This is a genomic window from Staphylococcus pragensis (genome assembly GCF_004785665.1).
Lineage (GTDB): Bacteria > Bacillota > Bacilli > Staphylococcales > Staphylococcaceae > Staphylococcus > Staphylococcus pragensis.
In genome coordinates, this window is the sequence record NZ_SRPJ01000002.1 from 57,672 (window position 1) to 115,342 (window position 57,671).

The window sequence follows — 57,671 nt, forward strand, 5'->3', positions numbered from 1 at the left end:
ATCAATCTTCTAAACAATCCTTTTTATTAGAATTATTCCTCATCATACTTAAATTTCCTGAAAGTTTAATTTTAGAAGAGTACCGCCTAACTAAACATAATTTATTGCTTTCTCAAAACTTAAAGTCATGCGTCAATCTATATCCCAAACAACCTCTGTTTAATTTCGATACCTTTAAACAACTTATTATTTCCTATAAACGAGACAATGTACAACATTCTTTCTTAGAGTGGTTGCAAACGACTCACTCACTTAATTTAATTCCTCGAGATACTGCATTTCAATTATATAATCAACTTTTCAATAAAAATTATAAACCGACAGAATTTATAACTAAGCGTCAATATCATGAATTAATTGAAATACTGGTGGGAGCTTCGTCATAAATCTATATTATCTCATTAGACCACCTCCATAGTTTTTCTATTACAAAACGAGTTAAATAAAGAGTGAATTAAATTAATAAGTAATTGGTAAAATTTGGTATAATGTAATAACACTTATGTGAGACCATTCATTTAAGTTAAAATATTTATATTAAAAAAACGAAATGATTAAAAATGTAGCAAGTGTGTAAAACTAAAATCTTAAAAGATTTTAGTTTCTCGCTTGCTATTTTTATGTGAGCAAAATAATAGTATCTAATCTAAAATGACGTTACGGTGTAGGTGTAAATGACTCAAAGATAACTACATAATTTTTGCATTGTTACAAATATTTTGGGATTGGGATAAGTAGTTTACAAAGTTACTTTTTACAGTGTAAAATGTTAATAATTAATCATTTGTTAACAATTTTTAGCAAAATTAAAATATTTTATTCCTCAAAAAGTTTCTAAATGTGATTTATTTCACAATTTAGTCTTATTTAACTCTTTAGATGTATTGAAATCGTTTTCCAATGGGTGTACCATAATCATGGTTAACAAATAAATAGAAAGAGGTTTTGGGGAATGAATATTATTTTAGGAGTGGGCACCCTTGTATTAGTGCTTATCGTTATGACGCTATTCTTAAACTTTGCGCCATATGGTAAACAAGGACTACAAGCATTATCAGGGGCTGCTTGTGCAACGTTTTTACCACAAGCGTTCTTAAGTTACGCTATTGGTGGCGTATTTCATATCCAATTTTTTCAAACAATTGGTGATTTAGTAGGAAGTTTAGCGGGAGTAGCAGTTGGGATTTTAACATGTATAAATCTTGGCGTTTCACCTGTATTTGCTGTTATTGTAGGGTTAGTACTATATGATTTCAAATTATTACCAGCTTTCATTGCAGCTTACTTAATTGCATTCGGAATTAAATTTATCGAGAAGAAAGTTCCGGAAGGTTTAGATTTAATCGTTGTTATTTTATTAGCACCAGCGATTGCATTCGGATTAGCGAAAGTGATTAGCCCAGGAGTTATGGCTGTATTACATCAAATTGGTGGCGCAATTACTTCTGTAGGTGCTAGTCATCCATATGCATTAGCCGTTATTTTAGGACTAGTAATTCCAGTAACAGGTATGACACCATTAAGTTCAATGGTATTAACAAGCTTGTTAGGACTAACTGGAATTCCAATGGCGATTGGTGCATTAACATGTACTGGTTCTTCATTCGTAAACGCTGTATTATTTAGCAGACTTAACATTGGTGGTAGTAAATCAAAAGCATTTGCTGTCTTCATTGAACCATTAACACAAATCGATTTAATTGCTAAATATCCTTTACAATTATACGGAACAAATGCCATCATCGGTGTGGTAAATGCATGTATCGTAACATTTAGTGGACTAGTAATAAATGTTAAAGGTATGGCAACACCAATCGCAGGTGCAATCGTATTATTCGGCTTTAATAATGCGACTAAATCAATTCTTACAATTATTGCAGTTGCAATCACAAGTGTGATTTTAGCATTTGTTTTCAGTACGTTAATCAAAAAATTCAATTTAATGAATATGAGTATGAAATTGCCTAGTAAACAGAAACAACCTAAGGAGAGTGTTTAATAATGGCTACTAAAAAAAGCTACGATTATCAAAGTGCATTTGATATCATCGGCCCTGTCATGATGGGACCTTCAAGTTCTCATACAGCAGGCGCTGTTAAAATTGGAAATGCTGCCTATTCAGTATTAGGCAATATGCAACCTGAAAAATTAACAATTCACTATTACGAATCTTTCGCAAAAACACACCAAGGTCACGGTACTGACTTAGCAGTAATCGGTGGCTCAATGGGTTATAGTACATTTGACAGTCGTATCAAAGACTCTATAACAATTGCAAAAGATCAAAATATTGATATTGATATTATAGAAGAAGACGGCCCAAGCATTGGTGAGCACCCTAACTGTGCTTACTTAATCGCAGAAGCTAATGGTCGCCATATTGAAGTGATCGGCAACTCAATTGGTGGCGGTACAATTAAATTAAAAAGAATTAGTGTTGAAGGACTAGAAGTTAACTTTAACCATGGTTTACCTATCTTAGAAATGGACGGCAAAATTGGCAAATCAGAAGTCAATCATTTCTTAAATGATATTAGTGAACTTGGTGCATCTATTGATGAGGAAATGATCGAAACGGGCAAAGATCATAGTTTAGCGGTATTACCATTAACTAAAGCATTACCTGAATCAACGTTAAATCAAATTAAAGAAAAATATAGTCACTTAAACATATCCTATATAAAATAGAGGGGGATTAAAGATGTTTGATTCAATTAGAGAAACTATAGACTACGCAGTTGAAAACAAAATGTCTTTCGCGGATATTATGATTAAAGAAGAGATGGAGCTTTCTGGTAAATCTCGCGAAGAAGTTAGAGAAACAATGAAACAAAACCTAGAAGTTATGCGTGACGCCGTGAAAAAAGGGACAACAGGCGACGGTGTTGAAAGTGTAACAGGTTATACAGGTCACGATGCGGCAAAAATTCGTGACTATAATGAAAATAACCATGCCTTATCTGGCTATGAAATGATGGAAGCTGTTAAAGGTGCCGTAGCAACAAACGAAGTTAACGCAGCGATGGGAATTATTTGTGCTACACCAACAGCAGGTTCTTCAGGTACTATCCCTGGTGTGTTATTCAAATTAGAAAAAACACATAATTTAACAGAAGACCAAATGATTGACTTCCTATTTGTATCATCATTATTCGGTCGTGTTGTAGCAAACAATGCAAGTGTTGCTGGTGCTACAGGAGGTTGCCAAGCGGAAGTTGGTTCTGCATCAGCAATGGCAGCAGCGGCAGCAGTATCAATCACAGGTGGCGAACCAGAAGCATCAGGTCATGCAATGGCATTAGCTATCAGTAACTTATTAGGTCTTGTTTGTGACCCAGTTGCTGGATTAGTTGAAATTCCATGTGTAATGCGTAACGCAATTGGTTCTGGTAACGCATTAATCTCAGCTGACTTAGCATTAGCTGGCGTTGAAAGCAGAATTCCTGTTGACGAAGTGATTGAAGCAATGGATAAAGTAGGTCGTGGCTTACCAGCAGAACTTCGTGAAACTGGACTTGGTGGTCTAGCAGGCACACCAACAGGCGAAGCAATTAAGAAAAAAATCTTTGCTGCTGAAGAAAATCCAGTTAAAAACTAAAGTATAATCAATTCAAATAACTCACCATTCTCGAATGTGATGAATCCATTCGAGGATGGTTTTTTTATTGTTTTTTGAAAAGGCAGATCCAATATATAAAACTTTAATAATAATTTACAGAAAATTAAAAAAGTTATTGCAAAATTTCACCTATGTGTATAAAATAACTCCAAAGGGGCTGATGATATGCTTAGATTAAGTATCATCTTTTTAGTATTCGTCATTAACACAACGATTACACATTATTTCACAGTTGAGGGAACTTGGGAGAATCTCTTATTTGAATCAATGTCATTAAGCATGATTTTAGTATTTCTGTTTTATTATGTGAGTTTTGTTATTGAAGAGAAAAAGAGGAAAAAAATAGAAGAATTAAAAGAAAGATTTTATACATTTCAAAAACAAGTGGAACAAGAACAAGTGGACGAATAATCGTTCACTTGTTTTTTAGTTCTAGAAAATATGTGACATAAACTATTTATCAAATAAGTCATATTGATAAAATGCAAGATCAAGCCAACGCTCAAATTTATATCCTACATTTTTAATTGTACCTGCATGAGTAAATCCGAATTTTTCATGCAATTTAATACTACCTTCGTTTGAAGCATCTATTCCTGCCACGATAGTGCGATAATTTCTTTGTTTGGCATCTTCTATCAAATGACTAAGCAGTTGCGAGGCAATGCCTTTTCCACGATAATCCTTATCAACGTAAATCGAATGTTCAATTGAATATAGATATGCTGGCCAATTTCTAAACTGTCCATAGGTTGCAAAGCCAACTACTTTCTCATCTAACTCATAAATAAAGATAGGTTCGTTTGCGAGTTTCTTAGCTTCAAACCAAGCTTCACGTTCTTTCATTGTCTGTGCGTCATATGTGTAAACCGCTGTAGTATTTAAAATTGCATCATTATAAATGTCTAATATTGCGGATAAATCTTGTCTTTCAGCGTTTCTAATCAAATTGCCACCTACTTTAGTATTTTTTCTTATTTTAAAAGGTTGAACCTATACGAGCAAATGTTTGTAATTAAACCTTACACTCAAATGGTGAAATTAAATTAAAATAGTGATTTAAAAGTGATATACTATGAGCAAAGAACGACTAGCTTAAAGGAGCCCCACATAATGAAAAATTGGACAAGTCATTTAATGACAATTATAGGCGTCATTTTAATTCTAGTGGCAATATATTTATTTGCTAAACCACATATAGATAATTATCTGCATGAAAAAGATAATGATAATAAAATTGAACAATATGATAATGATGGTAAAAAAGAAGCATCGAAAAAGGAAACACCAACTATTCCTAAAGATAAATCCAAAATGGCAGGTTACATATCCATTCCAGATGCAGAAATTAAAGAACCAGTCTATCCTGGCCCAGCTACACCAGAACAATTAAATCGTGGTGTAAGTTTCGCAGAAGAAAATGAAAAATTAGACGATCAAAACATCTCAATAGCTGGACATACCTTTATTGACCGTCCACATTATCAATTTACTAACTTAAAAGCAGCCAAAAAAGGAAGTAAAGTTTACTTTAAAGTAGGCAATGAAACACGTAAATATAAAATGACTAGCATCCGCGACGTCAACCCAGACGAGGTTAAGGTGTTAGATGAACATAAAGGTGAAACAAATCAATTAACCTTAATTACTTGCGACAATTACAATGAACAAACAGGTGTCTGGGAAAAACGCAAAATCTTCGTCGCCAAACAAATAAACTAATATTTTAATTTCCTCTTACTTTATCAATGAGTAAGAGGATTTTTATTTTCAGTCACTTATTCTTATAAGGATAAATACACCAATAATTAGTTTTAATCACTGAATTTAATTTCTAAATATGAATATAGTTTCAACCTTATTTACTAAACTTTAATCACAAAAATGGGATAGCTATAATTAATTTAAATAAGACGTTAAATTCAAGGGGGAACCTTTATGGTTAAGGCAATTGCTGTAGATATGGATGGCACATTTTTAGATTCGAATAAGGAATATGATAAAGATCGTTTTGAAAGAATCTTTCAAGAGTTAAAGCAACGTAACATAGAATTTATTGCTGCAAGTGGCAACCAATTTGCGAAACTGAAATCAATATTTGGGGAAAGAGATATGTTCTTTATTTCTGAAAATGGGGCAGTCATTTATCATGGGACAGACTTATACAATTATCGTAGTTTTAATCAAGATGATTATACCGAAGTAGTCAATTATTTAAATATTGAAAGAAACATCGATGAATTTATCGTATGTGGTTTGAAAAGTGCATATATTTTAAAAGATACAAGTGAGGATTTTAAAAAAGATGCGCATTTCTATTATCATCAATTAGAAGAAATTGATTCATTTCAACCTTTACCAGAGGATGAATATGTCAAAATCGCTCTAAACATTAATCGTGATACACATTCAACATTAGATACTGATTTAGAGGAAAAGTTTAGCGATACCACTAAACTTGTTTCAAGTGGTCATAATAGTATTGATATTATTATGCCTAACATGACGAAAGGACAAGCATTAAAACGATTATTAAGTGAGTGGAATATGGATGCGTCAGAGTTAATGGCATTTGGAGATGCGAATAACGATAAAGATATGCTTGAATTCGCAAAATACAGCTATGTCATGGCAAATAGCCAAGATCAATCTTTATTCGATATTGCAAGTGCTGTAGCGCCGAGTAATGATGAACAAGGTGTTTTACAAATTATTGAACAAGAAGTATTAAAATAGGCGAGAAAAAAAGCTGAAGTCTCAAAGAATTGAGAGTTCAGCTTTTATAATTTATTCTGTATTATCTTAGTTTAATTGAGTGTCACATTTACCTGTGTTGATAACAGATAATGCAGCGTTTAATCCACCCTCAACTAAGTTTCTTACAGCTTCATCTGAGAAGAATGCGATGTGAGGTGTAACTAAGATATTTTCATTTTCAATTAATTCTAATAATGTTTTATCTTCAATTTCTTTATTAGTCCAGTCATAAGTGAAGTAGTCTGCTTCATTTTCATAAGTATCGATAGCAGCACCTGATAATGTACCGTTGTTAACAGCTTTAATTAATTCAGGTGTATCAATTACAGCACCACGAGCAGCATTAACTAATACAGCACCTTTTTTCACTTTAGAGAACATGTCAGCGTCGAATAAGTGGAAGCTTTCTTTGTTTGCTGGTACGTGTAATGAAATGATATCTGCACCATCAATTGCTTCTTCAACTGAATCTTTGTATTCTAAGAAATCTAAAGAATTGTTTGGATAAGCATCGTAACCTACGACTTCAGCGCCGAATCCAGAATAGATTTTACCAGTAGCAGCACCGATACGACCAGTACCAATAATAGCAACTTTCATGTTTTTAACAGGTGTAGACATAATTGGTGCAGCCCACTTGAAATTATGTTCTTGAACGCGTTTTTCAATAGCTGGGAATTTACGTACTAATTGTAATGCAATTGATACTGAATATTCAGCGATTGTTTCAGGTGAATAACTTGGTACGTTAGAAATCACAATACCATGTTTTTTAGCAAGGTCTAAATCGTACATATCGAAACCAGCTGTACGTTGAGCAATTTGTTTAATACCATATTTTTCAAGTTTAGGATAAACTGAATCTGCTAATTTACCAAATTGCATTGTAGTTACGCCATCGAAACCTTCTAATTGATCTACAGTATCTTCGCTTAAAATGTCTTCAGAAGTTACAACTTCAACGTTGTTAGCTTTACCCCAATTTAAAGCGTCATTTTTCTCGTAGTCACGAGTTCCGAAAAACATAATTTTTGTCATTATAATAACCCCATTTCAGATAGTAATAATATATTAATAAATAAATAAGACTGAAGTTGTCTATAGAAATGTATGTGTAATTAAAATAATGATTGGAAACATCTCTATTACTTAACTTACAAATACATTATATTGTGAATTAATTCACAAATCAATAGTTTTTAGCAATTTTTTGTTTAAAATGTTAAAAATTTCACATAAACAAGTCTTTTGGGATTAATTTTCAAATAATAAGAAAGAAATTTGTAAGCTAATATCTTTAGTGTGAAGGGTGAGTCATTTATAATTTGAGTGATACTAAACTTAGGAGGATATGTTTATGAGTGAAATGCAAGATACAATTCTAAAGGCATTCAATTTTAGACATGCAACAAAAGAGTTTGATTCAGCAAAGAAAGTGAGCGATTCTGACTTTGATACTATACTTGAAACAGCAAGATTATCGCCAAGTTCATTAGGTTTAGAACCATGGCGCTTCGTCGTAGTTCAAAATTCAGAGTTACGTGATAAATTAATTCCGTATAGTTCAGGTGCTCAAAAACAATTGAAAACGGCTAGTCATTTCGTAATTATCTTAGCCCGTAAGAATGTAACTCCTAGTTCTGATTACGTTCAATCAATCGTTAAAAATGTTAAAAAATACGAAGAAAGTACGTTACCTGCGTTTAATGATAAAGTAAATGGATTCCAGACTAATTTCCATATTAATGATAATGATCGTACATTGTTAGATTGGGCGAGCAAACAAACATATATTGCCTTAGCTAATATGATGACGTCTGCAGCATTGTTAGGCATTGATTCATGTCCAATGGAAGGTTTCGACTTAGACAAAGTCACTGAAATCTTATCTGAAGAAGGCATTTTAAATACTGATGAATTTGCGCCTTCAGTGATGGTTGCATTCGGTTATCGTAAAGAAGAGCCTAAAGCAAAAGTACGTCAATCTGCAGAAGATGTTATTCAATGGGTTGAATAATTTATATATATTTAAAAAAGCTATCTATTTCAAGTGGATGAAATAAATAGCTCTATTTATTTTACAATACTTGTTATTTGTTCTTCGTATTTTTACGACGTAATAAAAGTAAAGAAGATCCAAATATTGCAGTAAGAATACTTAATAAAATACTATTATTTTGTTTAGTTTCTCCAGTTAAAGGAAGTTTATCTTTTGTGTCTGCAATCTTATCTTGATGAGTGTTTTTATGATGGGATTGCAAGTGTTTTTCATTTGAACCATTAGTATTGCTTATTTTATGAGCATGTTTAGATTCATTGCATTTTTCTGATGTATTCGGTTTATTTGGCGTTTTAGATTTATCTGGTGTTTTAGATTTATCTGGCGATTTAGGTTGTTCCGGCGATTTAGGTTGTTCTGGCGATTTAGGTTGTTCCGGAGTTTTAGGTTGTTCCGGAGTTTTAGGTTGTTCTGGTGTCTTAGGTTGTTCTGGTGTCTTAGGTTGTTCTGGTGTCTTAGGTTGTTCTAGTGTCTTAGGTTGCTCTGGTGTCTTAGGTTGCTCTGGTGTCTTAGGTTGCTCTGGAGTTTTAGGTTGTTCTGGTGTCTTAGGTTGTTCAGTTACTTTAGCTACAGCAACATCAGCATAATCTTCATTATCAGCTACTTCATATAAAACAGATGAATTTGCTGCTAACGCAAAAGTTATCCAGTAATAAAAAAAAGAATGGCTAACATCATTACCAATTAATGTCCAATCATGTAACTTTTTAGTAACGCCTATTGATGGTTCAAGGTATAAACCATTTTCATCAAAATCATCTTCATGAATGTATTCAGGATGTTCAATAAATGTATATGAAAAAAGTTGATATATGATGTCTAAAATTATCTAATGGTTGCGATCCATTTTCAAAACAATCAATTGGATAATTTTCCATTATTGATTTCCATCTTAGTCTAGCATCGAGTGGCAGATAAGGCGTTTTTTTAAATTGTTCTTTAGTGATATCAAAGCTAACATTTAATCCTATCGATCCATCTATTAAAGTGCTTACACCATATGATTTAGCATAATCGGGATTATAAGTTCCGCCACTAAAATAATTGTTAGATTCATCATATTTTATTACTGATGAAGGTAATTCATTCTTACCTGCATTTTTCAATTTCAAATATTCTTCATATGTAGGGATGAGATTAAATTTATTAGTCTTTTTATAGTCTTCTTCAGAGATTTGACCTAAAGTTAAATTAACATTATGAGGAACTAAGGTTTCTTCTTCTCGTGTACCTATGAGTTTGAATTGCACATTTTGAACGAATTTAGGTACGGTTATTCCAAAAGTTTTACCTGTTTTCATATGATCACTTGATTTGATAGGACTTAAAGATACAGTGAAATTATAATTTACATTACCATCATCTTTAAATGTGGATAAACCTGGTGTGACATCAACGCCACCACCACCTATAGGCAAAAGAGAACTCACATCCCAATTAGGGTTTTTTTGGGGACGTTTAAATCTATCTGCATTTATAAGATGTTTTTGCTGATTATTGTTTATCGGTGATAGATTAGAATCTGAATTAGTTGTTTCTGTATTAGTATTATATGAATCTGATTCGTTATTGTTATTATCTGTATTAGCATTATATGAATCTGATGTGTCTTCACTATGATTTATAGATTGAGAATTATTAGTAGAATTCAATTGGTCATTATTATTTAATTCTTTATCGTTATTGGCTGCATTAGCAGATGAATCTATTAGAGGGGCTGATTGATTAGTTTCATTAGGTTGATTGTCATCAGTAGGATTACTTGTAGACGGTGAGTTTACATGTGAAGAATTATTAGTATCATTTAATTCTGAGGCGTGGGCGACTGAGTCAACACCGATAAATAATACACTACCTAAAAGTATAGAGCTGATTCCTATAGTGAACTTGCGAATACCAAATCGTTGTTTATTATTGAAAATCAATTAAATCACTCCTTAATATAACTAAAATAATATAAATTATTTATAATATATTAGATTAATCATACACCAAAGTGATACGCTATTAAACGATATGCTATAAAATAATATTTTTATATTATTAATAAATAACTATAATTGTATGTATTTAGGGAGCGGATTAAAAAAAGTATGAAATCTAATGAATCCTAAATGCTTGTTTTGACTACAGTCGGTTATCATAAAGAAATTTTACTAGCAAGGTAAGGACGTCATTCAATGGGTTTAACGTTTAGTGAATAAAATTTATATGAGCGGGTAAAATAAACATATAAACAATGAAACGAAATGAGTTCGAGCAACTTGTTTCGTTTATTCTTAAATTTAGAGTAAAATAGATGCAGAATGAGTAAACGCTTACATTCTGTGTATTATGTTATATGAAGCTATTCACAAACGTTTTTAAATACATTTAAAAAGGATGATGACTAATGGCTAAAGTTAATGTTAGAGATTTTATCGATGAGAAATATGATTTATTCATTAACGGAGAATTTCAACCTAGCGAAAGTGGAGAAACATTAACAGTGACAAATCCTGCTAATGGTGAAGATTTAGCAGAAGTAGCTAAAGCGAATAAAGCTGACGTAGATAAAGCAGTTCAAGCAGCTCATGATGCTTTTGATAGTTGGAGCAAGATTTCTAAAGAAGAACGCGCAGACTATTTATTAGAAATTAGTCGTCGTATTCATGAAAAAGCTGAACACTTTGCAACAATCGAATCATTACAAAACGGTAAACCTTACCGTGAAACATCAACAATTGATATTCCTCAAGCTGCGAACCAATACAAATATTTCGCAAGTGTATTAACAACTGACGAAGGTACTGTTAATGAGCTTGATGAAAATACAATGAGTTTAGTTGTTAATGAACCAGTTGGTGTGGTAGGTGCCGTTGTAGCATGGAACTTCCCATTCTTATTAGCATCATGGAAATTAGGTCCAGCATTAGCTGCAGGTAATACAATCGTAATTCAACCATCATCATCAACACCATTAAGCTTAATCGAGCTTGCAAAAATCTTCCAAGACGTTTTACCTAAAGGTGTTGTAAACATCGTAACAGGTAAAGGTTCAGAATCAGGTGACGCCATCTTTAATCACGAAGGCGTAGACAAATTATCATTCACTGGTTCAACTGATGTAGGTTATGGTGTTGCTAAAGCAGGTGCTGAACGTATCGTACCAACGACATTAGAACTTGGTGGTAAAAGTGCAAACATCATCTTTGACGATGCCAACTTAGACCAAGTGGTTGAAGGTGTTCAATTAGGTATCTTATTCAACCAAGGTGAAGTATGTAGTGCAGGCTCTCGTTTATTAGTGCAATCTTCAATTTACGATACAGTAATGCCTAAATTAAAAGAAGCTTTTGAAAATATTAAAGTCTGCGATCCATTTGATGAAGACGCGAAAATGAGTGCTCAAACTGGTCCAGAACAACTTGAGAAAATTGAAAGCTATGTAAAATTAGCTGAAGAAGATAGTAATGCAAACATCTTAACTGGTGGACATAGAATTACAGACAACGGTCTAGATAAAGGTTATTACTTCGAACCAACAATTATTGAACTGAAAGACAACAGTCATCAATTAGCGCAAGAAGAAATCTTTGGTCCAGTGCTAGTTGTTGAAAAATTTGAAGACGAAGAAGAAGCGGTTAAAATTGCGAACGACTCAGAATATGGTTTAGCAGGTGGTATCTTTACTACAAATATCAACAGCGCTTTAAATGTAGCAAAAGCAATGAGAACTGGTCGTATTTGGATTAACACTTACAACCAAATCCCAGCTGGCGCACCATTTGGCGGATATAAAAAATCAGGTATTGGTCGCGAAGTATACAAAGATGCAATCAAAAACTATCAACAAGTTAAAAATATCTTTATCGATACTAGCAACCAAACAAAAGGTTTATACTAAAATAGATAGATCATAAAAAACAGGGCGTTCTAAGCGCCCTGTTTTTTTATGTCTAAATATGATTATTTTTAGTATTTTAATTAATGATAATATTGATGTAAATATTTTGTTTTATATATTTAATTGTAAAATTCCTAGTGATAAAATAAGATATGAAATAAAAGGGAGGGATAATACTTATGAATTTAGAAGAAAAATCGTACGTTGAACAACAAGTGGCTAACCGTTCAAAAACAATGCTTGTCTCTTATTTATTATGGTTCTTTTTAGGGAGTTTAGGTGTACATCGTTTTTACCACGGTAAAATAGGTACAGGAATAATAATATTATTAATAACATTATTTGTTACTTGGTTTACATTTGGGGTTATTACAGCCATTTGGTTAATTGTTGATGCATTCTTAATTCCAGGATGGGTTAGAGATGATGAAAATAGAGTGCGTCAACAAGCTATGCAAGAAGTTAATTTAATGAAAAATAATCAATAATAAAAACAGGGTAGTCGTCAGACTATCCTGTTTTAATATTTATCCAGGTACTACGCTTGTATCACTGTGAAGTGTGATGTCGAAGCCTTCTGGTGAAGTAAGATGTGTTTCTTCAACATTTGGTTTATAAATATTAAAGTGAGCTAAGCCATAAGTGTGTTCATTGTCTAAGCGCACTTGATTAGATTGCCAAATATTTGCGGCGATATGATGGTGATAGTTTTGCGTAGACATAAATAATGACTGTGGATATTGAGAAATATGTTCTAACCCAATTTGATCAATATAAAATTCACGCGCTTGACCTAAATCATGTGTTTTAAGATGTAAATGTCCAATTTTGCCCTCTGCAGGCCAACCTTGCCAACCGTCTTCTGAACGTTGTGCAATTAAATCATCGGCATCCACTTCTAGGGTATCCATTTTCACAAAACCATCAGACCATTGCCAAGTGTCAGTAGGGCGATCTTGGTATACTTCAATTCCATTGCCTTCTGGATCATTGAAATATAGTGCCTCACTCACTAAATGATCGCCACCGCCAACAGAAATATTCATACGGCTCATGTGGAAAAGGAAGTTCGCTAAATCTGTGCGAGTGGGTAAAAGATACGCAATGTGGAATAAGCCAGCTTCTCTAAACGAAGGGCGACGTCCGTCTTCTAACAAATTCAAAGTTAACGTATGGCCATACGCACCGACGTTAAACGTAACAGATTGATTATATTGTTCTTTTATTGAAAATCCTAAAATATTAGAATAAAAATCAGTCATTTTTTTTAAGTCTTGAACATTTAAAGTTATATTTGTAACTTGTGTTGCTTCAGTTGTGTGAAATGAAGTCATAATAACGTACCTCCAAGGATGAATACATTCATCTTTATCTATTATTTATATTAAGTATAATAAATATACTACCAAAACAACAAACGTGCAAGATAATTGTTTTCACACATAAAAAACTCAAGAAGAATGAATATCTCCTTGAGTAAACGAACTTTCGAAATAATGAATTATCCGAAGTAAACGTCTTGATAATCTTCATTTTTTTCTAATACGTCTTTCGCAAATGGACAAGATGCGATGATTTTTAGGTTGTTTTCACGCGCATGTTGAACCACTGCATCTACTAATTTAGTGCCTAAACCTTGACCGCCTAATTCATCAGAAACGCCAGTGTGATCAATATCGATTTCGTTATTATCAACTTGCTTGTAAGTAATTACTGCTTGAGGATTGTTCTCATCTTCACCAACGTAAAATTTGTTATTACCTTGTTTAATTTCTTCAGCCATGTTACGTCACTCCTTTAATAATGTCATAGTAATATGTATCACTTTTTCAGAAAAATAAAACATTCGATAAATAAATTTTAGAATATAAAGATTATAGAAATTGTTATAAACAGAGATATTGCTTTTTTTAAACAGAACCGATATAGTTGAGAACGAAATTATTACGTTTTGGAGGGATTGAGTTGTTTTTGAAAAGGGCGTCTGTACTGATCCTCGTTATGTGCTTAAGTATTGCTTTATCAGCGTGTAGCACAACACACAGTACGCATACGAAAGAGAACGTTACAACCAAAAATAAAATCGACATCTATACGACGGTATTCGCATTCAAAAGCTTTACGCAACAAATAGGGGGCAAATATGTGAATGTGGATACCATTTATCCTCCAGGCGCGGACACGCATACGTATGAACCAAGTCAGCGCGATATGATTAATATTGCTAAAAGTGATTTGTTTATCTATTCGAGCGATGATTTAGATCCAGTTGCAGCAAAGATTACGAAGTCAATGAACAATGACGACATGAAGTTAGCTGTGGCAGATGGACTTAGTCATAAAGACTTATTAACCGAAGACGATGATCACGATGAACATGAACATCATCATGCTGAAGCGGGACATGACCCTCATGTATGGTTAGATCCAGTATTAGATAAAAAATTCGCTAAGAAGATTAAAGATGATTTAGTAAAAAGAGATCCATCTCATAAAGCGTATTATGAACATAATTTTCAAAAGTTAAATCAAGACTTAACACAGTTGGATAAATCATTAACTCAAATTACGACCCATCCTAAACGTGATAAAGTAGTGATTTCTCATGATTCATTAGGCTATTTGGCACATCGTTACCACTTTGAACAAGAAGGCGTGAGTGGTATGAATAATGAAGATCCAAGTCAAAAAGATATTCTTGCGATGATTAAACAAATTGAGCAAACGCACCAACCATATATCTTGTATGAACAAAATATTACGTCAAAAATCACTGATGTCATTCGCGATGAAACAAAAGCTCAACCAGTAAGTTTCAATAACTTATCCGTCCTAACTAAAACACAAGCCAACGACGACACATTAACCTTCCAATCCATCATGAAGAAAAATATTAAAGCGCTCGATAAAGCATTAAATCAGTAATGCATCAATAAATAACCCCCTTATCCCAGAACATGGAATAAGGGGGTTGTCTTATATAATTACGACCATCTAATATAACTTACTGTTGTATTGTAGTATTCTTCAAAGCCGTGAATACCATCGGCACCGCCTAAACCAGATTCTCTCCAGCCAGCATGATAACCATTTACCACTTCTTCGGCTTCACAGTTCGCATACACTTCACCGAATTTAAGTCGTTCTGTCGCTTCCATCACTTCTTTTAACTTCTCAGAGAAGATATATGAAGATAAACCGGCATTTGTATCATTCGCCGCGTCAATCACTTCATCAAAGTCATTATAAGTCGTTACAGCTAGCACAGGTCCAAAGATTTCTTCTTTGAATGCACTATCGTTAGGGTTTACATTATCAATAATTGTAGGCTCATAGAAGAAACCAGCACGGTCCATTTTATGTCCGCCTAACACAAGATGAGCACCATTTTTAACTGCTTCTTGAACTTTCTCATCAATGCTATCTAATTGTTTCTGATTAATGATTGCACCGTAATCTGTATTGTTATCAAATGGATCACCCACTTGAAGTTGACTCATGTGGTCTTTTGCTTTAGCAATAAAGTCATCATGCACATCTTCATGTACGAAGATACGTTCAGGACATGTGCAGACTTGCCCCGCATTATTGATACGCGCTGTTACGATATATTCTACTGCTTTATCTAAATCGGCATGTGGCGTAACTAAGACTGGCGCGTTACCGCCTAACTCAAGATTCACTTTCTTCACAGTATCAGCCACATTCTTATAAACGGCTTTACCAGCAGCCATACTACCTGTTAGTGAGATTAATTGAATATCTTTATGTGTCGCAAGTTGCGTACCAACCGTTTCACCAGTACCAGGTATGATTTGAATTAAGCCAGCAGGAATAGTTGACGCACGGAATAATTCCGCTATTTTCAATGTTAATAATGTTGTTTCCTCACTTGGTTTAATAACTACAGAACAACCAGTTACCACTGCTGGAATAACCTTACGCATTAAGACCAAAATTGGCGCGTTCCATGGCACAATACCTGCCGTCACACCAATAGGTTTCTTCGTTAATTGAATCGTTTCATTCGCTACACTATTTTGCAATACTTCACCTTTATTACTCATACTTAAGCTTGTCATATAGTCAATAAATTGTACCGCTTTATCAATTTCTCCCTCAGCTTGCGCAAGTGTCTTACCTTGCTCTTCAACATACAACTTCGCTAACTCATTCTTATTTTGCTCTAATAAAGGAATTAATAATTTTACATGCTCTGCACGTGTAGGCGCAGGCACACGCTCCCATTCACGTTGCGCATGTTTCGATTTCTCAATTGCTTCATTCACTTCTTCTTCCGTCGCAAACGTAATTGTATCAATCTTTTCACCCGTTGCAGGATTAATCACATCCATCGTCTCATTTGACTTACTCTCTACAAATTCATTATTAATAAATAGTTGATTGGTCACTTAAGACACCTCCAATCATAGTATTCCCCGAAATCTTTTATTTTATTCTTTTGAAAAGTGGGATAGAAATCTAATTTGTAATAAAGATGTCGTAGTTTCGCCTCGACAAAGATGACTCAAATTGAAAAGTCTAAGACAAACGCAATCAAATTGACGATGAACTACAGAAAGTGTATAATTTATCTCCAAATCGAAATGAAATTCTGGAATGTGAGGTAAGGAAATGGATCGCACACAAGGATCATTAAAAGCATTTATAGGGCTACATAGGGCATTAGATGCATTAGAGAAAGTAGTTAAGCAAGATGTTCAAAATTACGGGTTAAATGTTACAGAATTTGCCGTCTTGGAATTACTTTATAATAAAGGCCCACAACCAATTCAACGCATCAGAGATAGAGTACTCATCGCTAGTAGCAGTATTTCTTATGTGGTGAGTCAACTTGAGGATAAGGGTTGGATTACGCGAGACAAAGATCCTAACGATCAACGCGTCTATCATGCAACTTTGACTGATAAAGGACAGCAATTTATGGCGCAGATCTTTCCTCAACATGCTACGACACTGACAAATGCTTTCTCAGAATTAACACAAGAAGAATTAATTACGCTTCAACATGCATGTAGAAAGTTAAGTCATCAATCAGCCGAAGTATAAACATAATATAAAAGGTTCTCATGGATACTTGTAACGTATCTGTGAGAACCTTTCGTATTATTGATGATTTGAAGATATTAATTGAATAAAGCCTCGATATATAACTGGAATAAGGAGTATGAAACCGAACAAGCCCATAATTGGGAAGACTTTTCCGATTAAAGAAATGAAACCGATAAACGTACATATAAACGTGACGACAGCCATAGCGATAATGAGCACGTAATAGCCTTTGGAAAAGGGTTCCGTAAAACGAGAAGCGAAGGCATACATTAACCCAACGACCGTATTGTAAATTACTAAAATCATAATTATCGACATAATCGTACCTAATAATGGAGAGATATGACGCGCAAGTAATAGGGTAGGGAGCGCCACAGATTGAATATGCTCAAACTCTGTAATTAAGCCTAAATTAATCATCAATAGTAAAAACGTAATGAGGAGACCACCTAATAAACCGCCCCAAACTGCCGATTGGCGATGTTTCAAACGGCCGCCCATCACACTTAAGAAACTAAACGCAGCCGCAATTTGTAAACTTGCATAATTTAAACCATCAAACCACCAACCAAGTGATAACCCGTGATGATGCTGAGCATAATCATTGGCAGCCGTGAAGTTTAAATCGCCCGTTATAAAGTAATAAATCGCGATAATCGTCACTACAATGACCAAGAAGGGCGTTACCACACCTAACACAGCAATTAAACGGTCGAAATTTAAAAATAACGTCACTAGAATAAGAAGCACTAACAGTAGGGAACTTATCCAGAAAGGTAAACCAAAGCTTTCATGCACAGTCGAAGCGCCTCCAGCCGTCATAATTATCGCTAATGAAAATAGAAAAATAGTAAGAATAATATCAAATAAACGTGCCATCCAAGAAGGTAAATAATACCGTATCGATTCAGAATGGTTATGTGATTTTATTCGATAACCCGTTTGTAAAACAAAGATGCCACCTAATGTCACGATGATGCCTGTAATAAGAATTGCCAGGATACTATAGCTACCATTACTTGTGAAAAATTGAAAAACCTCTTGTCCTGTCGCGAAACCAGCACCCACGACTACACCGACAAACGCAAATGCGACCATAATCGCCTCTTTAAAATACTGCACTTCTGAAAAATCCTTTCAAACTTTAAAAATATTAATAAAAACAATTATTTATTTTAACGAAATTTCACACAAAAATAAATACTAAAGTTTACATGAAGTGTACACTGTCTTTACACAAAGGTCATTTAAAGGAACGAAATATAATAGTAATGCAGTCTTAAAGAAAGTTTGATAGTATAACACAGTATTAAGTAAAAAGTAGAAAATGAATTTTTTAATCGAGGAAGGTGTAGGCATGTCTTTTGATTTACCTGTCATGCTTATCATTGTGCTATTTTTAGCGCTAGGTATCTTTAGCCAATGGTTAGCGACACGTATCAAATGGCCCTCAATCGTCGTCATGTCGATTGTAGGACTATTAGTAGGGCCAATACTGGGACTAGCAAACCCTCAACATACGTTGGGGTCGGAAGTATTTAGTCCTATCGTTTCATTAGCCGTAGCAATTATTTTATTTGAAGGTAGTAGTAACTTAGATTTCCGTGAATTAAAAGGTATTTCCAAAGCGGTTATTCGTATTATTACGATTGGCGCTGTCATTTCATGGGTTTTAGGTGCAATTGCCTTAAACAAGATTTTAGATTTCCCACTATCCGTCTCTGTCGTGATGGGTGGACTATTCTTAATTACTGGACCAACAGTGATTCAGCCATTGCTCAAGCAAGCGAAAGTGCGCAAGAGTGTGGATTCTATCTTACGTTGGGAAAGTATTATTTTAGACCCTATTGGTCCAATTTTAGCTTTAACCGCATTTTATGTTTATCAAATCATGGAACAAGGTTTTGGTTTTCAAGTTATTTTCCTATTTATCTTTAAAATTGTTATCACAGCTGCAATCGGATTTGGCGCATCATTCATATTCAATTGGTTAATCCAACGCGATATGATTCCACAAAACTTAATGCCATCCATTCAGCTCGTCTTTATCTTATTGGTATTTAGTATATGTGACCAAATCTTACAGGAATCTGGTTTATTAGCCGTAACTATCTTTGGTTTAATGATGGCACGCTATAAACGCCATGACTTAATTTTCAAAGAGTCAGATCATTTCGTTGAAAATGCTTCATCAATATTAGTATCAACTGTGTTTATTCTGATTACGTCATCATTAACCTCATCTGTATTAATAGATGTCTTATCATGGCAATTACTTGTCTTCGCGATAGTGATGATTATCCTTGTACGTCCTGTGTCAGTACTACTATCAACAATAGGTACTGAAATCACGAAAAAAGAACGTTTACTTGTTGCGATGATGGCACCGCGAGGCATCGTCGTTCTTACGGTAGCTCAATTCTTTGGTGGGTTATTTATGAATGACCATGTCAAAATGGCAAGCTATATTACACCAGTAACATTTGGATTAGTATTTATTACCGTAGTGATTTATGGCTTTAGCTTCACACCAATAAGTAAACTACTTGGCTTAGCAAGTACAGAGCCACCAGGCGTGATTATTGTAGGTGAGAGTGAATTCTCTTTCCATCTAGGTAGTAAACTTCGTGAGCATGATATTCCAGTAATGGTCTTCAATTTATTTGAGAACACATCGACGAAAGCAGAAGAATATGGCTTTGAAATCTTTAAAGGTAACTTACTTTCAAGTAGTGACCGTATCTATGCCGATTTAATTCGTTATAATAAGTGTTTACTCATGACGAAATCATTTATTTTCAACAGTTTAGCCTTTAACGAATTAGTGCCAGAGTTTGGTTTAAATAATGTCAGTATGATGCCTGTGTCATTTACCGACGAACAAGCCAGAAATAATCTCAATGGCCCATTACGCAACCATATTTTATTTGATGAAAATCATAGCCCAAGATGGTTCGATAATACCATTACAAATAAAAACATTGTGGAAATTCATGCAGAAGAATATGAACATATTACCGAACATGACATGATTATTTATCACATCGATGATGGTAAAGTCGTATCATTTAATAAAAGTAGTAAGCCACTGCCAGAGCAAGACAATGGCACGTATGGTATCTTAAGAGACGTGTATGAATAAGAAATAAGTTCTAAGATAGATTGTCATTCACTTAAGTTGCTACGCGTTCCTGTGGGAAAGGCTCAAGCCTGTAGTCTTGAGGCTCTTTCTTTTCCACTAGGAGTCTTCGCAACTACGTTTCATATCTATCTTAGAACGCCTTACACAAGTACACTTGTAGTTCATCTTAAAATTTCTTACATATTTATTAATATCAAAATTTATACTTAGTAAAGTATTAATAAATATGTGTTATGTATTGAACTGTATATTTGTTTTTTATTGATAATATAAAACCAAAGAAAACAAAAAAGACTGGCGAAGATATTATTCTTTGCCAGTCTTTTTAGCTACTGTTCATTAATTTGAATAGGTAAAAGATAAACTATTGTAAATAACCACATAGATATATTGTAGATTTAAGTGATTCTAAAATGGATAATGAAACGTAGTTGAGTGACGCCTGAGGGAGCAGGATGAGCGTCGAGACCGCGGCTCGACCCAGCCCCCTAGGCAAGCATCTCAACTTAAGTGAAATGACCATCCATTTTAGAAAAAATGATAATTACAATTGTAAAATTATTTCAAATATCTATCGTGCATTAATAATTTAAGAATGCGAATTTGTTCTAACATTTCTTTACCTTCGTTTGTGTCTTTAATCTTCTTACGTTGTAATTCTTCATCGACCACACGACGTACGGATAATTCATCAGCACCATCTGAAAGTACTTTATCTCTCGTGTCAAAATGTTGATGTGCCACCAACTGCATGCCAAATGAATTATAAAGTAACGTATATCCTGCAATACCTGTTGTCTTCTGATACGCTTTAGAGAAACCACCATCAATCACAATCATCTTGCCATCTGCTTTAATAGGGTTCTCACCATCAATCTCTTTAACTGGCGTATGTCCATTAATAATACGGCCCTCATCTGGGTTTAAGCCAAAGTCTTTCAGCATCTTACGAATCATATCCACATCTTCACGTAAATAGTAGTATGGATTTTTAGGCTCTTTATGAGAGGCTTTATCTTCAATAAAGTAACGTTCGAATGTTGTCATTGCTCTTTTTCCGAAAAGTGAACTATATTTACCTGTCCATAAATACCATACTAAATCAGTTGAAAGATCATCAGTAATTTCCTTGTTATCATATGCTAAACGTACATGTTTTTCGAAAACATCAAGTAAGTCGCGACCTTTATGCAATTCACCTTCAATTTCAAACGATTCCATTTCTCCATTTTCATCGACAGGAATACAACCGTGAATAAGAAGATTGCCGTTGTAAGGTAGGTAAAGTTTACCTTTTTGCATTAAGAAAGCCATATGGCGTTTCAATTTCTCAGATTGTTGGAAAGAAAGTAACAATTTGTTGATGACTTCTTCTTCTTCAGGTAATAATTTGCCTGGGTCTTTTGGATCAACCGTACTAAAACATGTATCTTTTAAAGGATATGTTTTGCCGTAAATTGTAATTTCATTCGTATCATAGTTGACCTTTTCAAGAACTAAACGATCATCCATTTCAAAGCTTGGGCGACGTTTAATAATTGGCATTTCTAATTTGAATTGAATCATTGCAATCGCTTGGTGAATCTTTGTGATTTGACTCTCTTCGAGTTTAGATAAGCCAGCAGGTTTGTCAGGACGTTTCTTCGGTTTAAAGGCAGGGTTGTCGCCATCATAATACTCTTCAGCTAATGTGAGTAAAGGACGTAAGTTAATACCATAAGCGTCTTCAATAATATCTAAATTATCATATCGTGCACAAATACGGAGTAAGTTGGCAAGACAAGCTTTAGAGCCTGCATAGGCGCCGACCCATAACACATCATGGTTACCCCATTGAATATCGACTGAATGATAATTGATTAAAGTATCCATAATTTTATCTGGTTGAGGACCACGATCGTAAATGTCACCCACAACGTGAAGGTGATTTACAACAAGGCGTTGTACAGTATAAGACAATCCGATGATTAAATCGTCTGATTGTTCGAGTTCAATAATGAGGTTAACAAGCGTTTCATAATAAGATTTTTTATTTTTAAATTCGTTGCTTTTATAAAGGAGTTCTTCCACGATATATGTAAATTCTTCAGGTAATGCTTTACGTAACTTAGAGCGCGTATATTTTGAAGAACAGTAAGTAATAAGTTCAATCAGACGTTCAATTGTAGTGATATACCAAAGATTTAATTTACCTTTAGAATCGAAGTTATTTTTCACAAGTTTTAATTTTTCTTCTGGATAATAAACAAGGGCAGCTAGGTCATCAATTTCTCTTTGAGATAATTTATTTGTGAAGATGTCATTGATTTTAGCGCGCACATTCCCAGAACCATTGCGAAGTACGTGTTGGAAAGATTCATATTCACCATGTAAGTCACTCACAAAGTGTTCTGTACCTTTAGGTAATTCTAAAATAGATTCTAAATTAATAATTTCGGTAGCAAGTTTTTCTGGGCTATCGAATTGTTGAGACAATAAATCTAAATATTTCTTTCTTAATTCACTTTCAGTCGTTTGCGTCATTTATTTTTCACTCCTGTGTGGGATTGTCATTTGTTTTTAAAAGGGCAGTAAAATATAAAACCGCTTACATAAATTATCTTTAAAAAGTAGCACTTTTTCAATGGTGATGCTTAAATTGTCGAAATTAAAATATGAAAAAAACCCTTCATACTAGATGAAGGGTTGAAAAATTAACGTGTACGTTTTCTATTTTTAATGAAGATAACATATAGAAGGTACAAGATTGCTAAGAAGATAATGACATACATGATATAAGAATAAGTATGTAAACCAGCCATTAATACGTCAAAGCTGTCACTTAATAAACGGCCTAATAAAATAAGCGCAAAGTTCCAAATCGTTGTACCTAATAATGATAAGACTGTAAATGTAATGACATTCATTTTATTGATACCAGTAGGAATGGTAATGAGTACACGTAAAACCGGAATGAAGCGGCACAATAAAACTGCCCATGGACCATAGCGTTTAAACCAATCATTGGCACGCTTGACGTCTTTACCTTTTAGTTTGAACCATTTCCCATGTTTATCAACAAAACGGTAAATACTTTCTTCATTGATTAAACGACAGATATAGTACAAGATTAATAATCCTATAAATGAAGCGATAGTTGAAATAAGGAATAAGACGGGAATCGATAGGCCTGATTTAACAGACATTAATCCTGCAAACGTCAAAATAATCTCAGAAGGGACGACAGGCAACACATTCTCTAACAGGATAAGAATAAAGATGGCTGCGTAGCCCCATTTACTTATAAAATCGGTAATTAACTGTTCCATTTATAATTAAGAACTCCTTTAATTTTAAGCTTTATAACTATAATAAAAAATTCATAGTAAATTCATTATAATAAAATTTACTATGAATTGCTTGTATAAACCTAAAAAGTTATTATTTTAAAGCTTTTAAGTAGCGATGATACAGTTGAGTAGCTTCTTCATCATCTTCGATACCATAAACATTCATACGTCCGTCTTTAAACAAGGTAATTTCATAATCTTTATCTTGAATCAGTTTGGCAAATGACGTTGATTTCACCATATCACCTGGGAAATGTTCAGCATGTTCAAAGACAGCAGGTTGGTATCTAAAGAGATACGTTTTACCACAAAGACTTTCAATGTGTTGTTGTTGCTTTGTTTCTAATAATTCATAATGTTGTTGTTCGCAAACTTCACAGTCATTGTCTTTCAAAATATCGACATTCATGGCTTTGAAGTTAATATCGAAAGCATCAATGGTTATTAATTTCTTGGAAAACCCTTTTCCAGATAAATAGCGAATAGCTTCGGATACTTCATAGCTTGCCACTTGTGTAATGACAGGCGGTAAGACGCCATTAATCGCACAACTTTCGCCAGTAGAAGGCATACGTTTTAATAAACATTTTAAGCAAGGCCCCTCAAAGTCGATGCCATAGACTGTCCCCTTACTGCCAACTGCAGCACCATACACCCAAGGAATATGATGCTTATGGCATACTTCGTTAATTAGATAACGAATTTTAAAATGGTCCATGCCGTCAATGACAATGTCAGGTTGCACCTTATTTATAATATCTTCAATATTCGTAGAGTCAACTTCTTGATAAAATGCTTGTACTTCTACATTGGAATTAATATGCGCTAATTTTTCTTTAACGGCGTGTACTTTAGGCACCATGTTGGTAGCGTCATCTTCTGTATACAATGCTTGGCGATGTAAATTTGATGTTTCCACAATATCCATATCAACAATGGCCAAGTGATGGGCACCCATGCGAGCTAATAGTTCTGCCACATGACTGCCTAATGCACCGGCACCGAGTATTAAGATCTTCGCATTCGATAGGGCGTGTTGCCCATTTTCACCAAAAGCATGATAACGCATTTGACGATTGTAACGTTGCATTATAAGAATCCTAATCCTTCAGTTGGGCTTGATGCTTGTGCAGTATATTTCACTGGAATTCGTCCAGCTTCATAAGATAAACGGCCAGCTTCAATACCTAATTTCATTGCTTCAGCCATTTTAACAGGGTCTTTAGCGCCTGAAACCGCTGTGTTTAATAAGATGGCGTCAGCACCTAATTCCATTGCGTGACAAGCGTCTTTAGCTGAGCCAATACCAGCATCAACGATAACTGGAACGTTAGCGTTTTTAATAATGTAGCTTAGGTTTAATTGGTTGTTAATACCACGGCCAGTACCGATTGGAGAAGCAAGTGGCATTACAGCATGTACGCCTAATTCTTCTAAGCGTTTCGCTAAGACAACATCGTTAGAAATGTAAGGGCACACGATGTAGCCTTTCTCTAATAATACTTTACAAGCTTCGTATGTTTCGAAAGGATCAGGTAATAATGTTTCATCATCACCGATGACTTCGACTTTAATCATGTCACATACGCCTGCGTGGTTAGCGATTTCAGCGATACGAACTGCTTCTTCTGCAGTTTTAGCACCTGCTGTATTTGGGAAAGTGATGAAATCTTTTAAATTAATATTTGCAAGTGGGTTAGGTAAGTTTTTGTCATATAAGTTCATACGTCTTACTGCGAATGTAAGGACATTTGTTTCTGACGCTTTAATCGCTTCAGTTTGGATTTCTTCATTTTCAAATTTACCAGTACCTAATAATAAACGAGATTGTAATTCTAAATTTCCAATTTTAAACATATTATCCGCCTCCAACAAATTCTAATAATTCTAATTGATCATCTTCACGTACAGTGTGATTATCGTACTCTTCTTGTTTAATTAATGTCTTATTATGCTCGACGATGACACGTTCAGGGTCTAATTCAAGTGAGTGAAGCACTTGAGTAATCGACTGTTCTGCGTCGAATGTGAACGCATCACCATTAATGATACACTTCATTATTTGACCTCCTTGAAACATTAAATGACTCATAATTGCGTGGTTTAACACCAGTAAATAGCCAATTCGCGATATCACGGCCTATGACAGGTGAAAGTAAAATACCATTACGATAATGACCTGTAATGACGTATAAACCATCGTCTATACGGTCCATGATAGGCAATTCGCCATCAGTATAAGGGCGCACGCCAGACCATTGCTTAATGACTTTACCTTGTGTTAATTCAGGAATACGTTCATTCGCGTATTGATGTAGCCATGAGACGCCTTGATCGGTATTGCCGACAGAATAATTATCGAACTCGCTTGTTGCGCCAATAAGGAAACGATTAGGTTGTTTCGGCACGATGTAGCAACCATTCGTCATAAATACCGTTTCTTTTAAATCTAAGTCGTCATGTTCAATTAATAATACTTCGCCTTTAACACCAACTACTTTACGCGGAAGTTGGTAGCGTTCTAATAATTTCGAAGTCCAAGCTCCTCCAGCGACAATCACTTTCTTAGCAACTAATTGACCTCTTGACGTAGAGACATCATAGTAGCCATTTTGACGCTCAACATTAAGCACCTCTGTTTGATAATAGCGATGAATATTGCGTTGCTGTAGTGATTTAAAGAGTGCTTTCGTATAATGGTTCGCATTGATTTGTCCATCATTTGGAATGTAAATTGCCATTTCGCTTGATGTGACATGACCATGCGTTAAATCAATTAAATCTTCTTCAGATAATTCCACTACACTAGGGTCCATGGAACTTAAGAATTCATATTGCTGTCTTAAACTTTCAACATCTTCAGGGCGATTCGCCACTTTGATTAATCCCGATGACTGATATTGAATATCGATACCTGTTTCATCTTGCAAAGCTTCGCACAGTTCTGGGAAAAGTGAGCGTGATTCGAGCGCAAGTCTAAATAAATCATTATCCTCAGTAAATTCATTTTGTGCACCTAGCATACCGCCTGCTTTGTAAGAAGCATGTTTACCAGGAACATCTCTATCGACAATAGCGACATCCATTTGTGACTGACTTAAATGTCGCGCAATAGACATGCCAATCACGCCTGAACCTATAATAAGAACGTCATGCATCTTTCAACCACTCCTTTCGTAACTGTTCGATTTGTTGTAAAGATGCGTTCATAAAGAAAGAAATTGCACATATACCAGTAAACCCTTTAGGTAATTGGTGAATCGTTTCTTTAGTGATGCCACCAATAGCATAAATAGGAATCGGCAAACGTAAAACGTCATTGACCTCTTCTTGTGAACGTGGCTGTTGATTTGGTTTAGAAGGCGTTGTGAAAATGTGGCCATAAAACACATAATCAAGACCATGTTCATAAGCTTGCTTCACAGATTCTTTAGAATGGGTCGACATACTGACTTCGACATGAGGGTATCGTTGTTTGTAATCAAACGCAGTCTTATCCATTTCACGGCAATGTAACCGCGAAAGTGATAAAGATTCTAGTAACTTAACATCACTATGAATGATTACTTTCTCTTTTGGAAAGCCTGCATCTAAAAGTTGTGTGATGAAGTTAAATAACGCTTCACGTGACATAGGGGTACGAAACAGTAGTCCGTCTATCCCTTTAGCTATAGCTAAGAAATGCTGTAAATCTTCGTCTGTTAAATCTTTATAAGTCGTTATTGCAATAAATATATGCCTCACCCCTTGAACAATAAAAAAACGCTATTACCCTCGTAGGGAAATAGCGTTTAGCTCAACTTTACGATATCCTTTGCGCCACTTTCCTACGCCAGTACAAACTGGATCAGGTTCCAGGAATTATAAAGTTCGTTCTTTACTCTCAGCCTTAAACAAAGGCACTTCCAGTGGATGATAAATTTTATTCATTTATAAATTAATTAATAGCGTTTCAGTTCAATTTCATTTTACAGTTTTTCTGATTAGAGTTCAAATCTTAAATAAAAATAAATATGACACTACTTTTCGAAAAGTAGTGTAACAACACAAACAAGCGCAATTTAATAAAAAACTTTTGTAAAGATATTGTAAACGTTTGCAATACCTGGTAATATGATAAAAAATAAGTGATTAAGCCTATCATGACAGGGCTTGAAAGGTGGAAAGTGATTAGAGCAAAAGGGAGTCTTCATGATTAATAGACAACATAAAAAGAATCAACAAAAAAAGGAAAGTAGGAAAGAATATGGTTCAAAGACAAAGGAAAAGTAATGTCCGTTGGATGTTCGCATTACTATTTTTTATTATCGGAGTAATTGCATATATGGATAGATCTAATATCTCATATATTGCACCACAAATGATGCAAGATTTACATATGAATAAACAACAATTTGGTTTATTAGCATCCTTCTTCTCATTAGGATATGCATTAATGCAAGTACCTTCAGGTATGTTAGCTGAAAAGTTTGGTCCACGTAAAATGATTACTATCGCATTAGTATGGTGGAGTGCATTTACAATTTTTACAGGAATGATTAAACATCACGGTTTATTATTCTTAGTGCGTTTCTTATTTGGTGTAGGGGAAGCACCAATGTATCCATCAAATGCAGTTTTCAACTCAACATGGTTTGCGAAAGATGAAAAGGGAAGAGCATCTAGTGCATTATTAGCAGGTTCTTATTTTGGACCAGTACTTGCACCTATCGTGACAATTGCAATTGTAAATGCCTTCAACTGGCAAGCTGTTTTCTATATTTTTGGTGCAGTCGGCGTATTAATTGCGATTTTATGGGCAATTATCGCGAAAGACCTTCCAGAACAACATCGTATGGTTAACGAAGCGGAAAAGCATTTCATCATGCAAAACCGTGACTTAGTACAAACAAGCAAGTCATTACCACCATGGAATCAATTCTTCCGTCGTGTAAGTTTCTATGCTATCGCAGGTCAATACTTTGTAGTTCAATTTATCATTACATTATTCTTAATCTGGTTACCAACATACTTAACTGAGCAATACCATGTAGAATTTAAACATATGGCAATTAGTTCATTACCTTGGTTTATTATGTTTATCTTAATTTTATCTGCAGGTGCCATTTCAGATAAAATTTTACGTAGTGGTCAATCACGCTTTGTATCAAGAGGATTAATTGCGATTGCTGGATTCATTGTGTTTGCGATTTCAATCTTCTTCGCAGTTCATACAGAAAGCTTATACATTACAATCTTCTGGTTATCACTTGGATTAGGTGGTATGGGTATTTCAATGGGTATGAGTTGGGCTGCAGCTAACGATATTGGTCGTAACTTTGCCGGTACAGTTTCAGGTTGGATGAACTTATGGGGGAACATTGGTGCCTTAGTTAGTCCATTCTTAGCTGGTGCAGTAGTAACATCTCTTGGATGGTCAATGACATTCCAATTACTTATCGTTCCAGCTGTCATTGCAGTTATCTTATGGTTCTTCGTTTCACCAGATAAACCATTAATTAAAGATGAAAGTAAACAGTTAAAATAATAGGTTTGATTCATAGAAAAGTGAGCAAAACGCTCACTTTTTTTATTGACATATTTCTTGGGATGCTATTTCTAAAGCAGTTCTTAGATAGATATTAACTCACTTAAGTTGCTACGCATTCCTGGGGTGCCGTCTCAGCCTGTAGTCTTCGACTGGCACTGCTTCCCTAGGAGTCTACGCAACTACGTTTCGTTATCTATCTTAGAACGTCTTACACAAGTGCTAATGCACTTGTGTTCATTATTAAAATACTCCGCAAGAGTCGCGCAACAACATTCGTAGTTTATCTTTAAATATATAGTGGGCTATGTCAATTTAATAAGATGCTATAATATAAAGGTCGCCTATCTCTCGGGCGTCTATCTTGACGTAGAGAGGGGGGTGCTTAGATGACAGATATTCTTGTTCACATCGTAACCACAGTCATAAGTGGTTGTATTGTTGCGTTATTTTCGTATTGGCTACGACAACGCGATAATAAGTAAATAGGCGACGAAGCCACACCAAAAAATCCCCTCACTACTGCCATAGTGAGGGGATTGGTGCATTAAATGCAGATATTCTTGTTAAGTTGATTATATCATTAGCGTAGAAGAAAATGCAAAACGAAGGCATGAATATCAAATGCACTGTCCTCAACTTATAAAGAGATATCACTGTTTAGTCAATAAGAAGAAATGGTAAAATAAAGTAAATCTAATTATTGAAGGTGATTGCATGATTATTATTAATGCCAAACTAAAAGTAAATGAGGACTATCGCGATGACTATCTAGATTTAATGAAAAAGCTAGTAGAAAGTTCTCGTCAAGAAGAAGGCAATACATTCTATAGCCATTACGAAGATGTAGACGAACGTAATTCATTTGTAGTGGTTGAGAATTATAAAGATCAACAAGCAGTTGAAACACATAACCATTTAGAACATTTTAGAGTATTTAGTGAAAATATCGGCAAGTACATTACCGAAGAACCTGTCATTGATGTAGCCGAAACAAAATAAATCTCATAAATACTAACTTACCTAGTCTTTGCTAGGTAAGTTTTTTAAATAAAACAACCTAGAAATATGAGAGATTAAAACATGTTATCATAGTCATGTATGTTTCATAGAAAGGAAAGATAACATTGGGAAATGTATTACATTCTCTTATTACGTTTGATACGACTAAGATTGACCCAATGAAAGGTCTCCGTCAAGGTTTACTCATGATTATCCCAGCCTTAGTAGGTTATCTATTAGGAGACTTTAATATTGGTTTATTAGTATCAACAGGGACCTTAGCGCATGTTTATGTTTTCAAAGGGTCCCCTCAATCGATGCTTAGAACCGTGATTCTATGCTCGATTTCTTTTGCCATCTGTATGATGCTCGGAACATTAACGGTGACGCAACCTGTTCTTTACGGTTTTATATTACTCCTAGTAACAGTCATACCGTTTTATATTTTTAGTGCATTAAAGATTGCTGGCCCGTCTTCTACATTCTTCTTGGTCACATTTTGTTTACCTAGTAACTTACCTGTTGCACCTGACCAAGCGTTATTTCGTGGCTTGGCTATTTTAGGTGGGGGAGCACTTGCAACATTTGTTGTGCTATTGATGATTCTTTTTCAAAAGCAGAAAGTTGAAGATCGTGCGATTACATCAGACTTTAAAATGATTCATGAGTTAATGCATCACTTTAATGACACTGAAAAGTTTAAAGAAGTGTCGCAATCTGCAGTAACTGCATTTAAAAACTCAGATGAATTATTGATTACTGCCACAGCGGGAGCAAAATCAAAATTAAATTCACGTTTCCAACGCTTGTTATTACTCCATACCTCAGCACAAGGGATTTACTCTGAATTGCTTGAGTTACATGAACAAAATATTCGTCCATTACCTCAAGATTTAATAGATATGATGGATGTAACAATGCGTAATGCATACCGTCATAGTGCTAAGCGTGAGAATTGGACGAAAGAAGTGCATGTGAATGATGAGTTCGACAATCTATTACAGCACATTCTAAAAATTGATGAAATTGCGAATTTAAATGCAAATCAAATTGAACATCAAGCGAGCGTTAGAAAGCCATTATATAGTCAACGTATTCTTCATAATTTAACACTGGATTCTATCGTTTTCCGTAACACGCTCATCTATGCTGTGATATTAGGAGCAGCGATTTTCGTATCATTAGCCTTTAATATTCAGAAATCGTATTGGATTCCATTATCGGCACACACAATCATGTTAGGTATGACGACACGACGCATGTTAGACCGTTCCGTTGCCCGTGGTTTAGGTACTATCCTAGGAACTTTATTACTATCAGGTATTCTGTTCTTTAATCCACATCTCGTTGTAGCGGTCATTATCATGGGCTTAGCCGCAATGGTAACAGAGGCGTTTGTAGGTTCAAACTATGCCTTTGCCGTTATATTCATCACAACGCAAGTTATCTTATTAAACGGCTTAGCATCACATAATCTATCTATTTCCATTGCGTATACACGTATTTTTGATGTCCTCATCGGAATTGTGATTGCCATCGTAGGTATCTTACTCATTAACCATCAAACAGCTTCAGCCATGTTACCACGTACAATTGCTGAAGTAGCACGTAAAGAAGCGATTCTGTTCCATTATTTATTCTCTGAAAATGCACACCAAGATACAAAACGTGAAAGAAAAGAAAGCTTTGAATTATCCGTTAAAATGAGTAATATGACTCAGACTTATAATTCAGCGAGTGGTGAATTATTCTCTAATAAAGCCGTTTTACGCTATTATTATCCAAGTATTTTCGCATTAGAAGAAATCAACTTTATGTTAATGCGTGCCATGCAAAATAAGGATCGCCAACATATTTCAGATACACAAATGGGCGAATATTTAGTTACATTTGAAAATGTAGCGAAACATTTCGAACTTCAAAGTAGTTTGGATGTTAAAGAATTATCAGATTTACCACAGTATAATTATTTAAAATCAGCGCTAATGAAACTACAAAGCAACTGTGTCGCATCACGTAAAGATGTCGATGATACTGAAGTGAAATCAGCTACTGAAGCATAAAGTTTGTTTACAGGCAGGCGTTTCATTTTCAAGTCACGTGGTAAAACCTTATTAAGATGAATAAGAGGAGTGTGACACTATGCCTTGGACAATGGACGATTATCCAAATACTTGGAAGAACTTTGATGAACTTGAACGTAAAAAAGCAATTGATATCGGTAATGCCATGTTAAAAGATGGCTATAAAGAAGGTGACATTATTCCAATTGCTACAAAACAAGCGGAAGATTGGTATAAAAACGCAAGTCAAAATGAACTTGATGAATTAAAAAATAAACATATAACACAACATCAAAAAGATGACTCAGCTAATCCGGAATTAAACGAAGAAAATGTGCATGTATACTTTGAAGATAATGAGTGGAAAGTGAAAACAGAAGGCGCGAAACAAGCTTCTGATTCATTCGATAAGAAAGAAGACGCGAAACAACGTGCACAAGAAATCGCGAACAATCGAGATACTAAAGTCATCGAACACAAAAAAGATGAATAATAAATAACCCACTTATCCCAAACAAGTTCAAAAGCTTGTTTGGGATTTTTTAGTAGTTCTTAGATAGATATTCACTCGTTTAAGTTGTTTCGATTTCCCACAAGAACGCGAGTAACTTAAGCAAGCGACTCGTTCAAGAGTTATATAACTCAGTCTAATTACCTAGGTTAAATGGGATGGTTATTGTTTTTAGTTCATTTTGCATTTCGATATAATGGAGGTTAAGGAACAAGGGGGAACAGCTATGTACGTAGAAAGAAAACCATCATTGTATATAGAAGAATTGCGAAGCGAATTTAAAGACAGCTTAAATCATTTCAAAGACGGGGATGAAGCCTTTGATAGATTGATTGGCTTTGTTGAACTTGACCATTTATATTCATCTGCTTTAAAAGAAATATGCACGAAATTAGATATTTTAGATGATAATTTTAATCACGTGTATAAACATAATCCCATTCATCATATGGAACGTCGTGTTAAAGAGATGAATAGTCTAGTTAAAAAGTTACAACGTAAAAATTTACCTGTTAGTGCAGAAAGTGCGAAAGAGAACATCTTAGATATTGCTGGTATTCGTGTCGTATGTAATTATTTAGAAGATATTTATGTTATTGAAAAGATGTTATTAAAACAAGAAGACGTTAAACTATTAAAACGTAAAGATTATATTAAACAACCGAAAGAAAATGGCTACCGCAGTTTACATCTTGTCGTTTCAATTCCCGTCTTTTTAGCTGATCGCGTTGAAGTAACGCCCGTTGAAATACAAATTCGTACGATAGGTATGGACATGTGGGCAAGTTTAGAACATAAAATTCGCTATAAAAATAATACAAATACAGAAGATTATAAAGATAGACTGAAAGAATGTGCACTTGAAATTACAGATATTGAAGCGAAAATGCAAGTCATTCATTCAGAAATATCGAATAGAGAAATGGAGTAAGGGGTTCGAATTGAACCCCTTTTAATTATGCCCTAGAATAGATAAATTTGTGATAGAATAATTGATTAGTACTATTTTAAATTTTGAGGTTGATTATGGATAAACGAAATTTTAAGACACAAATTTATCAATTAAAAAATTATGGAAATGAACAGAGCGAAGTGGCATATGCAGGGAATATGGACACAGATAAAACAATTGTATTTCTACATGGCGCACTAATGACATATCGCATTATGACACTATTTGAGCCTTATTTCAGAGAATATAAAATGATATTTATCAATTGTCCGAGCCGTGGCAAAAGTTCAAAAATTGAACGAGAACATCATAATTTAGATGATTATGTTGAACGTATTGAAGATGTCCTAGAACAAATTGTAGAAGAGCATCATATAGATAAAATGATGATTATTGGTTACTCTATGGGCGGGATGATTGGTACGCGGTTATTAAAATTTAATAAACTTCCAATTTCGCATCTCGTCTATTTAAGTAGTGCAGCAAAGATTTCGCCTAATGCGAGTATGGTGTCACGTTTATTTACAAAGAATAGGAAACGTGAACATTTAAAAGACGAACTTGTTGCGATTAAGAACTTGCCACAATACATTTTGAAGAAGACAGTCTATGCACGTAAAGAGAACGGCGTTAGTATTTTATCCTTTGTCGCACCATTAAGAACAATTATTACTGACCTCATTTATACGGTGAAAGCCGATTATATGCCTGATATTGAATCAATTAAACAATTTCCTAAGCTATTATTTATCGCTGGAGAAGATGATGACGTGATTCCTTACACAGATTCCCAGGCAACGATGGAAGAATTTAAGAAATATGGTGGCGAAACAGTAGGTATTCTTTACCCAGGTATTGGCCATATTGATTTTCCTTCTGTTTTAGAGAAGCTACCCAACGGCACAGAAGGAATTATCGACCATATAAAAGACTGGATTGAATCATAGTAAGACAGAGGGCAGACTGCTAGTTATTATTTTTTTGAAAATGGTCTTGCTCATAACGTAACGTCATGAGCTATGTTGAAGGTAGGAGGTGAAGGCTATGTCACATTATTCAATCGGAGAACTTGCTAAACAAAGTGGCCTCACAATTAGAACATTACAATATTATGATCGCAAAGGGTTATTAACCGCTGAACGTCATCACGACTCTAACCGACGTTATTATACAGACACACAACGACACCAACTTCAACTAATATTAATCTTGAAAAAATTTGGCTGTACATTAGATGAAATTAAAACATTACTTTATGAAGATAATGACTTACAAACGTTGAAAATGATGCTTCAACTTCATAAAGAAACAATTGAGCAAGATATGCAACATCAAGCTGAGACTTTAAAACGTATCAATGCGGTACAACAATATATTTCAGAACAATCCAGTTCTTCAATCAATCATTTAACTGACATAGATAATGTTATGAAAAAATCTCAAACACTCAACACAGTAAAAGGTAAAATTTGGCTTAGTGCAGGGTTAATAGGACTCATACAATATTCTGGATTAGTGATTAGCTTGTTAAGAAGCTCAGCGAAACCATTCGTAACAGTGATACCCATTCTAGTAACGTATGCTATAGGGTTAACTACTTTCTATTTCAAGCATATCTCTTATCTATGTCCAAATTGCCAACACGTCTTTAAACCATCATTAAAATCATTCGTCTTAGCAAAACACACAACTAAAACACGCAAACTTCAATGCCCTAAATGTCACGAAACACATTATTGCATAGAAGTAGCAAACGATAATGAATAACGTTAGCATTGCATCCTAGTATGAATAAGCTAGGGTGCTTTATTTTCATTTAAAAAAGAAAGCGCTTGCAAAAATAAGAACAGTATATTAACATACTTGTATACAAGTTGAAGTAAGTAGTAATTAGAGGTGAGTGTTGTGAATCAAGGATATCCAGAACAATGGCTTGGAGGTATGACCAAAGGGGAAGGTGTAGCTGCTGAAATTCGCTTACAAATTGTAAATGGAGAGATTGAGAGCGATACCTTACTTACCGAGAATCAAATCGCAAAACAATTTGACGTCAGTCGTTCTCCAGTACGCGATGCCTTCAAATTATTACAGACCGATCAATTAATACATCTCGAACGTATGGGAGCTAAAGTACTATCATTTGGCGAACAAGAAAAGAAAGAATTATATGATTTAAGACTGATGCTCGAGTCGTTTGCATTTTCAAAAATGAAATATATCGATCGTATTCCTGTAGTCAAAGAAATGCGCAAGCACCTTGAAATGATGAAAGTATCTGTACAATTTGAAGATGCTGAAGCATTTACGCAACATGATTTGCAATTTCATGAAGCGACGATTAAAGCCTCAAATCATCAATATTTACAAACGTTCTGGAACCATTTGAAACCGGTTATAGAATCTTTAGTCTTACTCTCAATGAGAGAGCGCATGGCACATAATAAAGAAGACTTTCACCGTATTCACAGCAATCACGAAGTATTTATTGAAGCCATTGAACATAACGATTCAGATAAATTAAGAGAGGCGTTTCACTTAAACTTCGATGACGTGGGGAAAGATATCGAAAGTTTCTGGTTACGTTAAATAGAAGGAAAGAAGGAATATTATGAAATACATGATTGGCGTTGATATTGGTACCACAAGTACAAAATCAGTGTTATACGACGAGAATGGACAATTCATTATGAAACATAATATAGGCTATCCATTACATACGCCAAACGTAGATGTTTCAGAAGAAAACCCGGATGAATTATTTGATGCGGTGTTAATGACAGTGAAATATGTTGTGCGAGAAGCGGGTGTTAAGAAAGAAGATATTAAATTGATTTCTTTCAGTGCACAAATGCATAGCTTAGTCGCTCTAGATGCGCAACATTCAAGATTAACAGAAAGTATTACGTGGGCAGATAATCGCGCAAGTAAATACGCCGAACGCATCACTCAAGAACATAACGGTCATGAAATTTATCAACGCACAGGCACGCCGATTCATCCTATGTCTCCCTTATCTAAAATCTTCTGGATGAAACATGAGCAACCTGAAATTTATAATCAAACGGCAATGTTTGCTGATATCAAAACATATATTTTCTATCAACTGTTTGAGCAATATGTCATCGATTATTCAATGGCATCTGCGACAGGCATGTTTAATTTGGAACAGTTAGATTGGGATGAAGAAGCTCTCAATCTATTAGGAATTTCAAGAAACCAATTACCTAAACTTGTTCCAACTACGCATATCCTAACAGGTATGAAAAAACGTTACGCTACATTAATGGGTATTGATGAAAATACGCCAATCGTAGTTGGTGCAAGTGATGGCGTACTTTCAAACCTTGGTGTTAACAGCTTTAAAAAAGGAGAAGTTGCCGTCACAATCGGAACATCAGGCGCCATTCGCACAGTCATTAATAAACCACGTACAGATTACAAAGGACGTATCTTCTGTTATGTGTTAGACGAAGACCATTATGTTATTGGCGGACCAGTTAATAACGGTGGCGTTATCCTGAGATGGTTACGAGATGAGCTCTTAGCAAGTGAAGTTGAAACGGCTAAACGCTTAGGCGTAGACCCATACGACGTACTTACAAAAATCGCAAGTCGCGTTAAACCAGGCGCAGAAGGTTTAATCTTCCACCCTTATTTAGCTGGGGAACGTGCGCCACTTTGGAACGCAGACGCACGCGGTTCATTCTTTGGCTTAACACTATCACATCAGAAAGAACACATGATTCGTGCAGCCTTAGAAGGCGTACTTTACAACCTTTACACGGTATATCTTGCATTAGTTGAAGTAATGAATGAAACGCCTAGTACGATTAAAGCAACAGGGGGGTTCGCGAAGAGTGAAGTATGGCGTCAAATGATGGCAGACATCTTTGATACAGATCTCATTGTGCCAGAAAGCTACGAAAGTTCTTGCCTTGGTGCATGTGTCTTAGGTCTTAAAGCATTAGGAGAAATTGAAGACTTTTCTATTATTGAAAAGATGGTAGGAACAACTAACGCACATCAACCAAACCAAGAAACCGTGAAAGTATATCAACAATTAGTCTCAATCTTTATTAATCTTAGTCGTTCATTAGAAGAACGCTACGCAGAAATTGCGGATTTCCAACGTAAGCACATGGACTAAACATGACATCATAATACAAGAACACAAAGGGAGGACTTACAATGTTTGGAGAAATTTGGCCACTTATCAGCGTGGTAATTGGAATATTACTACTCTTATCATTAATCATTTTCTTAAAATTAAATACATTTATTTCATTAATCATTACATCAGTTGTTACAGCTATTCTTTTAGGTATGCCATTAAATAAAGTCATGAGTACGATTGAAACAGGTATGGGAAGTACACTCGGCCACATCGCACTTATCTTTGGACTTGGCGCCATTCTAGGTAAACTACTAGCAGATGGCGGAGGCGCAAATCGCATTGCAGATACATTAATTGCTAAATTCGGTCAGAAACACGTTCAATGGGCAATGCTAGTTGCAGCCTTTATCGTCGGTATCGCACTATTCTTCGAAGTGGGCTTAGTATTATTAATTCCATTAGTATTCACTATCGCCAAACGTGCGAAAGTATCACCACTTAAACTTGGCTTACCAATGGTGACAGCTTTATCAGTAACACACGGTTTCTTACCACCACATCCAGGACCAGTCGTGATCGCTAAAGAATTAAAAGCCAATATAGGACAAGTATTATTATTCGGTATCATCATCGCTATTCCAGTCACTATCATCGCTGGACCAATCTTCAACAAAGTAGCACAAAAAATCATCCCTTCAGCTTATACACGTGAAGGCGACATTTCGGCTTTAGGTTCACAAAGAGAATTTAAAGATTCTGAAATGCCTGGATTCGGCTTAAGTATCTTTACAGCCATCTTGCCAGTGCTCTTAATGTTAATATCAACTATCGTTCAATTAATTACTGGCCATCAAGAAGCTAAAAATCTATTTGAACAAATCATTTACTTCATTGGTACAGCTGGCACAGCAATGTTAATTTCAGTTATCTTTGCCATCTTCTCAATGGGCTTACATCGTGGTAGAAAAATGGACGACATCATGAAATCAGTCACAGATGCGATTTATCCAATCGGTATGATGATCCTCATCATCGGCGGTGGCGGTACATTCAAACAAGTACTTATCGACGGTGGCGTGGGCGATACAATTGCGAAAATGTTTGAAGGTTCAACAATGTCACCCATCTTACTTGCATGGATAGTTGCAGCCGTATTGCGTATCGCATTAGGCTCAGCAACAGTCGCAGCCATTTCAACAACAGGTATCGTCTTACCATTACTACAACACTCAGACGTCAACGTCGCACTCGTAGTACTCGCAATCGGCGCAGGAAGCGTTATCCTATCACACGTAAACGACGCAGGGTTCTGGATGTTCAGAGAATACTTCGGACTAACAATCAAAGAAACATTTCTAACATGGTCACTACTAGAAACCATCATCTCAGTATCAGGAATTATCTTCATCCTATTCATAAGCTTATTTGTATAAAAAGATATTAAAAAGACACTCACTACCAATATTAGTGAGTGTCTTTTTTATCAAAACAAAATGATTATTTACAAAATAGTGGACACACAACCATAAATGGAACTACTAGAGTAGCTCCTGTACCACCCATAGTTAAATTAAACAAGCTATTGCTAGGAAAGAATTCCAAAGAATGATAAACTAACAAATGATATAAAAGACAGAATGTACAAAGGAGTTACTTGAGTTTGAAACAGATTAAAAAAGCGATCATACCTGCCGCTGGTTTAGGAACAAGATTTTTACCAGCAACCAAAGCGATGCCTAAGGAAATGCTTCCTATTTTAGATAAACCAACCATTCAATACATAGTGGAAGAAGCCTCTCGCGCAGGAATTGAAGATATTATTATAGTAACTGGCAAACATAAACGTGCGATTGAAGACCACTTCGATAATCAAAAAGAATTAGAGATGGTACTTGAAGACAAAGGTAAAACAGACCTACTTGAAAAAGTTCAATATTCAACAGATTTAGCCAACATTTTTTATGTTCGTCAAAAAGAACAAAAAGGATTAGGTCATGCCATTTATACTGCTCGCCAATTTATCGGTGATGAACCGTTTGCGGTCCTTCTAGGTGATGACATTGTAGAATCAGACGAACCTGCCATCAAACAATTAATGAATGTATATGAAGAAACAGGACACTCAGTGATTGGCGTTCAAGAAGTACCAGAGAACGTTACGCATCGCTATGGCATTATCGATCCTTTAGACAAAGAAGGACGCCGTTACGAAGTTAAACAATTTGTTGAGAAACCTGCTCAAGGTACAGCACCATCAAACCTAGCAATCATGGGACGTTACATTTTAACACCAGAAATCTTTGACTACCTTAAAACACAAAAAGAAGGCGCCGGCAATGAAATACAATTAACCGACGCCATCGAACGTATGAACAATGACATCCAAGTTTATGCATACGACTTTGACGGCGATCGCTTCGACGTAGGAGAAAAACTCGGCTTCGTCAAAACAACTATCGAATATGCACTAAAAGACCCAAAAATGAAAGACGAACTCATCCATTTCATTAAAGAACTAGGACTATAAAACAATTAAATACATCAAGAAAGCCTAAGACTTTTAAATTAACATTAAAGGTCTTAGGCTTTCCTATTGTTAAAAATAGCTCATCTTATAACAGACTAAATTAAGGATTAAAATATAAAAATATTAATAATACATATTCAAATAAAAGGCCCATCTCATTTTCCGCTAAGATGAGCCTTTAGGGAGTTAATACCTATGTATCTATCCCACTAAAATATAAATCCTTCACTATATATTAGACCGAAATCTAATATATATAAATTATAATATATAAAAATTAATTAAAATACCCCACACAATAGCAATTCCTTGACCAAAAATATCACTTTTTGAACTTTTTCACGTTTTTACGTAAAAAACTATAGCTTCAAACTAATTAATAGTTAAAAGCTATAGCCTAAAAAAGGAGTATTCAATTTCGAAGAACTCAATAATTTTGAAATCGTCCCTACTCACTTCAAATCTTGTAATAGCGCATGAAACTATTACTACTTTATTTTAATATAGTATATTTTCATAAAAAAGAGCGTTCAATAGCAACTTATTGACTATTTTTATCAATTTTTGAGCTAATAATAGTGTATTATTTTTAAAAGAGAACATTTATTATAATTCTGAAAGTAATATTAGTTTCATTAAAGTAAAACTTATGAAAAAGGGAGCATAATTATGTGGTCAAAACTAAATGAAGATGAAAAACTAAAATATCAAAAATTAATTACTAATTTTGCTAGTTTGAGTGAAGCATTCTCACAAAAAAGTGAAGACACAGATACAAATGTTGCTCCAATAGTAAATTCAAAATTTCAAGAAACAGTATTTCAGAAATCTTTTGGAGCTATTGGTGAAGATATTGCTAATACTTCTTATGATGCTTCTCTATTATTAGATGAAGAACATAAATATTTAGTTGGAATAAAATCATTTGGGATAAATTCAGGAGATCAAAAAATAGCGCAATTTAAAAAGAATAGTCAATATGATAATTGGGGTTCAATACTAAACAAAATCTCTGAAAATGCTAAAGCATCTAAAAGTAAGCAAGAAGCAGATGATAAAAATGAAAAGTTATATTATGAACTAGCGACTAAAATAGCAATTTTAAGAAATAAAAGAATAGCATCTTCAAAAGAACAGATAAAAGGGTTTAAAGGGACAGATAAAGATGTCGAGTCTATTTACCATGTATTAATGCCTTCTAGAAAAGGTGAAGAGCCGAAAATTCATGTAGGAGAAACTCCTTACACTTCAATAAATATAGATAACATAAAAATTCATGGTGCTACGAATCTTTCAAATCCTACTAATTTTAAATTTTCAGATGATATACACGATTACAAATATACTTCAGCAGATAGCCAATTGCTTATGTCATTTAAAAATAAAGATATAGTAGTAGAAACATGGGATGTTAATTACATAAAAGATCCCTTTGAAGTGTTTGAGAATTTAAATGAACAATTAAGCTATAAAGATAAAATAAGTAATGATTTGGCTGATCAAGTAGAATCAACAGTTTCTTGGATTATATATAATGAAAATGGAAAAGTAGAAGAAAATTCAGGGTTTAATGGCTTTAATGGAGGTCCTAAACTAAGTAAAGCGAATAATAGTAGAGAAAAAAGAATTGCTAGACTGATAGAGAAATATGGAAAACATTTAACAAAAAATCAACTTACTAAAATAGAAAAAGACTTAAAATCTATTTTATTGAATGAATGGAAAACAAATGAAGAAAAAGAAGAAATGAAAACTATAAGAAGTAACTTAATGGAATACATTGAAACTATAGATAATACAAAACTGGAAAAAGAAGTTCAAAAAATAATATTTAGACCTTTAAGTGAAATGTATATTCCTATTCCAAATTCTAAGCAATTCCATAATAGTTTTCCTGATTTTTTTGGTGAGAATATTGGAAGATTTCAACCTCAACCTAATTCTAATAAGCTATTATTACCAAAAGAAGAAAGAGTATTTAAGCTTGAATTTTTATCTTCAAAAAATACTATTGAAGCTTATATTAATCAAGATAATGGGAAAAGTATTCAGTCTTATAAGGATCAACAAATTTTAGGAGAATGGATATTAAGAGGGGTTTTTCAACTTAAACCACGAGAGATATTAACTAAACAAAAACTGATTGATGTTGGTATTAATGGTATTAGATTATATAAATTTAAAGATTCTACTAGAGGGATTGGCATAGACTTTATTTGGATTGATGAAGAAAATCCTCCAAAAGATGCAATAGGATGGATAGCAAAACAATAGGGAACGTATGTGCGTATTTTGTATACGTAAGCTATTTTAAGTGATATAATAGATTAATAATTTATGGAAAGTGAGTGAATAATATTGACGTCTATGAGCAATGAATCAAAATTTAATAAATATTCACTTGCTGCATTTTTTAGTGGCGTTGGTGGCATCGAGTTAGGATTTACACAAACAGATAAATTCACAATTAATTATGCTAACGAATTTGATAAAAACGCTCAAAATACATATAGAGAAAATTTCGAAGATGTACATTTAGATACTAGAGATATCCATGAAGTAAGGGAAAGTGATGTTCCTGAAAGCGAGGTAATAGTAGGCGGTTTTCCATGCCAGGCCTTTAGTATAGCAGGCTATAGAAAAGGTTTTGAGGATGAAAGAGGAGATTTATTTTTTGAATTACTCCGAATTATTAAAGAGAGAGAACCTAGAGCTATTTTTATTGAAAATGTAAAAAACATGGTCACACATGATGAAGGAAATACTTTTAAAGTTATTAGAGAAGCATTAACGATGAATGGTTATTATATTAAATGGAAAGTTTTAAATGCAAAAGATTATGGTAATATTCCTCAAAATAGAGAGAGGATCTATATTGTAGGTTTTAAATCATCACAGGCATTTAATGAATTTAAATTTCCAGAAAGTATACAGTTAACTACTACTCTAGATGATATCATTGATTTTAATAATGAATTAGATGAGCGATACTACTACCGTAAAGGTAAACAACCTTTCTACGATATTCTTGAAAGTGAAATGCTAGATTCAAACTTTATATATCAATGGAGAAGAAAGTATGTAAGAGCTAATAAAAGTGGAGTTGTACCTACACTAACTGCTAATATGGGGACAGGCGGTCATAATGTGCCATTGATTAAAACTATAAATGGTATACGTAAACTTACCCCAAGAGAAACATTTAATGTTCAAGGTTTTCCTACTGATTTTAAATTACCTTCGGATATGTCTCATGGTCAACTTTATAAACAAGCAGGTAATAGTGTAGTTGTTCCAGTAATAAAAAGAATTGCTGATAATATAGCTAATGCTTTAGAACATGATATATTAAATTACCAACTTAATATTAATGGATACTACAGTTTAATTTATACAAAAATGGAAGGCAAATTTGAAGGGGCTAGTTATATCTCTGTTAGCTTTGATAGTGAAGAAAAATTAAACCAATATATAAAAGAAAATAATATAACTTTTATTACAGATGATGAGTATAAACAAATTACTAAAAGAAAACAAACAAGCGAATTCTATACACTAAAATATTTTAAATAAAATAAGGTCTCACAAGATATTAGCAATTAATATTTTGTGATGCCTTATTTTTTATATTAATTTCAATATTGCAATTAATATTTATTAGCAATAATATCTATATTATAATAATAGTATTAATACTAATATAGGGGAATATTATGAAAATAGATAACGAAAAATATGAAATTTATTTAGAACATATTAATACATTAAAAAAGAAAGGGAAACCTTGGGAAGAAATAATAAATTTAGGACCAAATGATACATCAACGCAACAAACTTTAAATGTCTTAGCATCGCTGAAAGATGAGGAAGAGATTACTGTTACTGAGTGGAAAGAATTAGTAGAAGAAGTTTATGAAATGGAAAAGTCTATAAATATTACTACATTAGGTAGAAATACTAAAAATGATGCCAAAATACCTAATACTTCTTATTCTTCATGGGGAGCATATAGACAAAAGCTTGAAGATCAAGGGTTTTCAGAAAGATCAATCAATAATATACAAAATTCTTCTTATGAAGTATTAAAATCTCTACAATTTGATACAAGAAAAACAGGACCAATCAAAGGCCTTGTAATGGGTAATGTTCAATCTGGTAAAACTGCGAATATGGCTGGTTTGATGGCAATGGCAGCTGATAATGGTTTTAATTACTTTATTGTTTTATCTGGAGTTATTGAAAACTTAAGGCAACAAACTGCTAACAGATTGTACAACGATTTAAAATATCCTAAAGTAAGTACAATAAATAAATGGAATCGTATTGACAACCCTAGTACAAGATCTAAAGATGCTAAAGATAATATAAGTAATTTTAATTTAAATGAGAAGTCCAAAGAAAAATATTTTACTGTTTGTTTAAAGAATAAAGGAAGGCTAACTAGTTTATTCAATTGGTTGAAATCTGATCCAAACAAAGCGAAACAACTTAAGATATTAGTAATAGATGATGAAGCTGACCAAGCAAGTATTAATACTAAAGATATAGAAGAAGATACATCTACAATAAATAAGCTTATTAAAGATATTGTAAATGATAAATCATTTTTAGCGATGAATTATATATCTTATACTGCAACACCATATGCTAATGTGCTAAATGAAACTGCTAACGATTCGTTATATCCAAAAGATTTTATAACTTTATTAGAACCTTCAGAAGACTATATTGGCCCAAAACAAATATTTGGTACAGAAATGCCAGAACAAAGTCCAAAAGTAGATATTATTAAAGAAATTAGTGATACTGATGCTAATTTGGTTAAAGATATTCAAAAAGGTGAAACTAATCAAAATATCCCTAAGAGTTTTAAGGAAGCTATTCAATGGTTTATTCTAACAGTTTGTTCTATGAGAGCTTTATCTTTAAGAAAACCAATATCTATGCTTATACATACTAGTTTTAAAATTGATCATCATGAATTACTCGCTGATAAAGTTCAAAAGTATATTAAAGATTTGAAAGATAATTATAGTGAAGAAATTATTGATCAATTTAAAACAATTTATCAACAAGAAATGTCTGTAATGAATAGACCGATATTTATAGAAGGAATGAAAGAATACTCAACACCAGAAAACGTTCCAGAATACCCATCATGGGATAAAGTGAAATATCAATTAGATAGTTTAATTAATCTAGATAACAATGAATTTATTAGTCATATTCCATTAAATGAAGAAAAAGCTCCTGTATTTCATCGTGGTATACATTTAGCAATTGATAATAGTAGAACTAAAATAAATAACCAACATGTAAGATTGATCTATCCTGAAAAAAATAATATGCCAGAAGTTGCGCCAGCATTCATTGTTATTGGAGGAAATACTTTATCAAGAGGTTTAACTTTAGAAGGACTAACTACGACATACTTTTTACGTACAACAAATCAAGCTGATACTTTAATGCAAATGGGTAGATGGTTTGGATATAGAAAAGGTTATGAGATTTTCCCAAGAGTTTGGTTAGATAATATGGCTAATAAGAGATTCTTATTTTTAAGTCAAATGAATGAAGAGTTAAGGGACGAAATTAAACAATATGCAGAAAATGGAAGTACACCAATTGATTTTGCACCACGCATAAAAAATTCGCCTAATTATCAATTGATTAGAATAACTTCAAATAATAAACAACAATCTGCAGAAGGAAAAGAATTTAATTTTTATGGTTTTAATAGTCAAACTGTGTATTTTGAAAAAAATGAGAAAGTATTAACTCATAATCTTGAAATAACAAATTCATTTTTAAATAACATTACTGAGCCTCAAATAAAGTCTAATAAATTGGTATGGAAAGATATTGATACTCAAAAAGTTAAAGACTTTCTATTAAATTATAAAGTCTCAGAAGTAGATACAAAAATGAGAGCACTCCCAGCTTTAGTTGAATGGTTAGAAAAAAATGGTGGAGATTTACAAGGATGGAGTGTGATTCTATCAGGTACTGGAAGAGTTGATGACAATCATGATAGTGATTGGATGATTCAAGGTCTTCATGTTAATTCTGTTATACGTACTAAATTAGTTGAGCGAAGTAGAGAAGATGTAATTTCAATAGGCACACTTAGGGTTCCTAATGATCTTTATGCAGATATAGATGCAACATTAGAAAAAAATGAAGGGAAATCTGCCAAAATGGTAGATGTCAGAAATACTCGTGAAAAATATGGTTATGGAAATACACCTCAATTAATCATTTATAGAATCAATAAAGGTGATAAAGATTTTAAAATTATCAATTCAAATTCTAGGGAAAAATTAGATTTTCCTAAAGATATTATAGGTATCAATATTATGCTACCGGGTGTGTCGAGAGGTAATAAGGAAACGTATATTTCGGCAAAAATTAATTTAAATAATGAAATTGTTGATGAAGATGAATTCAGCGAAGACTTTGAAAGAGAGGACTAAGATAAATGAAATTAAAAAATGCTCCTAATGATTTGCAAAGTATGGCTCAAGATGGAGACGCTATTTTAAGATCTTTACAAAATAAAAGCTTACCAATTGTAGATTTAATGATCAGAGAATCATTACAAAATAGTCTAGATGCAACTTTACCTAATGTCGAAAATACGATAGTAGATTTTAATATAGGAAAATTTAATTCTCATGAATTATCTGCTCATTTAGAAGGTATTGAAAATAAATTAAATGAGAGATATGAAGGACTTGAAGATTTTATAAGTATTGGAGATAAAAACACTCACGGTTTAACTGGAGATTTTCGTTCAAATAATGCTTACGAGTTAAATAAAAGTAATTTTTACAAGTTAGTATTTGGTATTGGTAAAAACCAAGAAGCGGAAGGTGCAGGAGGAAGCTGGGGACTAGGTAAAACTAGTTATTTCCGAATTGGAGCAGGAATAGTTATTTATTACACTCGAGTAAAAAATGGTGAAGAATATGAAGAAAGATTAATTGCTTCGCTTATTGAAAGTCCTAAAGAAGAGTCGAGACTATTACCACATAACGTAAGAGGAATTGCGTGGTGGGGCGAATATGGTAATGAGGCAACCGATGATAGAATTTTCCCATTAACTGATAAAGATCAAATTAGTGAAATACTTAAGATTTTTAATCTGACTAATTATGAGAATGAAGAAACAGGTACTACAATCATCATTCCTTATATAAAAAATATGCAAAAAAATAATGAAGATAACGATTTGTATCCTTGGGAAAAAGATAAAGAATTAGCAATCAAATATGCTATCCAAAGATGGTATAATCCTAGATTAAATAATTTCGAGTATAATCACTTTTTAGGAAACTCGAAATTGATAGCAAGGGTAAATAGTGAACCTCTTATTGATGAATATAATATTGAGCAATTTTTTAAAATTATGAGAGATTTATATACTTCGGCTTTATCTACAAAACCACAGGAAAAAAGTATAAATGTAAAACCGATTTATCTTAAAAGAAATGGTATGAAACAACCTAGCGAAATTCCAGTAGGCCATGTGGCGTTTAAGGAAGCTACTAAGGAAGAACTTGAAATGGTAGCTCCAAATAATAGATTCTCACCATTGCAGTTAATAGGATATAAAAACGACAAAAAAATTGAAGATAATAATTCAAAGATCATTGCCTATTGTAGAAAGCCAGGGATGATTGTTGAATATAGTGTCGATGGTGAATGGGCACCTAAAGCTAATTTATTAAATAATAATAATTTATTATTAGGTTTCTTTGTACCTAATTCAAATGGTGAGTTAACTACAAAATTTGAAAATGAAGGTTATAACTATCTTGAACAATATTTAAGAGCTACAGAAAATGCAGACCACGCTAATTGGATAGATGAAGATGGATTTGGAATTATCCAAAGAATGAAAACTACTACTAGCAAAGTAATAAATGATTTTTATCAAGGTGGAGATAATGAAAAACAATCTTCAGCAACTTCAGGCATTTCACGTAAATTTGGAAAAATGTTTTTACCACCGAAAAATTATGGAAGAACATCAACTAATAAGAAACTAGATAACAAAAATACTAGAACTTCAACTACTAAAAATAGATTAGCAGATATTAACGTATTAACTTCTGAACCAATTAATGAAAATAGAGTTAAAGTTACATTTAAAGCAAGTATTAAGGGTACTTCTCTAAACGCTATATTTTTAGAAGTTTTAACTCAAGAAAAGAAAATGACTAAAAAAGATTGGGAAAAAAATATGGGGGATGCATTAGCTTTTCCGTTTGAAATTAGTGATATTTTTGTAGATGAAATCAATGGTGATCCATATCGTTTACCTTATACTCAAATCGATGATTCAAGAGTAAGAGTATTTCAAAATGATAATAGTGAATTTATTATAGAAAGCTTAGTTGAAGAAAAAATTGAATTAACTGGCTCAATGATTATAAATACTAAAACATTTAGCTTTATTCCAAATATTTCTATTGCATCGAATAAATATAGTGAGAATGGGGATGAATTAGATTGATGCTTTCTACTAATCAAATTGCACTCTACAGAAAATTAAATAATGAATATATTGAAAAAGCAAAAGTAAGATTTGAACAATTAAAATTATCATATTTAACAAATGATGAAGAAGAAATAAAAGAAATTGAAATTAGTGATGAAGCACTAAACTCTTATAATATCAATGAATTTGATTCTATGTGGTCTCCATATGATAACAATTTAAAATTGGAACAAAAATTAGTGATTGATTATCCAAGTGTTCTATTTGGTGAAGACGGGATCACTTGTGAAAATAATGTTATTGGTTTAGCAGTACATATTTATTCTAAAACTTCTAGTTTTCAAAAAACTGTAGAAATTGCTTCATTTAAGAAACAAGAAGAAAGATTAGAAATTGATTTTGATTATAATTTTGAAGCGTCAACTATACGAGGGGTAGTTAATTTAGACTTTTTCTTCTATTTAAAAGAAGTTAATGAAACGTTACCTTATATGGCGAATAATAAAGGTATGACATTATCATATGAAGACTTAAATCCTATTGAATTAGTAGTAGATGGCATTGGATCAAGCTTTCCAATTTCTGAGTTTGAAGATAAAGAAGGCCCACTGTGGAAAATCGAAAAAAATTGGATTTCCCCTGATGAAGATATGCTAGATGCTTCTAATATTAGTATTGCTTTTAATATAAAACATCCTTTGTTTGCCGAAATAAAAAAAGAAACAAGAAGAATTAACAGTAGTTATATGAATCATATTATTGTTCAAGCAATGGCTATGATCATACAAGAAGTTATTATTATTGAAGAGTATTCTATCGAAGAAGAAGAAGATTTAATATCTGGAACAATTCTTTCAGCTGTTTCATATTGGGTAAAAACTTTTAATATAGATTTGAGTGACATTTTCTCGATTCAAAATAGTTTGATGAAAAATATTGAGAATTTGAATATGGAGGAAGAAAATTAATATGATTAACTGGGAAAATATTAAATATGATATAAGTACTGCTAATAAAGATTTTGATAAACTAACTATTAATATTGATGGCATTGAACCTATTAATCCTCCCAATGAATTTAAAGAATTAAGAGAAAAATTGATTTTTGCTCGTGATGTTCTTTATGAAGAATATAATCTAGATATTGCAAATAAACTTGATTATCAATTTGATGTTTTATTCGGTTTGAAATTGTATGAAATTTTGATTGATGATCCTAATTTTTCAAATAGAATAGCTGCAAATGATGAAATATGGAGATTTTTATCAATTAAAGTTATTCCAGATATTGTACATGCTAGATGGGGGATGAATGCTTCCCATTTTTATCAAACATCTAGAAGAATATGGCTTAAAACTATTTGGTGGTATATTCATTTATCTTGGCAAAATAATGTGCAAGATACATATGATATTTTAATCAATAATACAACAGATACAATTTTACAATTGGTGGAGAGACCTGGATTAGGTTATAATATACCTTTGTTTAGAGAGTTGATGAAGCAATATTCAAATCATCAAGATAGTTCTAGAAATTTATTCAGAACGGTATTAAAACTGAATACAGCACAAGTTCTGACTATGTCTCCAGAGTTAGTAGATGGCGGTTTAGAAGAGTATATTAATAATTTATTTGAAATGGCCCTGATTGAAAAATGAGTATTTTTTATAATAATTTGTATTCAAATGTTTTAAAAGAAAACTGCAATATGTTTAACAAGTTAACGATAATATCAGGCTATGCTTCAGCTTCTTTTTTACAAAGAGTTTTAGTTGAATTTCCTAATTTGTATATTGATTTATATATTGGAATGAGTCAAGAAGGCATTTTAATTAGTAATCATAATAAATTTTTAGAAATTATGAGAACTTATCCCAATGTTAAAGTGTACTATCAAGTAAATGGTAATTTAACTCATATTAAATCATATACATTTTCCGCAAATGAAAAAATAAAGACATTTATAGGTTCAGCAAATTTTACAGAAAATGGATTTATTTGTAATAATGAAATACTTAGTGAAATAAATGAACCAATGATTCAATTGCATGATAAACAAAAAGAAGTATCAAAATTATGTACTGATAAAGATATTGGTAGTTATATTAAATTTAGCGACAATAAATTACAAAATGAAGATATATTTAACGAGATTGATTTAATTAAATCAAAAATAGAATATTTCAATAAAGAAAACAATATATATAATGAAGTAGATTCTAAATTTTTAAGCAACTATATAAAATTGCCGGTTGTAGTCCCCTTAAAAGCTAGTGCATTATGGGATAGCACAGGAATAAATTCAATTTTTAAGGACAAACAGCCTAATTTAGTTATGGCTAACTACAATTCATCAAAATTAAAAGAATTTTTCAATGAATCTATGACTAACTATGTATATGATTTTGAAAATACCCTTTTAAAATGTGAATTAGATGGTCCATTTAAAAGAGAATTACATTTTTTAAATATAAATATTTATGATTATTTTAGAAAGATAATAGGTTTAAAAGAACAAACCCCTATTACACATGAACATCTAGAATATTTTGGTTATAAATTCTTTACTTTTAAAAAAGTTGAAAGTAATAAGTATTTATTAACATTTACTAACTAAATAAGAAGGGGGAATACATATTTTTAGAGTAATAGAAACATTTAGTGGTATTGGTAGTCAAGCACAAGCATTAAAAAATATAGGTATTGATTATTCGGTAGTTGCTACAGTTGAATGGGAAATAGGTGCTTTATATGCTTACGATATTATTCATAATGGTCCTCAAGACTTAAAACCTTATAGACACCATACAAGAGAATCTATTTTAAATATTGTTTCGAAATATAACCTTTCTAATGATGGAAAGCAACCTATGACCCAAAGAGGTTTACAAGCGCTAAATATGTCACAGTTAAAATCCATTTTAATTGCTATCGGTAGAACTAATAATTTGGTTGATATAACTAGTGTTAAAGCAACTGATCTTCCAGATGCCGATTTACTTACATATTCTTTTCCATGCCAAGATTTATCTAAAAGTGGGCATTGGCATAGAAATGAAGGCGGCATAAATAGAGATGCTAATAATAGGAGTACATTATTATGGCAAATTGAACGTATATTAAAAGAATATGATGAAATAAACAAACCACTTCCTAACTTCTTATTAATGGAAAATGTTAGTGAAATTTTATCTGAAAAGCATAGAGATAATTTTAAAGAATGGTGTGAATTTTTAGAGTCGTTAGGATATGTAAATCAAATTTACACATTAGATGCAAGTAATTTTGGTATACCTCAAAGTAGAATTAGAACTTATATGGTAAGTGTTAAGTCAAATAGTGTAGAACAAACTGAAGAATTAACTAAATACTTTTTTGAAAATAATTTAGAAAATTACTATTCTTCTCACTCCAAACCCTTATCACATTATTTAAAATTAGATTATTCAAATGAAGTTTATAGAAATGAAGCTATTGAGAGTACTCCTGCCTTTACGCCTTCTCGAAAAAAGATACTCGAATTAAATAAATATTTAGCTAAAGATAATGAGGTATTTGATAGTAAAACTGCTCGGACTATTACGACTAAACAAGATAGACATCCAAATTCTGGAATTATACTTTATGATAAAGTTACTTTGGTAGAAAAGAATAAAAAATATAGAAACTTGACTCCTCGAGAGTGTTTTCTATTAATGGGATTTAATGAAAAATCTTTTGATGATTTAATGGAAAATAATATTGTCTTTGAAAATGATAGAAAAATTTTGCCTAATTCTAAATTAATTCGACTTGCAGGTAATAGTATCGTAGTTGATGTATTAGAAAAAATATTTGAGCAGATGATAGAAATTGATAATAATATTTTAAATAAAAAATTAGTAAAAGCATAAGGTTTCTAAGTACCTTGTGCTTTTTTAATATCTTGATGTATTTTTACTATTTTTTTAAATATGACATCTAGGTCGTGAAGTTTTGCGACACTCCAACGTTGATTATAAATGAACATAAGTGCTATACACTTATGTAAGAAATTCTAAAGATGAACTACGAATGACGTTGTGTGACGCCTGAGGGAGCAGGATGAGTGTCGAGACCAAGGCTCGACCCAGCCCCCTAGGCAAGCATCACAACAGAATGAGTAAATGTTCATCTAAGAATTTCTTTAGAACCCTACATGTTGAGAAGCCTCTTAGAAAAGGGAGCAAAAAACGTAACGAACTAAATACTATATACATAAAAACGTTTATTAGGTTTTATTTTCAAAAAGTGAACTATTTGTGAAAAGTATCACAAAATACTTTAAAAATTATTAAAAGGGTGTATTATTAAGAATGTAAGGAATGAGTAATAATTAATGGGAGTGATACTAATGAGAAAAGTGATTGAAGAAGTTATTTTTTCTGATGAAGGCAGCTATGAAATTTATTTAAAAACTGGCGTTAACCAAGGAATGATCGGTGATATTAAAGATGGCTACTTAACAATCGATTCTATTCCATACATTGATGCCGAACGCCTTTATTACTACGGACTCGAACGTAAATCATTAGTCACAAGCTAACACCAAAATTGAATGGCCTCCTATACATTCAAGTAAATCATGCCCTCGGGTGAGCAAACGAGGGCATAAACATAAATATACCCCTAATCATTCTGGAATAATGTGTTGAAAGCCCATGTCTTACCAAGTGAGACACGGGCTTCTAGTTTATAATGATTTAAAATTGATCTTTGAAATTCTTCTTAACTTCGTTATAGTCATACTCTTGATTATATAACTTAAATTTAATTCCATCCTCGCTTGAAAATGGCATTCTCACATTTGGAATACGATCCAGTCGTAAAATAAATTCTCTCTCTTGACGTGTACGTTGTTTCACCGACATGTCTAACCATTCTTCTTCTGTAAATAAGTCTTCAAAGCGGAATGAAAAACTTGTTCTACTTTTTTTAGCACGTAACGTTTGAATACGTTCTTCAAAATTCATGGAATATCCTCCTATCTATATGCCCAATACTTTGCCATATATTAACTTTATTACGTTTTAATGTTTTTTACAATTACTCGCGTGATTTTCTCTGAGAATTTTCAAAAAGAATAGTATAAGTGGGTTTAGGATTTAAAAATTTAGGAAAGGTAATCAATGAAACTAGAAAAAAGGGTGACGTAAACATGACAGAATTAAAAGACCGTGTCGCAATTGTGACTGGCGCAAGCAGTGGTATTGGTGCAACTATCGCTAAAACACTTGCGAAAGAAGGCGTTAAAGTTGTACTCGCTGGACGTAGCGATGAGAAACTACAAGACGTAGCTAAAGACATGCAAGAGGGCAACTTCCTAATCACACCAACGAATGTGAAATTTAAAGATGACGTAGACGCTTTAGTGGAAAATGCGATCGCAAAATTCGGCAAAGTCGATTTCTATGTAAACTGTGCCGGCATCAATACTTCAGCACGTATTAAGAAATATGATATAGATGAATGGGAAGCGATGATTGATACAAATATTAAAGGTTTATTATATGGCGTCCATGCCGTATTACCTAAATTTGAAGAACAAGGTTCAGGCCATTTAGTTAACTTAGCTTCTGTTTCAGCGACTGAAGTGTCTAAAGAGAGCACATTATATAGTGCAACTAAATCAGCTACATTAATGATATTCAACGGTTTAGAGAAAGAACTTGCTCGCACAGGTATCAAAACGACAAGTATCCATCCTGGCATGGTGGCAACACCAATGACAGAGAATACAGACTTTGGTGGACGTAAGAAACTTGATACTGACGATATTGCAGACGCTGTGATTTATGCGTTAACGCAACCGGATCATGTGAATGTGAACGAAATTACAGTACGACCTGTTTAATATAGAACTAATGAAGATGTTTCTTGTTGGAGAACAAGAGGCATCTTTTTTGTTTATGTACGGAATGTGATGTGTTGAAATGATACACTTATGGTGAAGGGCAGTAATAGGGTATTCATTTTCAAAGAAGGAGTGACTGGGATGGAACAACGTTTTTATGAGTTATTGGATTTATTGGTGCGATTTAATACGGAGAGTCCGCCGGGGCGTAATACGGATCCGTTGCAAGATGAGATTGAGCAGTTGTTGCGTGATTTAGGTTTCGAGATTCAGCGTGAGCGTCTGTATGACAATGATAGTGTGATTGTGGCGACGTTGAAGGGTGAGGATCCTGAGGCGCCGAAATTGATCTTGAATGGTCATGTGGATGTGGCGTCTGTGGAGGACGACTCGAATTGGGACTTTCCGCCGTTTCAACTTACTGAGCATGAGGGCTGGTTGTATGGTCGCGGTGTGAGTGATATGAAGGGCGGTATGGCATCGTTATTCTATGTTCTTGAAAAGTTACATCAAGAAGGTCGTCAGCCGAAAGGTGATATTATTGTGCAATCTGTTGTAGGTGAAGAGGTTGGGGAAGCTGGTACGAAATTGGCATGTGAAATAGGGCCTAAAGCAGATTTAGCGTTAGTGTTAGATACGAGTGAGAATATGGCATTAGGGCAAGGTGGCGTTATTACTGGTTGGATAACGGTGAAAAGTAAGAATACTATTCACGATGGTGCGCGTAGTCAAACGATTCATGCAGGTGGTGGATTATTTGGTGCGAGTGCGATTGAAAAAATGACGAAAGTGATTCAAGCGTTAAATGAACTAGAACAGCATTGGGCAGTGATGAAACATAGTCCTGGAATGCCACCGGGTGCGAATACGATTAACCCTGCCGTCATTGAAGGTGGACGTCATCCAGCGTTTATCGCAGACGAATGTCGTTTATGGATAACGGTGCATTATTTACCTAATGAAAGCTATGAAGAGGTTGTCGCTGAAATTGAAGACTACTTGAATCGTGTAGCAGAAGCGGATATTTGGCTTCGTGAGAACCCATTACAATTTGAATGGGGCGGGGAATCTATGATAGAAGACAAAGGTGAAATCTTCCCAAGCTTTACGATTCCTTTAGATCACCCTGGATTCAAACAATTACAAAAGGCGCATCGTGACGTTCATGGCAGTGACATGCAACATGGTATGAGCACGACAGTTACAGATGGCGGTTGGACAGCCCATTTCGGTATACCAACGATACTGTATGGTCCAGGTAGCTTAGAAGAAGCTCATAGTGTAGATGAGAAGATAGAAGCAGAAGAGCTAAACACCTATAGCGATGTACTCTACACATTCTTAAAACATTGGTACGAACATCCAGAGAAATAGATTTGAAGAATTATCGTTTGAAGTTGTGTGACGCTCGAAGGATTTAGATTATAGATGAACGTAAGTGCTCACACACTTACGTAAGTAGTTCTAAGATAGATTACGAAGTGTAGTTGTGCAGACTCCTAGGGGAGCAGTGCTAGTCGAAGACTACAGGCTGAGACAGCACCCCTGGAAAGCGGAACAACTTAAACGAGTGAATATATATCTAAGAACTACTTTACAAGACAGTGGCTCGACCCAGCCCCCTAGGCAAGCGTCTCAACTTAAGTGAAATGGTGATTCATTTAAGAACTGCTTTAGAAGATCTTAGAAATCCCCACAGATTTATCTGTGAGGAATTTCTGGCTGAGACAGTACCCCTGGAACGCGGCACAACTTAAACGAGTGAGTATCTATCTTAGACGACTATAAAGACAAATGAAAAAGGCAATGGCCCGGTTAAGGACCATTGCCTTTAATAGTATGAAGACTATTTCTTAAATGAGTGACGAATACGGTTCATCCAGCCAGCACGACGTTTAGAAACGACGGGCATGCCTGAAGGTTGCGCAGCTCGCTTCTTTAACTCTTGACCGTACTTCATCGCTTCTTGCATTAAGTAAACTTGAGAGTTTAATGGAGATAAATTATTTTCAACATAGTGATACTCACCATTTTGATCTTGATAACGACCTTTTTGGTTATCAGATAATTGTAAATCCATAAATTCAACTAAACGTTTACCAATTTCTTTATCTTCCACAGGGAATAGAATTTCCACACGTTTAATCATATTACGTGTCATTACGTCTGCAGATGATAAGTAAATGCGTTCGTCACCATTATTGTGGAAGTAATAAATACGTGAGTGTTCTAATAAACGTCCTACGATACTTACCACTTCGATATTTTCACTAATGCCAGGGATACCTGGTTTTAAGCAACAAATACCACGAATGATTAATTGAATTTTCACACCAGCTTGTGATGCTTCGAATAACTTTTCAATAATCGCTTTATCCGTTAATGAGTTCATCTTCATCATGATTTTCCCGTTACCATGTTGAAGGTGACTGTTAATTTCTTTATCGATACGATCAATAAAGACATCACGGATATCGAATGGTGCTACGATTAATTTATTGTATTCTGGTTTAACAGAGTAACCACTTAAATAGTTGAAGAAGTTAATCGCATCTTCTGCAATTTCTTTATTTGTTGTGATGATACCCATGTCAGTATAAAGTTTAGCCGTTTTATCGTTATAGTTACCTGTACCTAAATGAACGAATGATGTTAATTCGTTTCCGATACGTTTAACAACTAAAGCGATTTTACTGTGTGTTTTTAAGTGTGTCATACCGTAAATTACGTG

Annotated in this window: 54 protein-coding genes and 1 riboswitch (2 of these 55 cut by a window edge); of the genes, 37 read left to right on the plus strand and 17 right to left on the minus strand. The window is 33.7% G+C overall.

Features of this window, described 5'->3' with window-relative positions; genetic code table 11:
• From E2558_RS06050 to E2558_RS06070, 5 genes are all read left to right on the plus strand, one after another.
• Positions 1-386, plus strand: the 3' end of a protein-coding gene (locus tag E2558_RS06050; protein WP_126565493.1) for a hypothetical protein. It extends 649 nt beyond the left edge of the window; 386 of the gene's 1,035 nt are visible here — the last part of the coding sequence; its start codon lies beyond the left edge, outside the window; it ends in the stop codon at positions 384-386.
• 566 nt (positions 387-952) lie between these two features.
• A complete protein-coding gene (locus E2558_RS06055; RefSeq protein WP_126565494.1) occupies positions 953-1,999 on the plus strand; it encodes a PTS sugar transporter subunit IIC in 1,047 nt (348 codons plus the stop codon).
• 2 nt (positions 2,000-2,001) lie between these two features.
• On the plus strand, positions 2,002-2,688 hold the full coding sequence (locus tag E2558_RS06060) for a serine dehydratase beta chain (protein WP_126565495.1): 687 nt from the start codon (positions 2,002-2,004) through the stop codon (positions 2,686-2,688).
• A 13-nt stretch (positions 2,689-2,701) separates the two neighbouring features.
• Positions 2,702-3,598: an L-serine ammonia-lyase, iron-sulfur-dependent, subunit alpha gene (gene sdaAA / locus E2558_RS06065; protein ID WP_126565496.1), complete on the plus strand. Its 897-nt coding sequence runs from the start codon at positions 2,702-2,704 to the stop codon at positions 3,596-3,598.
• Between the two features lie 186 nt (positions 3,599-3,784).
• Entirely contained in the window at positions 3,785-4,030 is a 246-nt protein-coding gene (locus E2558_RS06070; protein WP_126565497.1) for a hypothetical protein, read from the plus strand.
• 42 nt (positions 4,031-4,072) lie between these two features.
• On the opposite strand, the gene E2558_RS06075 is transcribed toward E2558_RS06070, so the two are convergent.
• Entirely contained in the window at positions 4,073-4,567 is a 495-nt protein-coding gene (locus E2558_RS06075; protein ID WP_126565498.1) for a GNAT family N-acetyltransferase, read from the minus strand.
• Positions 4,568-4,732: 165 nt separating this feature from the next.
• Here E2558_RS06075 and srtA point away from each other — a divergent pair, with 165 nt between their 5' ends.
• Together srtA and E2558_RS06085 are read left to right on the plus strand one after the other, a co-directional pair.
• Positions 4,733-5,341 carry a class A sortase SrtA gene (gene srtA / locus E2558_RS06080; RefSeq protein WP_126565499.1) on the plus strand — a complete coding sequence of 203 codons (609 nt, stop codon included), beginning with the start codon at positions 4,733-4,735 and terminating at the stop codon, positions 5,339-5,341.
• A 216-nt stretch (positions 5,342-5,557) separates the two neighbouring features.
• The gene (locus tag E2558_RS06085; protein WP_126565500.1) at positions 5,558-6,355 is read left to right on the plus strand and encodes a Cof-type HAD-IIB family hydrolase; all 798 of its coding nucleotides are present in this window, start codon (positions 5,558-5,560) and stop codon (positions 6,353-6,355) included.
• A 66-nt stretch (positions 6,356-6,421) separates the two neighbouring features.
• Here the strand turns inward: E2558_RS06085 and E2558_RS06090 are convergent, their stop codons facing one another.
• Positions 6,422-7,414, minus strand: coding sequence for a D-lactate dehydrogenase (locus E2558_RS06090; protein ID WP_126565501.1), 993 nt, complete (start codon positions 7,412-7,414; stop codon positions 6,422-6,424).
• 319 nt (positions 7,415-7,733) lie between these two features.
• Between E2558_RS06090 and E2558_RS06095 the strand changes: the two genes are divergently transcribed.
• A complete protein-coding gene (locus tag E2558_RS06095; protein WP_126565502.1) occupies positions 7,734-8,393 on the plus strand; it encodes an NAD(P)H-dependent oxidoreductase in 660 nt (219 codons plus the stop codon).
• A gap of 73 nt (positions 8,394-8,466) precedes the next feature.
• Here the strand turns inward: E2558_RS06095 and E2558_RS12610 are convergent, their stop codons facing one another.
• Positions 8,467-8,637 carry an LPXTG cell wall anchor domain-containing protein gene (locus tag E2558_RS12610; protein ID WP_168210222.1) on the minus strand — a complete coding sequence of 57 codons (171 nt, stop codon included), beginning with the start codon at positions 8,635-8,637 and terminating at the stop codon, positions 8,467-8,469.
• Positions 8,638-8,692: 55 nt separating this feature from the next.
• Between E2558_RS12610 and E2558_RS06105 the strand changes: the two genes are divergently transcribed.
• Positions 8,693-9,022 (plus strand): hypothetical protein, encoded by a 330-nt coding sequence (locus E2558_RS06105; protein ID WP_135789022.1) that lies wholly within the window; start codon positions 8,693-8,695, stop codon positions 9,020-9,022.
• 195 nt (positions 9,023-9,217) lie between these two features.
• On the opposite strand, the gene E2558_RS06110 is transcribed toward E2558_RS06105, so the two are convergent.
• Positions 9,218-10,360: a YSIRK-type signal peptide-containing protein gene (locus E2558_RS06110; protein WP_126565504.1), complete on the minus strand. Its 1,143-nt coding sequence runs from the start codon at positions 10,358-10,360 to the stop codon at positions 9,218-9,220.
• 467 nt (positions 10,361-10,827) lie between these two features.
• On the opposite strand from E2558_RS06110, the gene E2558_RS06115 reads away from it, so the two are divergent.
• Positions 10,828-12,321 (plus strand): aldehyde dehydrogenase family protein, encoded by a 1,494-nt coding sequence (locus E2558_RS06115; RefSeq protein WP_126565505.1) that lies wholly within the window; start codon positions 10,828-10,830, stop codon positions 12,319-12,321.
• A 179-nt stretch (positions 12,322-12,500) separates the two neighbouring features.
• Entirely contained in the window at positions 12,501-12,809 is a 309-nt protein-coding gene (locus E2558_RS06120; RefSeq protein WP_126565506.1) for a TM2 domain-containing protein, read from the plus strand.
• A 39-nt stretch (positions 12,810-12,848) separates the two neighbouring features.
• On the opposite strand, the gene E2558_RS06125 is transcribed toward E2558_RS06120, so the two are convergent.
• Both E2558_RS06125 and E2558_RS06130 read right to left on the minus strand, forming a co-directional pair.
• Positions 12,849-13,655 carry a VOC family protein gene (locus E2558_RS06125; protein ID WP_126565507.1) on the minus strand — a complete coding sequence of 269 codons (807 nt, stop codon included), beginning with the start codon at positions 13,653-13,655 and terminating at the stop codon, positions 12,849-12,851.
• Positions 13,656-13,822: 167 nt separating this feature from the next.
• Positions 13,823-14,104 carry a GNAT family N-acetyltransferase gene (locus E2558_RS06130; RefSeq protein ID WP_126565508.1) on the minus strand — a complete coding sequence of 94 codons (282 nt, stop codon included), beginning with the start codon at positions 14,102-14,104 and terminating at the stop codon, positions 13,823-13,825.
• Between the two features lie 218 nt (positions 14,105-14,322).
• Here E2558_RS06130 and E2558_RS06135 point away from each other — a divergent pair, with 218 nt between their 5' ends.
• Positions 14,323-15,246, plus strand: coding sequence for a metal ABC transporter solute-binding protein, Zn/Mn family (locus tag E2558_RS06135; RefSeq protein WP_371869277.1), 924 nt, complete (start codon positions 14,323-14,325; stop codon positions 15,244-15,246).
• Positions 15,247-15,305: 59 nt separating this feature from the next.
• Here the strand turns inward: E2558_RS06135 and aldA are convergent, their stop codons facing one another.
• The gene (gene aldA / locus E2558_RS06140; RefSeq protein ID WP_126565509.1) at positions 15,306-16,733 is read right to left on the minus strand and encodes an aldehyde dehydrogenase; all 1,428 of its coding nucleotides are present in this window, start codon (positions 16,731-16,733) and stop codon (positions 15,306-15,308) included.
• A 223-nt stretch (positions 16,734-16,956) separates the two neighbouring features.
• Here aldA and mhqR point away from each other — a divergent pair, with 223 nt between their 5' ends.
• Positions 16,957-17,391 carry a MarR family transcriptional regulator MhqR gene (mhqR, locus tag E2558_RS06145; protein WP_126565510.1) on the plus strand — a complete coding sequence of 145 codons (435 nt, stop codon included), beginning with the start codon at positions 16,957-16,959 and terminating at the stop codon, positions 17,389-17,391.
• A 57-nt stretch (positions 17,392-17,448) separates the two neighbouring features.
• Here the strand turns inward: mhqR and E2558_RS06150 are convergent, their stop codons facing one another.
• The gene (locus E2558_RS06150; RefSeq protein WP_371869276.1) at positions 17,449-18,492 is read right to left on the minus strand and encodes a YkvI family membrane protein; all 1,044 of its coding nucleotides are present in this window, start codon (positions 18,490-18,492) and stop codon (positions 17,449-17,451) included.
• A 259-nt stretch (positions 18,493-18,751) separates the two neighbouring features.
• Between E2558_RS06150 and E2558_RS06155 the strand changes: the two genes are divergently transcribed.
• The gene (locus E2558_RS06155; protein ID WP_126565512.1) at positions 18,752-20,536 is read left to right on the plus strand and encodes a cation:proton antiporter; all 1,785 of its coding nucleotides are present in this window, start codon (positions 18,752-18,754) and stop codon (positions 20,534-20,536) included.
• A gap of 558 nt (positions 20,537-21,094) precedes the next feature.
• Here the strand turns inward: E2558_RS06155 and E2558_RS06160 are convergent.
• The 7 genes from E2558_RS06160 to E2558_RS06190 all read right to left on the minus strand — a co-directional run bounded on the left by E2558_RS06160 (position 21,095) and on the right by E2558_RS06190 (position 27,609).
• A complete protein-coding gene (locus E2558_RS06160) occupies positions 21,095-23,059 on the minus strand; it encodes a fructose-1,6-bisphosphatase (protein ID WP_126565513.1) in 1,965 nt (654 codons plus the stop codon).
• A gap of 170 nt (positions 23,060-23,229) precedes the next feature.
• Positions 23,230-23,844, minus strand: coding sequence for an undecaprenyl phosphate transporter UptA (gene uptA, locus E2558_RS06165; protein WP_126565514.1), 615 nt, complete (start codon positions 23,842-23,844; stop codon positions 23,230-23,232).
• A gap of 112 nt (positions 23,845-23,956) precedes the next feature.
• The gene (locus E2558_RS06170; protein WP_126565515.1) at positions 23,957-24,955 is read right to left on the minus strand and encodes a ThiF family adenylyltransferase; all 999 of its coding nucleotides are present in this window, start codon (positions 24,953-24,955) and stop codon (positions 23,957-23,959) included.
• Positions 24,955-25,722 carry a thiazole synthase gene (locus tag E2558_RS06175; protein WP_126565516.1) on the minus strand — a complete coding sequence of 256 codons (768 nt, stop codon included), beginning with the start codon at positions 25,720-25,722 and terminating at the stop codon, positions 24,955-24,957. The genes E2558_RS06170 and E2558_RS06175 overlap by 1 nt, the downstream gene beginning before the upstream one ends.
• Position 25,723: 1 nt before the next feature.
• Positions 25,724-25,924 carry a sulfur carrier protein ThiS gene (thiS, locus tag E2558_RS06180; RefSeq protein WP_103297373.1) on the minus strand — a complete coding sequence of 67 codons (201 nt, stop codon included), beginning with the start codon at positions 25,922-25,924 and terminating at the stop codon, positions 25,724-25,726.
• Positions 25,908-27,023, minus strand: a complete 1,116-nt coding sequence (gene thiO / locus E2558_RS06185) for a glycine oxidase ThiO (protein ID WP_126565517.1) — start codon at positions 27,021-27,023, stop codon at positions 25,908-25,910. Before thiO ends, thiS begins: the two co-directional genes overlap by 17 nt.
• Positions 27,016-27,609, minus strand: coding sequence for a thiamine phosphate synthase (locus E2558_RS06190; protein WP_126565518.1), 594 nt, complete (start codon positions 27,607-27,609; stop codon positions 27,016-27,018). The genes thiO and E2558_RS06190 overlap by 8 nt, the downstream gene beginning before the upstream one ends.
• A 63-nt stretch (positions 27,610-27,672) precedes the next feature.
• A riboswitch (TPP riboswitch) is annotated at positions 27,673-27,782 on the minus strand.
• Between the two features lie 329 nt (positions 27,783-28,111).
• Between E2558_RS06190 and E2558_RS06195 the strand changes: the two genes are divergently transcribed.
• The 21 genes from E2558_RS06195 (at position 28,112) to E2558_RS06295 (ending at position 53,632) form a co-directional block, all read left to right on the plus strand.
• Positions 28,112-29,392 (plus strand): pyruvate MFS transporter, encoded by a 1,281-nt coding sequence (locus E2558_RS06195; RefSeq protein ID WP_126565519.1) that lies wholly within the window; start codon positions 28,112-28,114, stop codon positions 29,390-29,392.
• A gap of 389 nt (positions 29,393-29,781) precedes the next feature.
• Positions 29,782-29,877, plus strand: a complete 96-nt coding sequence (locus E2558_RS06200; RefSeq protein ID WP_126565520.1) for a type I toxin-antitoxin system Fst family toxin — start codon at positions 29,782-29,784, stop codon at positions 29,875-29,877.
• A 232-nt stretch (positions 29,878-30,109) separates the two neighbouring features.
• Positions 30,110-30,394 carry a putative quinol monooxygenase gene (locus tag E2558_RS06205; protein WP_126565521.1) on the plus strand — a complete coding sequence of 95 codons (285 nt, stop codon included), beginning with the start codon at positions 30,110-30,112 and terminating at the stop codon, positions 30,392-30,394.
• A 179-nt stretch (positions 30,395-30,573) separates the two neighbouring features.
• Complete coding sequence (locus E2558_RS06210) at positions 30,574-32,457, plus strand: FUSC family protein (protein WP_371869275.1); 1,884 nt, start codon at positions 30,574-30,576, stop codon at positions 32,455-32,457.
• A 79-nt stretch (positions 32,458-32,536) separates the two neighbouring features.
• Complete coding sequence (locus tag E2558_RS06215) at positions 32,537-32,950, plus strand: DUF2188 domain-containing protein (protein WP_126565523.1); 414 nt, start codon at positions 32,537-32,539, stop codon at positions 32,948-32,950.
• 244 nt (positions 32,951-33,194) lie between these two features.
• A complete protein-coding gene (locus tag E2558_RS06220) occupies positions 33,195-33,899 on the plus strand; it encodes a GTP pyrophosphokinase (RefSeq protein ID WP_126565524.1) in 705 nt (234 codons plus the stop codon).
• 95 nt (positions 33,900-33,994) lie between these two features.
• Positions 33,995-34,867 carry an alpha/beta fold hydrolase gene (locus E2558_RS06225; protein ID WP_126565525.1) on the plus strand — a complete coding sequence of 291 codons (873 nt, stop codon included), beginning with the start codon at positions 33,995-33,997 and terminating at the stop codon, positions 34,865-34,867.
• 97 nt (positions 34,868-34,964) lie between these two features.
• A complete protein-coding gene (locus E2558_RS06230) occupies positions 34,965-35,687 on the plus strand; it encodes a MerR family transcriptional regulator (protein WP_126565526.1) in 723 nt (240 codons plus the stop codon).
• A gap of 138 nt (positions 35,688-35,825) precedes the next feature.
• Positions 35,826-36,506: a GntR family transcriptional regulator gene (locus tag E2558_RS06235; protein ID WP_126565527.1), complete on the plus strand. Its 681-nt coding sequence runs from the start codon at positions 35,826-35,828 to the stop codon at positions 36,504-36,506.
• A 22-nt stretch (positions 36,507-36,528) separates the two neighbouring features.
• Positions 36,529-38,067, plus strand: coding sequence for a gluconokinase (gene gntK, locus E2558_RS06240; RefSeq protein ID WP_126565528.1), 1,539 nt, complete (start codon positions 36,529-36,531; stop codon positions 38,065-38,067).
• 41 nt (positions 38,068-38,108) lie between these two features.
• Positions 38,109-39,467 (plus strand): gluconate:H+ symporter, encoded by a 1,359-nt coding sequence (locus E2558_RS06245; RefSeq protein ID WP_126565529.1) that lies wholly within the window; start codon positions 38,109-38,111, stop codon positions 39,465-39,467.
• Between the two features lie 227 nt (positions 39,468-39,694).
• Positions 39,695-40,561 (plus strand): UTP--glucose-1-phosphate uridylyltransferase GalU, encoded by an 867-nt coding sequence (gene galU, locus E2558_RS06250; protein WP_126565530.1) that lies wholly within the window; start codon positions 39,695-39,697, stop codon positions 40,559-40,561.
• A gap of 669 nt (positions 40,562-41,230) precedes the next feature.
• Entirely contained in the window at positions 41,231-42,835 is a 1,605-nt protein-coding gene (locus tag E2558_RS06255) for a hypothetical protein (RefSeq protein WP_126565531.1), read from the plus strand.
• Between the two features lie 93 nt (positions 42,836-42,928).
• The gene (locus E2558_RS06260; protein WP_197730823.1) at positions 42,929-44,134 is read left to right on the plus strand and encodes a DNA cytosine methyltransferase; all 1,206 of its coding nucleotides are present in this window, start codon (positions 42,929-42,931) and stop codon (positions 44,132-44,134) included.
• Positions 44,135-44,274: 140 nt separating this feature from the next.
• Positions 44,275-47,034: a Z1 domain-containing protein gene (locus tag E2558_RS06265; RefSeq protein WP_126565533.1), complete on the plus strand. Its 2,760-nt coding sequence runs from the start codon at positions 44,275-44,277 to the stop codon at positions 47,032-47,034.
• Between the two features lie 5 nt (positions 47,035-47,039).
• Positions 47,040-49,079: a hypothetical protein gene (locus E2558_RS06270; protein ID WP_126565534.1), complete on the plus strand. Its 2,040-nt coding sequence runs from the start codon at positions 47,040-47,042 to the stop codon at positions 49,077-49,079.
• Positions 49,079-50,032 (plus strand): hypothetical protein, encoded by a 954-nt coding sequence (locus E2558_RS06275; RefSeq protein WP_229716401.1) that lies wholly within the window; start codon positions 49,079-49,081, stop codon positions 50,030-50,032. Before E2558_RS06270 ends, E2558_RS06275 begins: the two co-directional genes overlap by 1 nt.
• Before the next feature lies 1 nt (position 50,033).
• A complete protein-coding gene (locus E2558_RS06280; protein ID WP_126565536.1) occupies positions 50,034-50,726 on the plus strand; it encodes a DUF6339 family protein in 693 nt (230 codons plus the stop codon).
• Positions 50,723-51,685 (plus strand): phospholipase D family protein, encoded by a 963-nt coding sequence (locus E2558_RS06285; protein WP_126565537.1) that lies wholly within the window; start codon positions 50,723-50,725, stop codon positions 51,683-51,685. The genes E2558_RS06280 and E2558_RS06285 overlap by 4 nt, the downstream gene beginning before the upstream one ends.
• A gap of 253 nt (positions 51,686-51,938) precedes the next feature.
• The gene (gene dcm / locus E2558_RS06290; protein WP_229716394.1) at positions 51,939-52,961 is read left to right on the plus strand and encodes a DNA (cytosine-5-)-methyltransferase; all 1,023 of its coding nucleotides are present in this window, start codon (positions 51,939-51,941) and stop codon (positions 52,959-52,961) included.
• A 479-nt stretch (positions 52,962-53,440) separates the two neighbouring features.
• Entirely contained in the window at positions 53,441-53,632 is a 192-nt protein-coding gene (locus E2558_RS06295; protein ID WP_126565539.1) for a hypothetical protein, read from the plus strand.
• Between the two features lie 157 nt (positions 53,633-53,789).
• Here E2558_RS06295 and E2558_RS06300 read toward each other — a convergent pair whose 3' ends face one another.
• Positions 53,790-54,059 (minus strand): DUF1413 domain-containing protein, encoded by a 270-nt coding sequence (locus tag E2558_RS06300; RefSeq protein WP_126565540.1) that lies wholly within the window; start codon positions 54,057-54,059, stop codon positions 53,790-53,792.
• Between the two features lie 185 nt (positions 54,060-54,244).
• Here E2558_RS06300 and E2558_RS06305 point away from each other — a divergent pair, with 185 nt between their 5' ends.
• Both E2558_RS06305 and E2558_RS06310 read left to right on the plus strand, forming a co-directional pair.
• Positions 54,245-54,940: an SDR family oxidoreductase gene (locus tag E2558_RS06305; protein WP_126565541.1), complete on the plus strand. Its 696-nt coding sequence runs from the start codon at positions 54,245-54,247 to the stop codon at positions 54,938-54,940.
• Between the two features lie 90 nt (positions 54,941-55,030).
• Positions 55,031-56,314 (plus strand): acetylornithine deacetylase, encoded by a 1,284-nt coding sequence (locus tag E2558_RS06310; protein WP_126565542.1) that lies wholly within the window; start codon positions 55,031-55,033, stop codon positions 56,312-56,314.
• 472 nt (positions 56,315-56,786) lie between these two features.
• On the opposite strand, the gene E2558_RS06315 is transcribed toward E2558_RS06310, so the two are convergent.
• Positions 56,787-57,671, minus strand: the 3' portion of a protein-coding gene (locus E2558_RS06315; RefSeq protein ID WP_126565543.1) for an RNA degradosome polyphosphate kinase. It continues 1,281 nt past the right edge of the window; the window shows 885 of its 2,166 coding nt (coding positions 1,282-2,166); the start codon falls outside the window, past its right edge; the stop codon is at positions 56,787-56,789.

Coding starts and splice junctions, on each gene's coding strand:
- E2558_RS06055 (WP_126565494.1), top strand. CDS start 953: ATGAATATTATTTTAGGAGTGGGCACCCTTGTATTAGTGCTTATCGTT.
- E2558_RS06060 (WP_126565495.1), top strand. CDS start 2,002: ATGGCTACTAAAAAAAGCTACGATTATCAAAGTGCATTTGATATCATC.
- sdaAA (WP_126565496.1), top strand. CDS start 2,702: ATGTTTGATTCAATTAGAGAAACTATAGACTACGCAGTTGAAAACAAA.
- E2558_RS06070 (WP_126565497.1), top strand. CDS start 3,785: ATGCTTAGATTAAGTATCATCTTTTTAGTATTCGTCATTAACACAACG.
- srtA (WP_126565499.1), top strand. CDS start 4,733: ATGAAAAATTGGACAAGTCATTTAATGACAATTATAGGCGTCATTTTA.
- E2558_RS06085 (WP_126565500.1), top strand. CDS start 5,558: ATGGTTAAGGCAATTGCTGTAGATATGGATGGCACATTTTTAGATTCG.
- E2558_RS06090 (WP_126565501.1), bottom strand. CDS start 7,414: ATGACAAAAATTATGTTTTTCGGAACTCGTGACTACGAGAAAAATGAC.
- E2558_RS06095 (WP_126565502.1), top strand. CDS start 7,734: ATGAGTGAAATGCAAGATACAATTCTAAAGGCATTCAATTTTAGACAT.
- E2558_RS06115 (WP_126565505.1), top strand. CDS start 10,828: ATGGCTAAAGTTAATGTTAGAGATTTTATCGATGAGAAATATGATTTA.
- E2558_RS06120 (WP_126565506.1), top strand. CDS start 12,501: ATGAATTTAGAAGAAAAATCGTACGTTGAACAACAAGTGGCTAACCGT.
- E2558_RS06125 (WP_126565507.1), bottom strand. CDS start 13,655: ATGACTTCATTTCACACAACTGAAGCAACACAAGTTACAAATATAACT.
- E2558_RS06130 (WP_126565508.1), bottom strand. CDS start 14,104: ATGGCTGAAGAAATTAAACAAGGTAATAACAAATTTTACGTTGGTGAA.
- E2558_RS06135 (WP_371869277.1), top strand. CDS start 14,323: ATGTGCTTAAGTATTGCTTTATCAGCGTGTAGCACAACACACAGTACG.
- mhqR (WP_126565510.1), top strand. CDS start 16,957: ATGGATCGCACACAAGGATCATTAAAAGCATTTATAGGGCTACATAGG.
- E2558_RS06150 (WP_371869276.1), bottom strand. CDS start 18,492: ATGGTCGCATTTGCGTTTGTCGGTGTAGTCGTGGGTGCTGGTTTCGCG.
- E2558_RS06155 (WP_126565512.1), top strand. CDS start 18,752: ATGTCTTTTGATTTACCTGTCATGCTTATCATTGTGCTATTTTTAGCG.
- E2558_RS06160 (WP_126565513.1), bottom strand. CDS start 23,059: ATGACGCAAACGACTGAAAGTGAATTAAGAAAGAAATATTTAGATTTA.
- uptA (WP_126565514.1), bottom strand. CDS start 23,844: ATGGAACAGTTAATTACCGATTTTATAAGTAAATGGGGCTACGCAGCC.
- E2558_RS06170 (WP_126565515.1), bottom strand. CDS start 24,955: ATGCAACGTTACAATCGTCAAATGCGTTATCATGCTTTTGGTGAAAAT.
- E2558_RS06175 (WP_126565516.1), bottom strand. CDS start 25,722: ATGTTTAAAATTGGAAATTTAGAATTACAATCTCGTTTATTATTAGGT.
- thiS (WP_103297373.1), bottom strand. CDS start 25,924: ATGAAGTGTATCATTAATGGTGATGCGTTCACATTCGACGCAGAACAG.
- thiO (WP_126565517.1), bottom strand. CDS start 27,023: ATGCATGACGTTCTTATTATAGGTTCAGGCGTGATTGGCATGTCTATT.
- E2558_RS06195 (WP_126565519.1), top strand. CDS start 28,112: ATGGTTCAAAGACAAAGGAAAAGTAATGTCCGTTGGATGTTCGCATTA.
- E2558_RS06200 (WP_126565520.1), top strand. CDS start 29,782: ATGACAGATATTCTTGTTCACATCGTAACCACAGTCATAAGTGGTTGT.
- E2558_RS06205 (WP_126565521.1), top strand. CDS start 30,110: ATGATTATTATTAATGCCAAACTAAAAGTAAATGAGGACTATCGCGAT.
- E2558_RS06210 (WP_371869275.1), top strand. CDS start 30,574: ATGAAAGGTCTCCGTCAAGGTTTACTCATGATTATCCCAGCCTTAGTA.
- E2558_RS06215 (WP_126565523.1), top strand. CDS start 32,537: ATGCCTTGGACAATGGACGATTATCCAAATACTTGGAAGAACTTTGAT.
- E2558_RS06220 (WP_126565524.1), top strand. CDS start 33,195: ATGTACGTAGAAAGAAAACCATCATTGTATATAGAAGAATTGCGAAGC.
- E2558_RS06225 (WP_126565525.1), top strand. CDS start 33,995: ATGGATAAACGAAATTTTAAGACACAAATTTATCAATTAAAAAATTAT.
- E2558_RS06230 (WP_126565526.1), top strand. CDS start 34,965: ATGTCACATTATTCAATCGGAGAACTTGCTAAACAAAGTGGCCTCACA.
- gntK (WP_126565528.1), top strand. CDS start 36,529: ATGAAATACATGATTGGCGTTGATATTGGTACCACAAGTACAAAATCA.
- E2558_RS06245 (WP_126565529.1), top strand. CDS start 38,109: ATGTTTGGAGAAATTTGGCCACTTATCAGCGTGGTAATTGGAATATTA.
- E2558_RS06255 (WP_126565531.1), top strand. CDS start 41,231: ATGTGGTCAAAACTAAATGAAGATGAAAAACTAAAATATCAAAAATTA.
- E2558_RS06260 (WP_197730823.1), top strand. CDS start 42,929: ATGAGCAATGAATCAAAATTTAATAAATATTCACTTGCTGCATTTTTT.
- E2558_RS06265 (WP_126565533.1), top strand. CDS start 44,275: ATGAAAATAGATAACGAAAAATATGAAATTTATTTAGAACATATTAAT.
- E2558_RS06270 (WP_126565534.1), top strand. CDS start 47,040: ATGAAATTAAAAAATGCTCCTAATGATTTGCAAAGTATGGCTCAAGAT.
- E2558_RS06275 (WP_229716401.1), top strand. CDS start 49,079: ATGCTTTCTACTAATCAAATTGCACTCTACAGAAAATTAAATAATGAA.
- E2558_RS06280 (WP_126565536.1), top strand. CDS start 50,034: ATGATTAACTGGGAAAATATTAAATATGATATAAGTACTGCTAATAAA.
- E2558_RS06285 (WP_126565537.1), top strand. CDS start 50,723: ATGAGTATTTTTTATAATAATTTGTATTCAAATGTTTTAAAAGAAAAC.
- dcm (WP_229716394.1), top strand. CDS start 51,939: ATGACCCAAAGAGGTTTACAAGCGCTAAATATGTCACAGTTAAAATCC.
- E2558_RS06295 (WP_126565539.1), top strand. CDS start 53,441: ATGAGAAAAGTGATTGAAGAAGTTATTTTTTCTGATGAAGGCAGCTAT.
- E2558_RS06300 (WP_126565540.1), bottom strand. CDS start 54,059: ATGAATTTTGAAGAACGTATTCAAACGTTACGTGCTAAAAAAAGTAGA.
- E2558_RS06305 (WP_126565541.1), top strand. CDS start 54,245: ATGACAGAATTAAAAGACCGTGTCGCAATTGTGACTGGCGCAAGCAGT.
- E2558_RS06310 (WP_126565542.1), top strand. CDS start 55,031: ATGGTGAAGGGCAGTAATAGGGTATTCATTTTCAAAGAAGGAGTGACT.